Below are 57671 nucleotides of genomic sequence, written 5' to 3'. Positions count from 1 at the left end.
CTTAGACTCAAAAAAATCATCAAGCACTCTTGAAAAAATAGATAAAATTGAGTTAAAAATAAACAAAAAATATAAAAATCTATCTCAGCTAATCAAGTTTTATGGTTACTTCGAATTCTCTAAATTCTTAACAACTCGAGAGGTAGAAAGCTGGATGCAACCGCAAATAAACCAAATGACAGAAAGATACTATGAGGCATTTTTGTCTAGCTGTGATCAAGTTTTTAAACTAGTAGAAAGTGCTTGTAACAAACTGCAAGATAGAATAAACGAGCTGAAAACTACTCCATTTAATACATTAGCAGAGCAATGGAAAAGAGATAATCAACCAGGAAGGTGCTTTATATGGAAAAGGATGCATCCTGACTATTCATTCTCAGCAGATGAAAAATTACTTTGGACGAAACTAAATAATCTATACCAGCTTAGCTTAACTCAAGTGAGACAAGTCTATGTTGAAGCACTTAATACAGGCTCCGCAATGGAGCACGTTTATACTAAAATATTGCGATTGAACAAATCGAAAAGTCATCAAGGCTTAGCATTATTAACTCATAACCTTATGCCTTTAACCGAAAAAGATCCAGAAGCTAAGCGGCTATACCATCTTGCATTATCGTTTCAACTTTGTCTTGAACAGCAACCTCAACAAGCATTAGATGCATTGCTTGCATTACCCGAAGAACTCTGTACGGAAATGGAGTTAAAGCATATTATTTTACTTGCACTGAAATTAAGTAAACTTGAGCTTGCGGAAGATACCCTTGTCAAAATTTTGACCCACAGTGACGAGTACATGCCGCAGTATGCGCATATCCTTAAGCTCCGGGGAAAAATCCAAGAGTCAGTCAACGTCTATCTAGACTACTTAGAAAAATATCCTTCAGATACGCAGACTTGGATAAAACTTGGTTTATTCATGGTTGAGCTAGGTCAAGCGGAGGGAGCACACACCGCGTTTTCAAATGCCTTAAAAGCTGCTCCTGATAATCAGGTGGCGCAGCATTATGTGGCCGAACTAACCCGTATCATCACTGAAGCTCAATAGACTATGGTACCGAGCGGCAATATCTCCGCTCGGTGGTTTTATTATTAGCACTTCACATCTTATAATGAGCCCGTTTCAATTTTCCCATTTCCTAGGAGACCTTTTTTGGCTCATACCTATATACCTTTAGATAACTATCGCCGAAAGTGGATTTTTAACCACAAGGACTTGCCTGTAAGCGATGATGACAAGACTGGCATTCTGCCGCTGACGGACAAAAGCGCCATGCTGATTTGGAATCAGTGGATTAGCAATAAAAGTAGCCGTGCCGAGCAGTTTACTAAAGGGGATTGGGCCGCTAAAGCCAACGCATGGGTCAAAACGGATCATTGGCAGAGTGCGTGGGACAGTGAAGATAATAGCCTACCCGAAATGTTGGCCGAGTTTATCCAGTGGCCAGACGATACTCAGGTCTATTTTTGCTACGAAAAATATCAAGTGATTGAGACTCGTTGGGATGTCTTTGTCCGCAACTGGAAGTGCTTTCTGTTTTTCGATGATGGCCCAATTCTGATCTCCCCTAAGCAAAAACAAGCGGTGATGTTTGAACAAAATGGCCAATATAAATTAGGTGTTCGTGGCTAACCACATCTGCCAATAAGTCGAATGGCTCAAACCAATAATTCCGACTTTTTACTTTTTTAAGCTGTCCCTCAAAAGAAAGCAGCCCAACTTGATTTACCTCCTAAGCGATAGCTTGTACAGATTAGGCTATCGCTCCCCTTTGGTTTCGATTAGTATCGCTTGGCAATCAACAGATTAATCCGTCATTCCGCACCTAATTTTCGATTTAAAAAAACTTGACGGCGATCGGCCATTCTGATCTATTACTACTTTTTGCAGGTAGATCATTATGGCCACTCCCGCTATCGCTATTCGTAACCTCGACCACCTTGGTTTGGTCGCTGCACTCTGCCAAGAACTCGGCATTGCTCGCATGATTGATGCGGTGCTCCCCAAAACGCCGCCCTACAAAGTTTCACATGGTGAAGCCTTGGTGGCGATGATTCTGAATGGTCTTGGCTTTCATAGCTCCACCTTGCACATGTTCCCGCAATTCTTTGCCAACAAGCCTGTAGAGCGTCTGATTGGCCCTGGGATCTGTGCCGATGACCTAAATGATGACGTGCTCGGCCGCTGCCTTGATGCCCTCTTTGAGGCCGATGTCAGCACGCTTTATCAGGTGATGGCGGAACAGGTCGTCGAGCGATTGGAGCTCAAAAGTACCGCAGTACACCTCGATATCACCAGTTTCCACGTCGATGGTGCCTATGACCAAGTCGATGGCGAACAGCTCGGTAAGTTGCAATTGGTACGGGGCTACAGCCGCGACCACCGGCCAGAGCTAAACCAGGTTATCCTGGAACTTATCTGCGAAAATCAAGCCGGCCTGCCCATTTATATGCAAGCCTTGAGTGGCAATAGTAATGATACCAAGGCCTTTGCCCAGACCGTACGGCGCCACTTGAGCAGTCTCAAGGCCGCGCAGGAGAGTCGTTATCTGGTCGGCGATGCGGCGCTGTATTGCACCGACACCTTGCAACTACTGGCACAACAGCAACAGTTGTTCGTGACTCGTGTGCCTGTCACCCTCAATGAGGCCAAGCGAGCCGTGGCAACCATTGGCACCCAGTCGCTGGTTGCGCTGGGCAATGGCTATCATGGCTGTTGGCAAAGCGCCAATTATGCCGACGTCGCGCAGCGTTGGTTGCTGGTGCGCAGCGAACAGGCTAGCCACCGTGAGCAGCAAACATTAGCCAAAAACCTACTGAAAGACAGCACGCGTGAGCTGAAAGCCTTTGGCAAATTATGTGCTCAGCGTTTTGCCTGCGAGGCCGATGCGCAGGCTGAATTAGCCCGTTTTGCAGCCAACTTAAATCTGCTGCAACTGGAAGCAGAGGTCGTGAGTGAACCTCTCTATGCTGGGCGCGGAAGGCCGCAAAAGGGTGAAGTGCCGGTGAGCTACCAATTTCACATCAAGGGGTTAGCCGCAAGTAGCTTGGCGCGGGTAGCAGAGGCACGCAACCAGACTGGGGTGTTCATCCTCGCGACCAATGATCACAGTGAAACGCTCACCATGGCTGAGCTGTTGGCAATCTATAAAGCCCAGCAGAACGTCGAGCGTGGGTTTCGCTTTCTGAAAAGTCCCGAATTTTTAACCTCGTCGTTGTATCTTAAAAAACCAGAACGTATCGAAGCATTACTGATGGTGATGACCTGTAGCCTGATGATTTATGCGGCGCTGGAGCACCGTATCCGGCAGGGCTTAGTAGAGCAGAATCGCAGTGTGGCGGACATGAAAAAGAAACCCACGCAAAAACCAACTGCGCGCTGGATCTTTTTACGCTTTGGCGGGGTACACGAGTACCAGTTAGGAGAGGCGCCACCTCAGGTCACGGGGCTAACGGCCGACCAGCAGATCATTCTCGACGTGTTAGGTGAACGCTATCGGCAAATTTATTCCTAAATCAGGTGCGGAATGTCGGATTAATCTTCGTTTGAGCCGTCAATCCCATGGATACGCTCAGCGACCATAACTAAAAAAATATGAGGTGTATGATGAAGTTACTCTCAACCTTAACGCTCACTACCGCTTTGCTTTTTCCGCTATTCACCCAAGCTAATGAAGTCTCTGGTATCCAAGTTGCCGACAGCATCACGCTCAACGCTCAGGCGCTACAATTGAATGGCGTTGGTGTTCGCAGCAAGTTCTTCATGGATTTGTATGTGGGTAGCCTGTATGTCCCCACCCCGAGCAAAACCATGACCGAGGTGATCAATGCCCCGGTTGCGGCGATTCGCCTCAATATTACGTCAGGAATGATTACTTCCGAGAAAATGCGTGATGCGATAACCGAAGGTTTTGAGCACGCGACCGCCGATAATACGACCGACATTCAGCCACAAATTGACGCCTTTATGGCGCTATTTAAGGATGAAATCAAAGAAGGCGACCAATTCACCTTGGTCGCCAACAAAAGCCGTGGCGTTACCGCCTATAAAAATGGCCAAGAACAAGCCACGATTGAAGGGGAAATGTTCCGCCAAGCCTTACTTAAAATTTGGCTAGGGGAAAAACCAGCCCAGAAGAGCCTCAAAGAGGCCATGCTGGGCCAGTAATTAAAATCGGAACTCGAGATCCAAGGCGGCAGCGCCTTGGTTATCGATGTCGAGCGCCGCTTGATGGGTGACTTCCAATTCACCATTGAAGTAGTAACCCGCGTAAAGATTCAGCGCAATGGCCGGCGTAGCTTGCCAACCGGCACGCAGATAACTCACCCACTCGTTAGTCTCTACCACGGTATCCTTATCGGCGACTAAAAATCGCTCGGTGCGACGTGAATTACCAAAGCCAACATTCCATGCAGGGCTCACTTGATAACTCAGCTCCAAACCCGCAGGGCCACTAAATCCCGCTTGGGATGGGTTCGCTAACCGCCAACGATCATTAATCTGCCAACTCACCGCCAGATAAGGCATAGTGCGTACTTCATCAATATCGTTTAAATACGCAACGCCAAAACCGAGCATATTGCCCGACTCGAAGGCATACATGGCCGACGCAACCACACCATAACTCTGCGCATGGCTCGCCGATGCGGTATCGGCATAGGCATATTGAAGTTGTGGCGACAACATAAAGGACCAATGCTTATCCATCCGATAGCTAAGGGATAGGCCCGCGCGATAACGGTCGATATTTTCCCAGGTTTCACCCGCATCACTAAACAGGCCAGCGGCGTTATTCGCCCCCGTTAAACGGATATTGCGCCAATCGTAATCAAGCCTATCGTAACCGACACGCATTCCAATAGACCACTGTTTATCTAGGGGAATATTGACGCTGGCGTTGAGTAATAAGCTGTCCCGCTGCAACTCTGTATCGCCATTGGCAACCGATGCACTCTGGGTACTAATCTGCGATACGCTCAGCTTAAATGGTTTATATTGCGCTGGTTGACGCGCCTCAGCCGCGGACACGGCATAACTTAAAAAAGGCGTTAATCCCAATCCTATATACATTAGGCTGGGCTTTATGCTGACTCGAGAATCAAGTGATTTAGTCACGCCTGCTCCTTGCGTTACTGTTAAGTCATTTGTTGCGGATAATACGCTCGATTTCAAACAAAAGTAAACTCTTTTCGAAGAAGATACAAACTGATACCAACCGCTTAATGTTGTTACACTCGGTAGGCTTTTAAGAACATCTCGGCACAACCCCGAATATACTGCTCACGCTCCCCCAATAAGCTCTCCGTCTCCAGTCCCAGCTCTAACCTGAGTTTCAACTCACCAAACAACATTAAACACAAACGTACCGCGCAGTGATGCGGTTGTGAAAAGCGATACACTCCAAGCGCTTCAACCGCCCCTAAATATTTTGTCAGCATCGCAAGCATATGCTGTGGCCCCGCCTCAAAAAACAACCTTGAAACTTCAGGGTGGCTCTCAGATTGCGCCACACAGGCTTTAAATACGGTAATCGCCTCAGGGCTAACGATCATTTCGCCAAATTGCAGCGCAAATTCGGTGAGGGTCGCTTCGGGTTGGCTTGGGTCACTGAGTAAGTCGGCATTTAAGTTATGGCCAACGCATTTGGATTCAATCGCCGCCACAAACAAATCATCTTTACTGCCGTAGTGGGAGTACACCGTTTGTTTGGACACGCCCGCCTGTTTCGCCACTTCATCCATGCTGGTGTGGGGAAATCCTTGGCGACAAAACAAATCAATGGCCGCCACCAGCACTTGCTGTTTCTTTTGTTCACTGCGGCTCATCGGGATATTGGAGGACAGAGTCATATCTTCACTCAAGGTAGCAACATAATTAATTCGTGTTAGTTAAGCACAAAATAGACTAGACAGTCTAGTTCCGCACAACTAGACTAGCAAGTCTAGTTACATAAACTTAACCTCAAGGTTACATGGAAGGATTTAAATGGACCTAGCTGCCCGACGTTTTTGGCGTGCATTTTACGTTTGCGTGATTGCCGTCTCCACCTTAACGGCCTGTCAAAAGGAAGTGACAGAACATGCCAATGCTGCGCAATTGCAAACTGTGACGACGGCACCACTGCGCTTGTCGACTAGCTATCAAAGTGAGCAAGTATTCACTGGCACGATCCGCGCGGGTAATACCACGGGCGTAGGCTTCGAATTATCGGGTAAGCTCAGCGAGTTAACTGTCGATAGCGGCGCTAGGGTGACGCAAGGGCAAGTATTGGCTACGCTCGATACCCGCTTGCTCGATGCCGAACATCAGGAGATCCAAGCAAGTCTGGCGCAAACCCAAGCCGATGTCGACCTTGCCACCAGCACCCTCAACCGTAATCTTGAGCTTAAAAAATCGGGTTATGTCTCAGAGCAGTTACTCGACGAGAACCGTACACAACTGGCGAGTCTCGAAGCTGCCAAAAAACGATTATTGGCCTCGCAGCGGGCAAACCAACTAAAACGCGATAAATCACAGCTACTTGCGCCCTTCGACGGCATAATCAGCCAACGACAACACAATCTAGGGGAAGTGGTCGCCGCAGGCAGCCCAGTGTTTACCTTAGTCGGCAGTGTGAATACCGAAGCCTATATCGGTGTTCCGGTCGCGGTCGCTCAGCAATTCGTCAATGGGCAGAATGTGACTGTGAGCGTGCATAATCAGCAATTTACCGCCAAGATCGCCGGGATCAGTGCCGAGGTAAACCCCATTAGTCGCACCCTGCAGCTAAGGATCAGCCTGCCGGAACATGCCAATGTGATCAACGGTGAAATCGCCTATTTGCATCAACAACAAACCGTCGAGCAAGCGGGCTATTGGGTGCCTGTATCGGCACTTATCGATGGGATCCGCGGCCGCTGGAATATCTATGTAACCACGCCGCCTTCACAATCAACAACCGATAGCATTTCAACTCAAATAGAGCGTCGCGATGTCGATATCCTCTACACCACCCAAGATATGGCCTACATCCAAGGCGCCATTAAGGCCGACGAACAGTATGTGACCCAAGGCTTACATAAGTTAGTGGTGGGCCAAGCCGTTTCTTCCATCGCGTCGACGAGGTAATCATGATTAAAGCCTTCGTCGAAAATGGTCGCTTAGTCAGCCTAGTGATCGCCCTACTGCTGGTCGCGGGATTTGGCGCAATGTCCAGTTTGCCACGCACCGAAGATCCACACATCACCAACCGATTTGCGTCTGTCATCACCCCTTATCCCGGCGCCTCAGCCGAGCGGGTCGAGGCGCTTGTCACCGAAGTATTAGAAAATCAATTACGTCGCCTTGAGGAAATTAAGCTTATTCAATCCACCTCAAGACCCGGTATTTCGGTGATCCAGTTGGAGCTTAAAGATACCGTCACTGACACAGATCCTGTCTGGTCTAGGGCGCGGGATCTATTAGCCGATGCCAGAAACACCCTCCCCGATGGCATACAGACACCGACCTTAGACGATCAAGTCGGCTACGCCTACACCGCTATTTTAAGCCTAGTGTGGAACGATAGCAGTCAACCGCGGGTGGATATGCTCAACCGTTACGCCAAGGAATTACAGAGCAGGCTCAGACTCTTATCCGGTACCGACTTCGTTAAACTCTACGGCGCGCCCGAGGAGGAAATCCTGGTCCAGCTCGATGGCTATAAGATGAGCCAGTTGCAATTAACGCCGGGAACCATAGCGAAAATCTTAAGCAGCGCCGACAGTAAAATTGCCGCGGGCGAGATCAATAACAATCACTTTCGCGCCCTCGTCGAAGTCTCGGGTGAGCTCGATTCCCAGAGCCGTATTCGCCAAGTGCCACTCAAAGTGGATGCGCAGGGACAAATTATTCGTTTAGGGGATATAGCCCACATCAGCCGTCAACCTAAAACCCCCGCTGACAGCATCGCCCTAGTCGATGGCGAACAAGGCGTGTTTGTTGCAGCGCGCATGCTCAACAATACCCGCGTCGATATCTGGCAAGGGCAAGTCAAACAGCTGGTCGATGAGTTCAATCAGGAGCTGCCGGCCAATATCAAAGTGCAATGGCTGTTTGAGCAAAACAGCTACACCAGCGAACGTCTCGGCGGATTGATCGTCAACCTATTACAAGGGTTTGTGATTATTCTGGCGGTCTTACTGCTGACCTTAGGCTTAAGAAACGCGATTATCGTTGCGCTGTCACTCCCCCTGACCACCCTCTTCACCTTGGCCTGTATGAAATATATCGGCCTACCCATTCATCAAATGTCGGTCACAGGCCTAGTCGTCGCCCTTGGGATCATGGTGGACAATGCCATTGTGACCGTCGATGCCATCGCCCAGCGTCGCCAACAGGGGATGAGTCGCTTAAGCGCGGTAAGTGAGACCTTACATCACCTCTGGCTACCCTTGGCCGGATCAACCATTACTACCATTTTAGCCTTCGCCCCTATCGTGCTGATGCCGGGCGCTGCGGGGGAATTTGTTGGTGGCATAGCAATGTCGGTGATGTTTGCCCTGCTGGGTTCCTATGTGATTTCCCATACTTTGATCGCAGGCCTTGCGGGACGCTTTAGCCTCGAAGGTAAACATCCTGTCTGGTACCAACATGGCATCAATGTGCCTTTAGTAAGTGGTTACTTTCAGGCAAGCCTAAGATTTGCGCTTAATCGCCCGCTACTGAGTGCTACGTTTATTGGGATAATTCCCCTGCTAGGGTTTTATGCTTCCGGCAAAATGACTGAGCAGTTTTTTCCGCCGTCGGATCGGGATATGTTCCAAATTGAGCTGTATCTCGCGCCCCATGTCAGCCTCGAAAACACCTTAAACCAAGTGCAGTTGATGGATAAGCAATTGCATCAAATCGAGGGCATCACCCAAGTCGATTGGGTTGTGGGTGGCAATACGCCTTCGTTTTATTACAACCTAACTCAGCGCCAACAGGGAGCCACCAATTATGCTCAGGCCATGGTGAAAGCCAGTGACTTTGAGCGCGCTAACGCCCTCATACCTGAGCTGCAGCAAACCTTAGATAAGGCCTTTCCCGAAGCACAGGTGTTAGTGCGTAAACTTGAGCAAGGCCCGCCCTTTAATGCGCCAGTCGAGTTAATGATATTTGGCCCTAACCTTGAAACCTTACGCTCACTCGGCGATGAAGTGCGCAATATCCTAGCCGCCACGCCCGATGTACTTCATACCCGCGCAACTCTAAGCGCTGGCGCTCCTAAGGTGTGGCTACAAGTGAATGAAAATGCGAGTTTGATCAGTGGATTAACCCTGACGGATATCGCCAGACAAGTTCAAATGGCGACTACGGGCGTTATCGGCGGTAGTGTGCTCGAACAGACCGAGTCTTTGCCGATTCGAGTGCGTTTGGGCGACACCAGTCGCGAGCAAGCCAGTCGCCTCTCAGAAATTCAGCTTGTGACCCCCTCAGGCACAGCCGTGCCTTTGTCAGCGCTGTCCCACAATGAGGTGCAAGTCAGTCGCGGGGCGATCCCTAGGCGTAATGGTCAACGCGTCAACACGATTGAAGCCTATATCGTCAGCGGCGTATTGCCCGCTCAAGTATTAAACGATGTGAAAGCTAAAGTCGCGGCGATTTCGCTCCCTGCGGGTTATCGAATTGAAATCGGTGGTGAAAGCGCTAAACGTAATGAGGCGGTCGGCAATCTGCTCTCCAATCTGATTTTGGTCGTTACCCTGCTGCTGGCCACTGTCGTCTTGTCCTTTAACTCCTTTAGGCTTACAGCGATTATTTTACTGAGCGCATTACAGTCGGCGGGGCTTGGGTTACTTGCGGTGTATGTGTTTGGTTATCCCTTTGGCTTTCCAGTCATCATCGCCCTACTCGGCCTAATGGGGCTTGCGATCAACGCGGCGATTGTGATTTTGGCCGAGCTGGAAGATACCGACAATGCCCGAGCGGGTGATAAAGAGGTGATCATCACCACGGTCAGCAGCTGCGGTCGTCATATCAGTTCGACCACTATCACCACGGTCGGCGGGTTTATTCCGCTGATTATTGCAGGTGGTGGCTTCTGGCCTCCCTTTGCCATCGCAATTGCCGGCGGGACGTTACTCACGACGTTGCTGTCGCTCGTCTGGGTGCCAACCATGTATCTGTTGCTGATGAAAACGCGCCGCACGGCTCCAACACCAGCGTTATCGTCTCAAATCGCATCATGAACAAGGTATTGATATAACTTATCTTTAAGATGGAGTCGTTCTAATTTTAAGGCAACAAAGTGCTCATCATCGGTGGGCACTTTGGTTAATTCAAGGGCGCGGATTTTATGGTCTAGCTCATGGTAGCGCTCCGCCATAGTGGCAAAAACGGTATTGCTCGTTTTAAGCTTTTGAATATTTTCGACAAAATCTGGGAACTCATAAACCAATGCGTGATTTTCGCCTAGCATAGTGTCACTCCTTGTTTCTGGTATCGACTCAATCGCAGTAAACCATAGGGATACTTCCGTTTAGTCCCTCAACGCTCGCCTTACGCCACTCTTCCTACCACTCAAATGTATATTCCTATCGACTAAAATAGAGACTGGTCTACACTGGTATCTGTGAGCGAACTATTTATAAATAATAGAAAATCTTAGACCCATATCAAGACCACGACGTAAAAGTTCGGTTACATTAGCGTTAACCTTTACCCTATAGGATCGTACAATGAACTATAAAAATTGGCCTATTGCGAAACAGATTGGTGCCCTCGCTTTTATCCTTACCCTGATCATTTTCTGCATACTGAGTACCCTCTCCTACAAATCCGCGTCAAACGTGCTCGAAGATAAAGGCATCAGTGCCATGAAAGCCGAGATGCACGCCGTCTCCGACATGCTGGAACTGCAATACGATAGCTTGCTGCAACTAGCAAGACGCAATGCCGATGTCTTTAAGGAAATGTACCCCGGCCAATTTAGTCGCCCAGATAAAACCGTGAATGTACTCGGCGTCAGCACACCTGCGTTACTACATGAAAAAGAACAAATTAACTCGTCAAAGAGTAAAGTTGACCGCTTTGCCAACCTCACAGGCGGAACCGCCACTGTGTTTGTGCGCGATGGGGATGACTTTGTCCGGATTGCGACCTCGTTAAAAAAGGCCGATGGTAGCCGAGCCCTCGGTACCTTCCTCGGTAAAACCCATCCCGGTTATCCAACACTTATCAAAGGTGAAGTTTACGAAGGCTACGCCAAACTCTTCGGTAAAGACTACATGACAGTCTATCGCCCAATTAAAGATGCCCAAGGGCAAGTGATTGGGATCTTATATATCGGCTTTGAAATCACTCAATCCCTCACACAGTTACAAGCCGCGGTGAATAAAATCACCCTAGAAGAAACCGGTAGCTTCCTGCTGATGCGCAAAGCCGACAATGTGTTGGTCGCCAATCCCAAATTTAATGCGGGCGAGCCAGTAACTGAGTCCATGCTCGATGGATTAACCCTTAGCCAAGCCACACAGGATCAATCGGAGTTTCGCTACACTAACAGTAAAAACCAACCTATGTTTGCCTACACCCAAACGGTAAATGGGTGGAATTGGATGTTGATTGGTCAAGTGAATGCAAACGAATTAAATGAAGAGAGCCTACTGCTACTCACCATCAACGCCATAGTGGCGGTCACAGGTATTGTGCTTATTACCGTACTGCTATCCTTTGTGCTAATCCGCTCACTCAAGCCTTTGCATGCGCTGCAGCGCCATATGGAAATCCTCGGCACGGGGGACTTTAGTCATCCGCTTCCACCATCGGCCTACGATAGTCAAAACGAGGTCGACAAGATCACCACCAGCGTGTCGACCATGTCATCGGAATTGCGACAATTAATCAGTGCACTGCAAGCCTCAGTGCAAAGCATTGAACAACAAGCCTCCAAAGCACAGCGGATTGCTAAGCAAAACGGTGAAGAAGCCCAGGCATTGATGCAACAAACGGATCAAATCGCCACCGCGATTGAAGAAATGTCCACCTCCATCCGCGATGTCGCCAACCACGCTCAAGATGGTGCGAACCAGAGCCAACAAGTGGATCTCGCTGCCAAAGAAGGCCAACAGCAACAAACCCAAGTGGTGCAGGATCTGTTGAAACTAAGCCAACAACTCAGTAGTAGCCATCAGGCCGTCGAAAAAGTCAGCCAAGAGAGTGAGGCTATCAGTAAAGTCACCGAGGTGATTAACAGCATTGCCGAACAAACCAACCTGCTCGCACTCAACGCGGCCATTGAAGCGGCCCGCGCAGGGGAACAGGGCCGAGGCTTTGCCGTGGTCGCCGATGAGGTGCGAACCTTAGCCCAGCGGACACAATCCTCCATTCTGGAAATTTCGCAAACCATTGATAAGCTACAATCTCAAGTGAAAACGACCACCAGCCAAATGGCGCAGAGCCACCAGCTGGGTATCGCCTCGGCGAATCAAGGGGAAGAAACCGGCAAGCAGCTGGAGGAAATCACCCGCAGAATTGGCGAACTGGCGATTAGCTCACGCAATATTGCTTCGGCGACTGAGCAGCAAAGCAGCGTTGCCCAAGAGATCACTCATAATCTGCACCAGATAAGCGAACTGGCGAATGAAGGTGAGCACAGAGCAGCCGAAACAGTAAACTCGGCGAATGATCTATCCTCCCTCGCCGTCGCGCTTAAACAACAAATCAGCCAATTTAAGGCCTAAATCAAATCATTGCTTTACTAAGATACCGCCCACTTGGGCGGTATTTTTTTACTTTTCAACTTAAGTTACATCTATTCAATTAAGTCGACATTGCTAAATCCATGCAGCAAAACTGCAAGGTAAACCACGCTAAACGCCTATCGCGTTAGTGCTACTTCATGCTCGAGCAACGTGCTGGCTTTGGCTTTGGCTTTGGCTTTGGCTTTGGCTTTGGCTTTGGCTTTGGCTTTGGCTTTGGCTTTGGCAATTGAGCATAAGCTTTCAGATAAGCTTGAACTAACGCTTTAATAAGCTGTGGGGTTTATCGAGACTGTGCGGCTAAAACAAATTGAGCCCTGTTTCTTATGGAACCCCGCTGCTAACTTCTTGCTTGTTGCTTGTTGCTTGTTGCTTGTTGTGGCACAACATATTTCAGCAAATCAAGTCACCTTAGCGAATCCCTTAAACTTAATAACGTGGTAATAAAAAACCCCGCAGTTGCGGGGTTTTAAAGGGTTCAGCTATAGGAGGTTAGCTATTACTCAGCGTCATCGCTTGAGCGGTCCATGTTCTCCGTGTTTTCAAGCCACAGGGCGTTGATCACACCAAAAGAACAGGCTAACAAAACCCCTAATATCCACGTGAAATACCACATAGTAGATGCTCCTTAATTCTAATAGAGTGAGGCTTTGTTATCTTCAATATGTTTGCGGTTTAAGCGGCCAAACATCTTGAAGTAAGTCCATACAGTGTAACTTAACACGATTGGAACGAAGATAATCGCCGCCCAAGTCATTACAGTTAATGTCATTTCACTCGCAGTCGCATCCCACATGGTTAAGCTCACGTTAGGATCTAATGAAGATGGCATAACGAATGGGAACATTGCTGCACCACAAGTTAAGATCACCATAGCCACTGTCAGCGAGCTAAATAAGAACGCAAAACCTGAACGATTTAAGCGGCTCACTAGGATAACCAGCAGTGGTAATGCCACACCTAATACTGGGAACAGCATAGTAATAGGATACTTATCATAGTTGGCTAACCAAGCGCCAGACTCAACCGCAACGGTTTTCAGCGTTGGGTTAGACAGTGCATGGTGGTCAAGGGTTGAAGTGATAACATAACCATCAATACCATTGGCTAACCACACACCCGCAGCGGCAAATAATACTGCCACTAACAGTGCACATAGCTGAGTCGCATTCGCGGCACGTACACGCAGCTCACCGTCGGTCTTCATTTGTAACCAAGCAGCGCCTTGCATCATAAACATGCTCACGCTCACTAAGCCTGCCAGTAAACCGAATGGGTTCAACAGGCCAAATAAACCACCGTGATAAGTCGCACGCAGGAACTCATCGAAATTGAATGGCACACCTTGGAGTAAGTTACCGAAGGCCACACCGATGATCAGCGGTGGAATAAAGCCACCACAGAACAACGCCCAGTCCCACGACTTACGCCATTTTGGATTTTCAATCTTAGAGCGATAGTCAAATCCTACAGGACGAGTGTACAAGGCAAACAGTACTAACATCATGGCCACATAGAAGCCAGAGAAAGACACTGCATACACCATAGGCCATGCAGCAAACAAGGCACCACCTGCGGTGATTAACCATACTTGGTTACCGTCCCAATGGGGAGCAATGGTGTTGACCATAATACGACGCTCAGTATCGTCTTTACCGATAATCGGTAAAAGTGCACCCACGCCCATGTCAAAACCGTCAGTGACCGCAAATCCGATGAACAGTACGCCGATCAGAGCCCACCAGATAACTCTCAATATTTCATAATCAAACATAATGAAATCCTCTGCTTAGGCTTCTAGTTTCTCGAAGTGATAACGACCAGTCTTTAAACTGCTAGGGCCAAGACGGGCAAACTTAAGCATCAAGAATATCTCGATCACCAGCAGCACAGTGTAGAACAGTGAAATCGAAATAATACTGAACCACAGATCCCCAGTCGTTAAACTCGAAGCAGACATAAAGGTCGGCAGCACCTCAGAGATGGTCCAAGGTTGACGGCCATATTCCGCCACAAACCAACCACACTCGATCGCAATCCAAGGTAATGGCAAGCTAAAGAGTGCTGCTTTAAGTACCCATTTCTTCTCTTCGATCTGATGACGTGTGCTTTGCCAGAAGGCTGCAGCGAACACAAACAACATCACAAAGCCTAAGCCAACCATCACACGGAAGCTCCAGAAAATCGGTGCCACATTCGGGATAGAATCCTTCGCTGCCGCTTTGATTTGCTCTTCTGTCGCATCTACAACATTGTCGGTGTAACGCTTCAGCAGTAAGCCGTAACCTAAGTCAACTTTCGCCGCTTCGAACGCGTCACGTAACTCTGGAGACTTATCACCAGCGCGCAGTTTCACCAGCATCTCGTAAGCTTTCATACCGTTGCGGATACGTACTTCGTGTTCAGCCACTAAGTCACGTAGGCCTGTTACTTCTTCATCTAAAGAACGTGTTGCTACGATACCCATAGCGTAAGGGATCTTAACCGCGAAATCGGTGTGCATGGTTTCTTGATTTGGGAAACCAACTGCAGTAAAGGCTGCAGGAGCAGGTTCTGTATGCCACTCAGCTTCAATTGCCGCTAACTTAACGCGCTGCGCTTCACCCACTTTATAGCCTGATTCGTCACCCAGAACGATAACAGACAGGATAGACGCCATACCGAAGCTGGCTGCAATCGCAAATGAACGACGTGCAAAAGGTAAGTCACGTTTCTTCAGAATGTAGTAAGAGCTGATCGCTAATACGAACATTGCGCCAGTCACATAGCCAGAAGCCACAGTGTGAACAAACTTCACCTGTGCAACAGGGTTGAAGATAACATCAGCGAAGCTGGTCATTTCCATACGCATGGTTTCGTAATTGAATACGCTACCCACAGGGTTTTGCATCCAACCGTTTGCCACCAGAATCCATAATGCGGAGAAGTTGGAACCAAAGGCTACCAACCAGGTTGTCGCTAAGTGTTGACGCTTAGAGAAACGATCCCAACCGAAGAAGAACATACCCACGAAGGTCGATTCTAAGAAGAACGCCATTAATCCTTCAATGGCCAGTGGTGCACCAAAGATGTCACCCACATAGTGCGAATAATAAGACCAGTTAGTACCAAACTGGAATTCCATCGCTAAACCCGTTGAAACACCCAAGGCAAAGTTGATACCAAACAACTTACCCCAGAACTTAGTCATATCTTTATAAATTTGTTTATCAGTCATCACATAGAGTGATTCCATGATAGCCAGCAAAAATGCCAACCCCAAGGTTAAGGGAACAAACAGGAAGTGATACATGGCTGTCAGCGCAAACTGCAACCGTGATAGCTCAACAACCTCTTCAACAATCATCGGTGACTCCTTACGTGGTGCGTCCAATTGCTACGACTACTTGAGCCATTCGTAGCAAGTGCCTTTGTAGGATAGTGAGTTTTCATTTTGTGTTTATAGCTGAATTCAGTATAAACCGTTAAATTTCATCTTTTTCATTACATCGAAGCAGCAAGGCTTAAAAATCCCCTTTTCCCTCGCATACTGAGACCCTAGTCACACTATCGCTCGGCTTTGAGACTTTCACCTCACCACCCAATCCTACAAATGATCCCATCGATATAAATATCAGATAGTTAAGATATTTAATCGCTTTCATTTGTGAGTATTTTATACCACCCGCCTTTGATTCAAATCAATCAAACTCAGGGCTTTAGATGGGTTTTGCAACGGGGCACACACTTCACTTTTACCCACTGTTGACAGAGTCATAATTATGGGGTAGAGAACACGCCAAGCTAAACTAAAAAGTTAGTTTTTACCAACTTGAGCAAAAATCTAATGGATAAGCAGCAAAAATCACCAAAAACAAATTAAAAACAATATTTACACTAATAAAACATTACCAATACCATTATTATTTAAATAATTAGATATATAAAAATCATGCACTTAATTCACAAAAATCTTTAAAGCCGGAATATTTCAAAACCAAAATCAATTAGTTTTACTAATGATAAAATGTATTTTTTCTCGTTTGAGAAGACGGCTTAAGCTGGTTAATATATCTCCTGTGTTAAGGAGACGGTTTGATGTGACTGGTGAAGCGCCCCAGGCAAGCCAAACTCCGCGCACATAGGTATAACTTTGGTGTGGAGAAAGAGATATGACAAACTTATTTGAACGTCTGGTTAACAGCTATAAGCGTGTTTTTGTTGAACTTTATACAGCTCGTGAGCTGTAATCGTTCACCGCTTACTCTGAAATAATACTGATTTGATTTGAAGTTTTGTTAGCGCAAAACGAGCCCCCTTCTCGATGAGTTGGGGGCTTTTTGCTTTTATGTCTTGAGAATACGGGCAAGTACAGTGACTAAATTAAAGCAAGTCAGTTTTGTTTCACTTGTGTGAACTACTTATTAAGGGGTATTTAGTCTTTAAGATTGATATTTTTGAACTTCATTTTATTAGGTTTAACAAATATAAGACTAAGATCTTAAAATACCTTATCTTTTTTAAAGATGCGTTTTATATATAAAAAAGGAGCGAAAAATTTCGCTCCTTTTTTTACTCACTTAAGTCGTGGTTTTCTCAATAAAAACCTTAGCCTAAGTTAACTCGCGCATTGCGGAACATACGCATCCATGGGCTGTCTTCACCCCAGTTATCTGGGTGCCAAGAGTTTGCAACCGTTCTAAATACACGCTCAGGATGTGGCATCATCAGTGTCACACGGCCATCGGTAGTACAGATACCGGTTAAACCGTTTGGCGAACCGTTCGGGTTTTGTGGGTATTGGGTGGCAATTTCACCTTTACCATTCACAAAACGCAGCGCGATAGTGCCAGAAGCCTCAGCTAAGGCCAGCGCCTGCGCACTAGCAAACTCTGCATGTCCTTCACCGTGGGACACGGCGATAGGCATACGTGAACCCGCCATACCTTGGAAGAACAGTGATGGACTTTGCTGCACTTCAACTAAGCTGAAACGCGCTTCGAAACGCTCAGAGCGGTTACGCACGAAACGTGGCCAGTGCTCGCTACCAGGAATGATTTCCTTCAGGTTCGACAGCATTTGGCAACCGTTACACACACCGAGGGCAAAGCTTGAGTCGCGCTCGAAGAAGCGTGAGAACTCATCGCGAGCACGGGCGTTGAACAGGATAGACTTAGCCCAACCTTCACCCGCACCTAATACGTCACCGTAGGAGAAGCCACCACAGGCCACCAGACCTTGGAACTCTTCGAGGCTAATGCGGCCTGACAGAATGTCAGACATATGCACGTCACGGCTCTCAAAACCTGCGCGGTCAAACGCGGCCGCCATTTCCACATGGGAGTTAACGCCCTGCTCGCGCAGAATAGCCATCTTAGGTGCAGCACCTTTGAGGATGTACGGCGCAGCAACGTCTTCACTTGGATCGAAGCTTAAGTTAACCGTTAAACCTAAGTCGGTTTCATCCTGTTTGAGCTTAAACTCTTCTAATGCGCAGGCTGGGTTATCACGCAGCGCTTGCATACGGTAAGTGGTTTCAGACCATAAAGTACGCAGTGCAACACGTGTCTCGCTGAACACTTCACGCGCACCATCTTTAATGGTTACGCGTTGGTCATTCGCCAGAGTACCAATCATGTGGCAAGGTACGCCTGCTTGGGCGAATTGCGCAGCGATAAGCTCGGCATCAGCGCGGCTCACTTGCAGTACGCCACCGAGTTCTTCATTGAATAGACGTTCAACGTCAGTACCTTGCAGTGCACTTAAGTCGATAGCAAGACCCGTGTTACCCGCAAAGGCCATTTCCACTAACGTCGTGAATAAACCACCGTCACTGCGGTCGTGGTATGCAATAACCGACTTCTTCGCCACCAGCTTTTGCATGGTTTCGAAGAAACCACGTAACAGAGCTGCATCGTCTAAGTCTGGCGCGATATCGCCTAACTCACCGTAAACCTGTGCCAAACAAGAACCGCCTAAACGATTTTTGCCAGCGCCTAAGTCGACTAATAACAGCGAGGTTTCGCCTTTATCACTGCGAAGTTCAGGCGTTACCGTGTTACGGATATCCTGCACCACACCGAAGGCAGAAATGACCAACGACATAGGTGCCGTCACGGTTTTGTTCGCGCCGTCTTGCTGCCATGCGGTTTTCATCGACATGGAGTCTTTACCGACAGGAATGGTCAGGCTCAGTTCTGGACACAGCTCTTCACCCACGGCCTTAACCGCTTCATAAAGACCCGCATCTTCGCCAGGGTGGCCCGCGGCAGACATCCAGTTAGCCGACAGTTTGATACGTTTGAACGAACCAATATCCGCACCCGCGATGTTCATAATCGATTCGGCAACCGCCATACGGGCAGAGGCGCCAAAATCGAGCAGTGCCAGCGGCGTACGTTCACCCATAGACATGGCTTCACCAGCATAGGTATCAAAGCTTGCCGCCGTTACCGCGCAATCAGCCACAGGGACTTGCCATGGGCCAACCATTTGGTCACGGTTTACTAGACCCGTTACCGTGCGGTCACCAATGGTGATAAGGAAGGTTTTGTCCGCCACAGTTGGCAGGCTAAGAATGCGTTTGACCGCTTCTTTCACATCGATGTTGCTTTGCTCAAGTGCAGGTGAAACTGCCTTAGCGGATACCACATTACGGCTCATCTTAGGTGCTTTACCTAATAACACCTCGAGTGGTAAATCGATAGGATTGTTATCGAAATGGCTGTCAGCTAGGGTTAAATGCTGCTCTTGCGTTGCCTCGCCCACTACCGCAAACGGTGCGCGCTCACGCTCACAAATCGCAGTAAATAACGGCAGGTCTTCGGCAGCAACCGAAAGCACATAACGTTCCTGCGATTCGTTACACCAGATCTCCAGCGGGCTCATGCCCGGCTCGTCCGATGGCACGTTGCGCAGATTGAAGATACCACCACGGCCGCCATCGTTAACTAACTCAGGGAAAGCGTTAGATAAACCACCCGCGCCCACGTCGTGGATAAATTGGATCGGGTTTTTATCGCCTAATTGCCAGCAGCGGTCGATCACTTCTTGACAGCGGCGTTCCATTTCTGGGTTTTCACGCTGAACCGACGCAAAGTCTAAATCTTCGCTCGATTGACCCGACGCCATAGAAGAGGCCGCGCCGCCGCCCAGACCGATGTTCATCGCAGGGCCGCCGAGTACGATAAGCTTAGCACCGACGGTGATTTCGCCTTTTTGTACGTGCTCTTCGCGGATGTTACCTAAACCACCGGCTAACATGATGGGCTTGTGATAACCACGGACTTCTACGCCGTTGTGGCTCGAGACTTCTTGCTCATAGGTACGGAAGTAACCTAACAGTGCTGGACGACCAAACTCGTTGTTAAACGCCGCGCCGCCAAGCGGGCCTTCGGTCATGATATCCAGCGCGCTGACGATACGTTCAGGCTTACCGTAGTTGCCTTCCCATGGTTGTACAAAACCAGGGATTTTTAAATTCGATACGCTAAAGCCAGTTAAACCCGCTTTAGGTTTAGAGCCACGACCGGTTGCACCTTCGTCGCGGATCTCACCACCTGACCCCGTCGCCGCACCTGGATATGGGCTGATTGCTGTAGGATGGTTGTGGGTTTCCACTTTCATCAGTACGTGCATTGGTTCAGTGTGATAGCTGTAAACACCGTTTGGATCGGGGAAGAAACGTCCCGCAACCGAACCTTCCATCACAGCGGCGTTATCTTTATAGGCAGATAACACGTGGTCTGGTGTGGTTTCAAAGGTGTTTTTAATCATCTTGAACAGAGACTTAGGCTGTGCCTCGCCATCAATTGTCCAATCTGCGTTAAAAATCTTGTGACGGCAGTGCTCAGAGTTGGCCTGAGCAAACATCATCAGTTCAATATCGTTTGGATTGCGGTTCAAACGCACAAAGTTTTCGACAAGATAATCGATTTCATCTTCGGCGAGCGCCAGACCCATTTCGACGTTGGCCACTTCAAGGGCACGGCGACCTTCAGCCAATACGTTCACACTCTTGAAAGGCGCAGGTTCAGTGCGCTTAAACAGCACATCGGCTTTTGCAAAATCGTCCAGAACCACTTCAACCATACGGTCGTGCAATAACCCTTTGAGGGTTTGTTGCTGCTCGACAGTCAAAGTGTCTGACTCCACATAATAGGCAACACCACGCTCTAAGCGCTTCACTTTACCTAAACCACAATTGTGGGCGATATCAGTGGCTTTAGAAGACCATGGGGAAATTGTGCCGGGGCGGGGAGTAACAAACAGGAGTGAACCTTGGGGGGTATGGGCTTCGATAGCAGGTCCATAGGTGAGAATTTTTTCAAGTTGCTCACGCTCATTGGTCTCAAGCAACTCGCTCAAATCCGCTAAATGAACATACTCAGCATAGATTTGGCGTACCGGAAGCGCAGCGTTTACGCAGGCCTCCATTAGCTTTTGCACTCTAAACGTCGAGAGTGCTGGGGCTCCGCGGATGATCTCCATCACGTCAATTCACCTTATATTTATAATTGCAGGGGTCAGAGATGGCGCTATTATAAGGAAATGTCTGTCACAAATCACCTGTGACCTTACGTAAAACAGTGTTTCCTATTAAGATAAAAAGCGGCCCTTTTCCCCTCCTTCGTATTCCATGCGGTACGATTTTTTTACGTAATTGGCGACAAACGGATATAATCACAGCAATGTCAGCCAGTTTATCCTTGTTACCTCACTGACCTTCTACTGTTCATCATTTTGATTTTATTTAATAAAGTGTGTTTAATGACTCGATTTCTGTTCGCGATTATCTTAGGTTTCTTACTGACGGCGTGTCAGCAAGTGACCGTGGAAGAAACAGAATATGTCCCCCATAAACTCACCGAATTAAGGGTCGGCACCCTTTATGGCCCGCAAATTTATATGACCTCGGGCCAAGGTAACAGCGGCTTCGATTACGATATGGCGGTGCTGTTTGCCGAGTATCTCGATGTGCCCTTAAAAATGGTGCCCTACACCAACCGCGCCGAACTCTATGAAGCATTGAAAAAAAACGAGATTGATATCATTGCCGCGGGGATGACAGAAACCCCTGCGCGGCGCGAACAATTCCGTTTAGGCCCGCCGCTGTATCGTGTCAATCAAGTACTGGTTTACCGTGAAGGCATGCCAACACCCAAAGACATCACAGATTTAAAAGGCAAAATTACTGTAATTGCCGACTCTTCTTTTGTGGAAACCTTGACGCAATTACAGAAACGCCATCCGACGCTGGTGTGGGATCAAGTCACAGATAAAGACAGCGAAGAGCTGCTAGCGATGATCGCCAACAAGGAAATCGACTACACCATCGCCGACTCGAGCAGCGTGCAGATTAACCGCCGTTACTTACCGGATCTGCGCTCAGGGCTCGTGCTAGAAGAAAAGCTTGATGTGGTTTGGTTACTGCCCCCCACACACAGTGACGGCTTGATGAGTCAGTTATTGGCGTTTTGGCACCAAGAAAAACTCGCTGGCACACTCGATCATTTAAACGAAAAGTACTTTGGTCACGTCAAGCGTTTCGACTATATCGATACCCGCGCCTTCCTGCGCGCCATCGAAACCGTGCTGCCCCGTTATCGTCAGCTTTTCGAGACCCACGCCGGAGACTTAGATTGGCGTAAATTGGCGGCGACCAGTTATCAAGAATCCCATTGGAATCCTAATGCCCGCTCGCCGACTGGGGTGCGCGGCATGATGATGCTCACGCAGCCGACCGCCAAAGAAATTGGTATTACGAACCGCCTCGATGCGGAAGAGAGTATTCGCGGCGGCGCCGCTTATTTACGGGATATGATCAACCGTCTGCCAGAGTCTATCCCCGAGAGTCAACGCATGTGGTTTGCGCTGGCCTCTTACAATATCGGTTATGCCCATGTGGAAGATGCCCGTAAGCTCGCCGAATCCATGGAGCTTAATCCCAACGCCTGGCGGGATCTTAAAAAGGTATTGCCACTGCTGCAAAAGCGTAAATATTACCAGAAGACCCGCTATGGCTATGCCCGTGGTAGCGAAGCCGTGCATTACGTCGACAGCATTCGCCGCTATTACGACACCTTAGTCTGGGTCGATAATCAATCTAAACAACAAAATAGCGATGAGGAAGAACCGAGCGACCTCGCCTCGGAAGATGGCCCAGCGCCAGTGCCCGGCACCCTCAGCCCAGATAAGCCGAAATAGCCCTAACCGCTTCCCCCTCAATCACTTGACTTGCGCCGCAGCCTTGCTTTTTTGCGGCCATCAAACCACGATTTTAATCTTTGATTAAGCCAACACAGGCTAAAGTGAGCTAGCTTTCGGCTAAAAACGCTGCTTTATAGAGCAGATGCATCGAGAGGGATTGCCGCCTGAGATCTCTGCTGATACTGTCATAGTTACAGGTCAATATAATCATCATTGCACGTTAACCCATAGCCGTTAACCAAAGCAAAATAGCCTTAACCTAGACAATAACAAGATTGAAAACGGGGTCTATATGAGAAGAAAAACCATCAATAACAGCGCATCACGCCGTCGTACCACGCTGAAAATTCGCCATCGCCGGGTGCTGAATCGCCACAAACTGTTTTTTACGTTTCTCCAAGCCCAAGACTAACGCTTAAGCGAGTCTCCAAACTCCTTAGGATAGCGTCCCCTGCTGCGCCTTTTGAGCCTGTTTTAAAGCCTTCTTTTCCTCCCTGCGACGTTTAAAAAAGCGGCTCAATTGGTCAGCACAGTCCTGCGCTAACACCCCTGACGCCACCTCAACTTGATGATTAAAGGCTGGATGCTGCAAGAGATTAAGCACGGTTCCTGCGGCGCCGGTCTTCTCATCCTTTGCCCCAAATACTACGCGGGCAATCCGGCTATGCACCATGGCACCGGCGCACATAGCACAAGGCTCGAGGGTAACGTAAAGAGTGGTATCGAGAAGTCGATAGTTTTCAATCGTCTGCCCCGCTGCTCGCAAACACTGAATTTCAGCATGGGCGCAAGGATCGTGCTCACTGATAGATAAGTTGTATCCGGCCGCGATTTGCTGACCCTCTTTGACTAAAACCGCACCCACAGGCACTTCACCCGCCGCCTCGGCCTTTTCAGCCATAGTCATCGCGACACGCATCCAATGCTCATCGATTCGAGCTTGTTCAACATCTGCTTGATTGAGACTCGCTTGATTGAGACAAGGTTGCTCGCCAACAAGCACATTACCACTCACTTCATCACAACCAAGTTCATCAGCGCCAAGTTCATCGGAGCTGAGCGTCTTCGCATGCAAGGTTTTTGGGTTCAGTTTTGTCTGCTCCACTTAAGGATTCTCTTTTATCAACAATGTGGGCAATTATACCCATAACCAATAAAAAAGGCGCACTTGGCGCCTTTTCATTAATGCATCATGTCATCAAGACAGGGGATTATTCCCACTCGATAGTTGCAGGTGGCTTACCTGAAATATCGTAAACCACGCGAGAGATACCGTCGATCTCGTTGATGATACGGTTAGACACTCGGCCTAAGAAATCGTATGGCAAGTGCGCCCAGTGAGCGGTCATAAAGTCGATGGTTTCAACGGCGCGCAGTGACACCACCCAATCGTATTTACGGCCATCGCCCATTACACCGACAGAGCGAACGGGTAAGAACACGGTAAATGCTTGGCTGACTTTGTTATAAAGATCAGCTTTGTGCAGCTCTTCGATGAAAATCGCATCGGCGCGGCGCAGCAAATCACAGTATTCTTTCTTCACTTCGCCCAGTACACGCACGCCTAAACCAGGGCCTGGGAACGGGTGGCGGTAAAGCATGTTGTATGGCAGACCTAGCTCAAGGCCAATCTTACGCACTTCGTCTTTAAAGAGTTCGCGCAGAGGCTCAACCAGACCTAACTCCATATCGTCTGGCAGACCGCCAACGTTATGGTGCGACTTAATTACATGGGCTTTACCTGTGGCGCTGCCAGCAGATTCAATCACGTCTGGGTAGATGGTGCCTTGGGCTAACCATTTAGCGTTAACGCATTTCTTGGCTTCTTCGTCGAAGATCTCAACGAATACACGGCCGATGATTTTACGTTTCGCTTCTGGATCGGCTTCGCCTTTCAGCGCGTCAAGGAAGCGGTTTTCCGCATCGACGTGAACAATGTTCAGACCGAAATGATCACCAAACATTTCCATGACTTGCTTCGCTTCGTTTAAACGCAGTAAGCCGTTATCAACAAATACGCAGGTCAGTTTTTTGCCAATTGCGCGGTGCAGCAGCATGGCCACTACCGATGAATCCACACCACCAGACAGGCCTAAAATCACTTCGTCGTCGCCAACTTGCTTTTTCAAGCGTTCGATAGCGTCTTCGATGATTGAAGAAGGTTTCCAGTTGGCCGCACAGCCGCAGATATCTAAGGCAAAGTGCGACAGCATACGCATGCCCTGGCGGGTATGGGTTACTTCAGGGTGGAACTGCACGCCGTAGAAACGTTTTTCCTCACAAGACATGGCCGCAAATGGGCAAGTGTCCGTTTTAGCAACGGCCACAAAACCTTCTGGGATAGCCGAAACTTTATCGCCATGGCTCATCCACACATCGAGCAGCGATTTGCCATCGGCACTGACTGCGTCTTCGATATCTTTAAACAGAGCCGATTGCGCTAACATTTCGATTTGAGCGTAGCCGAACTCGCCTTCACCCACGCCTTGAATCACTTTACCGCCCAGTTGCTCAGACATGGTTTGCATGCCGTAGCAGATCCCTAGAACGGGGACGCCAGCATTGAACACATATTCAGGTGCGCGGGGAGAGTTGTCGGCAGTCACACTTTCTGGGCCGCCAGCGAGGATAATCCCGTTAGGGGCAAACTCACGGATTTGGGCTTCGGTCACATCCCACGCCCATAACTCACAGTAAACACCAATTTCACGGATACGACGGGCAATTAGCTGGGTGTACTGAGATCCAAAGTCGAGGATCAGTATCTTATGCTCATGAATATCGCTCATGGATAACCTTTATCTCATCTATTGTTTTAACTTAGCTCAAGACTACGAGGTTCAATCTTGAGGGCATACAAATCTTAATAACGGGGCGGCTTATCGCCGCCCCATTATCACAAACGTTTACGCACCTGAACGGTAGTTTGGCGCTTCTTTAGTGATGGTCACATCGTGAACGTGGGACTCGCCCATGCCCGCAGACGTCACTTTCACAAACTGCGCTTTTTCGTTCAGTTCTTGGATCGTGGCACAGCCTGTTAAGCCCATGCATGAACGCAGACCGCCCATATGCTGATGGATGATTTCCTTAAGCTTGCCTTTGTAAGGTACACGGCCTTCTATGCCTTCTGGCACCAGCTTGTCGGCAGCATTATCAGATTGGAAATAACGGTCAGAAGAACCTTGAGACATGGCGCCTAAAGAACCCATACCGCGGTATGACTTATAGGCACGGCCTTGGTAGAGTTCGGTTTCGCCCGGCGCTTCGTCGGTACCCGCGAACATTGAACCCGCCATGATGCATGATGCACCAGCGGCTAAGGCTTTGGCTAAGTCACCGGAGAAACGTACACCGCCGTCGGCGATAACTGGGATCCCTAAGCCTTTTACGGCTTCGGCAGCGTCAGACACTGCGGTAATTTGTGGCACGCCCACACCCGTCACGATACGTGTGGTACAGATAGAACCAGGGCCAATACCCACTTTAACCGCGTTAACGCCGGCTTCAACTAGGGCTAATGCACCTTCAGCTGTTGCCACGTTACCACCGATGATTTGTAAATCTGGGTATTTAGCGCGGGTTTCACGGATACGTTGCAACACGCCTTCAGAGTGGCCGTGGGAAGAATCGATCAGCAGCACGTCAACACCGGCTTTCACCAGCGCATCGACACGCTCTTCGTTACCAGCACCAGCACCTACGGCGGCGCCCACACGCAAACGTCCTAATTCGTCTTTACAGGCATTAGGCTTACGCTCAGCTTTTTCGAAGTCTTTTACAGTGATTAAGCCTTTCAGCTTGAAGTTATCGTCGACAACTAACACTTTTTCGATACGGTTTGAGTGCATTAATTTTTGCACTTCATCTAACTTAGTGCCTTCGGCAACCGTGACTAAACGCGCTTTTGGCGTCATCACTTCTTCTACGGTTTTGCTCCAGTCAGTCACGAAACGTACGTCACGGCCAGTGATGATACCCACCAATTCATTGGCTTCGTTTACCACAGGGTAACCCGCAAAACCATTCTTCGCGGTCAGCACTTTAAGATCCGCCAGCGTAGTTGAAGGCGTTACCGTCACAGGTTGTTGCACCACACCCGCTTCGTAAATTTTTACTTTACGAACTTCTTCGGCCTGCTTTTCTATGCTCATGTTTTTATGAATAAAACCTAAGCCACCTTCCTGTGCCATGGCGATAGCAAGACGCGCTTCGGTCACAGTGTCCATAGCGGCAGACACAAGCGGAATATTCAGTTCAATGGTGTTAGTCAGGCGAGTTTTAAGGATAGCGGTGTTTGGGAGTACAGTCGAATGCGCAGGAACAAGTAACACATCGTCAAAGGTTAGCGCTTCTTTAATTAAACGTAGCATAGGCAACATCTCCCCAGTTGAGTAGGATTTAGAGGTGAAATATTGCGGCGGGATTATACCTTGCATCTGGGGAGCGGTAAATGGAAAATAGTGAAAAAATCCCATTTGCACGAGAAAACACATGCAAGTCCCTAAAAATAATATTTATACCGTCTCACGCCTCAATGGTGAAGTCAGGCAAATTCTCGAGGGACAACTGGGAAAAGTCTGGTTAAATGGTGAAATATCCAACTTTTCGGCCCCCAGTTCGGGACATTGGTATTTAACCCTTAAGGATCATTATTCCCAAATTCGCTGCGCCATGTTCAAGGGGCGCAACCAAAGCGTGAGCTTTAAACCTGTGAATGGCCAACAGGTACTCGTGAAAGGCGCCATCAGCGTGTACGAGCCTAGGGGCGACTATCAATTATTGATTGAGTCTATGCTCCCCGCAGGGGATGGCTTACTGGCACAGCAATTTGAAGCGCTCAAAATGAAGCTCGCGGCGCAGGGATTATTTGCTGCCGATACTAAACGTCAGTTACCGAAAAATATTCAACGTATTGGGGTCATCACCTCCCCCACGGGCGCGGCTATCCGTGATGTGTTGCATGTGCTTGCCCGCCGCGACCCTTCCATCGAAGTGATTATTTATCCCACTCAGGTACAGGGTGAGAACGCGGATCTCAATATCTGCCAAGCCATCAATATCGCCAACCAACGGCTCGAGGTCGATGTATTACTGCTCACCCGCGGCGGCGGCTCACTCGAAGATTTATGGTGTTTTAATAGTGAAGCGCTCGCCCATACCATTTACAACAGTGCCCTACCCGTTGTTAGCGCCGTAGGCCATGAAGTCGACACCACTATCAGTGACTATGTGGCCGACGTTCGCGCCCCGACGCCTTCTGCTGGCGCAGAGCTACTGTCTCAGGATAGCGACAATAAGAGCCAACGCTTAGCCACTGTACTGTCGCGCCTCAAACAGAGCGCGAGCCACTATCAACTCAAGCAGGAAAGACGCTTAAGTTTGCTCGAACACAGACTGCAACGCTTAGATCCTAAGCGCACCCTGCAACAATTTGAGCAACGTTTCGATGAAATGCAATTAAGACTCGAAGCCGCATTGTCTAACAAATTGCACGGCTTAAGTCGCCGTCAGCAGCAACTGGCAAGCCGCCTCGAGCAGCAGTCCCCAAAGCACAAACTCGCACTTGAGACCAATCGATTGAGCTACTTAGCGACGCGTTTGCAGGATACAATGCAGGATACCCTCAACCAAAGCGAGCAGCGGATCAAATATGCCGCCCATCAATTGGAAACGGTCAGTCCATTAGCTACCTTGAGCCGGGGTTACAGCATCACCACAGATGCAAATGATCAAGTAATAGACAATGCCGCCCAGCTGAGTGTGGGCGATAAGATAAACACTCGCCTACGCCATGGACAAGTGCAGTCGACTGTGACACACATAACGGATAAAAGCTAAGACTAAACAGCCTTAAGGCTCAAGGTCCAAGCCCATAAAGCATTTGATCGAAACAAGACTTAAGATTTCCTCCTAAAATGCGCCAACAAAAAAGGAACCCTAGGGTTCCTTTTTTTATGTTCAGCTTAAGCTAATAGCGCAGATTTACTTTGTCTTGCGATCTTTAATATGGCTCAGGGCGCGCTTACGGCGACGCTCTTGGCTCATAGTCAGCTTTTCAACCTTGTTTTCAAACGGGTTATCACCCTCTTGGAAACGCAGCTGAATTGGCGTACCGACCACTTTTAATGAACGACGGAAGTAGTTCATCATGTAGCGCTTGTAAGAATCCGGTAGCTTGCTGACTTGGTTACCGTGAATAACCACGATTGGCGGGTTATAACCACCGGCGTGGGCGTATTTCAGTTTCACACGACGGCCGTTCACCAATGGCGGCTGATGGTCATCCTGCGACATTTGCATGATTCGGGTCAGCATAGAGGTGCTCACGCGGCGAGTCGCACTGTCGTAAGCTTCTTCAATCGACTCAAACAGATGGCCAACGCCCGTACCATGTAACGCCGAAATAAAGTGAATACGAGCAAAGTCGATAAAGCCTAAACGGCGGTCGAGTTCACTCTTAACACGGTCTTTAATGCCTTGGTCGATGCCATCCCACTTGTTAACAGCAATCACTAACGCGCGGCCCGCGTTCAGGGCAAAACCTAATAGACCTAAATCCTGCTCGGCAATCCCTTCACGGGCATCGATGATCAGCAGCACAACGTTGGCATCTTCAACCGCTTTTAGGGTTTTGATCACCGAGAATTTTTCAATCACTTCATGGACTTTACTGCGGCGACGCACACCAGCTGTATCGATAATCACATATTCGCGGCCATCGCGTTCCATCGGAATGTAAATACTGTCGCGGGTGGTGCCCGGCTCGTCGTAAACCACCACACGCTCTTCACCTAAGATACGGTTAGTCAGTGTCGATTTACCTACGTTAGGCTTACCGATAATCGCAAGCTTAATCGGTAAATCCTGCAGACGCTTCTGCTCGGCTTCGGCTTCTTCTTCGGTGTACTGACGCTCGTCGACCTCTTCCTCTTCGCCTTGGCGTTCAATGCCCATCGCTTCGGCATAAGGGGTTAAGGCGTACTCAATCATGTTGGTCACGCCGCGACCTTGGGCGGCAGCCATTTGATAGACTTCACCTAAACCTAACGACCAAAACTCGGCGCAGGCAGAATCGGCATCGATACCGTCAATCTTGTTAGCCACCACGAAAGTGGTTTTTTGACGGCTACGTAAGTGTTGAGCGATAGACAAATCCGCGGCGGTTAAGCCCGCGCGCGCATCTGTCATAAATAAGACAACATCGGCTTCTTCGATAGCGGCAAGGGACTGCTCGGCCATCTTAGTTTCGATCCCCTCTTCGGTGCCGTCGATACCGCCGGTATCCACCACGATAAACTCATAGCCGGATAGGAATGCTCGACCATATTTACGGTCACGTGTTAGGCCGGGAAAGTCAGCAACCAGCGCATCACGCGTACGCGTAAGGCGGTTAAATAAAGTGGATTTACCGACGTTCGGCCGACCAACAAGGGCCACTACAGGGATCATGATTTTGCCTCTAAAAAACTTTTCAATAAAAAGCCCCCGGAACACACTTCCAGGGGCTCTACAAGGATAACACTTTTAACTAAGGAAGTGTTACAACAGCTAACTTTCCGCTGCGACCTTGCACGTAGATTTTATCATCCACCACTAATGGTTGGCTGAATAATCCAGAGCTATCCACTTGGATACGTCCGACAATACTGCCTGTGCTGCGGTCGATAAAGTGCAGATAACCTTCAAAATCGCCCACGACCAGATAGTCGCGATACACGGCTGGTGACGTGAGTGTACGGTTCGCCAGCTCAGAGTTGCTCCACAATTCTAAGCCGTTACGTCTGTCCACAGAGTAGATACGGCTGTGATCATCCACTAGGAATAAGCTTAAACCGGCAGACGCTAGCTCATTGAAGCTGGAGTACTTACGCGTCCAAATCACACGTCCAGTACGCAGTTCCATCGACACCAAGTTACCGTTGTAGCTCACCGCATACAGGTTGTCACCTAAGATCAGCGGCGTCATATCCACATCGGCCATACGAGTAAACTCATTGCCGCCAGTTGGATTATAAATCGCTTGTTCCCATGCGGCTTGACCGTTGTTTTTCACCACAACTGCGACTTTACCATCGGCAGTACCGATAAAGAAACCACCCGCCTCATAGGCCGCAGAACCTGTGCCACGTAAGGTTAGATTAGGCAACTGCATCTCATAGGCCCACAGCTTAGCGCCAGTATCGACGTTAAAGGCTTCGAGCGCGCCAGAGCTAGTACTCACCACCACCACATCGTCAGCAACGGTTGGCTTAGAGAGTAACTCGCCCCCAGCCACGACATGCCACAGCACTTGACCATCTTCGGCATTCAGTGCGGCCAATAGACCACTCTCACCACCGACAAAGATTTTATTGCGCGCGGCAGTAACACCTGCAGCTAAGCGTGCGCCCTTATTTTTGGCTAAGGCATTATCACGAAACTCTTCACTAAAATCTTTTTTCCAAACGCGCTCACCCGTGGCTTCATCAAAGGCCACGACTTCGCCGTAACGGTCGGCTGCAAAAATTTTACCGTAACGAACTGCAGGAGTGAGGCGAGAGTAATAATCACCGACACCATCACCTACAGAGGCGCTCCAACTTACTTCAGGAAACACTGTCGCCTGAATCGCAGTTAACTCACTTACCGGTTCTTCTTCCACATCGCTAGAAGAACAGGCGGATAACATGGCTAGGCTTAACCCAGCGGCTAGCAGGTTCTTGCACCAAGACTTCATCAAGGGATCCCTTATGCTTGATTTAGGTTATCAAGTTTGATTTTAAGTGCAGGGCTGGTCACAACACCGCCATTGTCCATTGCCGCTTGGTAAGCGGTTTTCGCTTTATCCGCTTCACCTTGGCGTACAAAGAAATCGCCTTTGAGTTCTTCACGTTGCGCTAAGAATGCTTTATCAGTCACTTGTTCTAAGGTCGCCAACGCAGTGCCGATTTGGCCTTGCTCTGCTTGAATACGTGCTAAACGCAGTGTTGCCACTGTATCTAATCCAGCACCAGGCTTAGCGGCAATCACTTTCTTCAGTGCTTCTTCGGCCTTAGCAAAATCTTTGGCTTCAACCGCGGTTTTCGCAACGATCAGATCCAGCAGGGCTTGATAGCCCTTTTGGTCGTGATTTTTGGAAAACTCAGCAACGCCAGCCAGCATGGCCGCTTCGTCACTTGATTTGGTGGTTAAGGTTTGGAAAGCCTGTGATGCTTCTTCGGCCTTCACGATTTTCATGTCGGAGTAATAGTTCCAACCGTACAGGCCGCCTAAACCAACGACCGCCCCGATAACAATCGAGGTTCCATAGTCTTTCCAGAACTGCTTGATAGCATCAACTTGTTGTTCTTCTGTGCTATAAATTTCCACGCGCACGTCCCCTTATTTGGTAAGTTCAGCTAAAAATGCGCTTAATGCATTTCGAGCGACCCGTTGTTGTTCGTTGTCATTGCGTAAATATTTAACGGTAACCACACCTTCGGCGAGTTCTTCTTCACCGATGAGTAAGGCTACTTGTGCGCCGCTTTTATCGGCACGCTTAATTTGCTTCTTGAAGTTACCGCCGCCACAGTGGCTCATAACACGCAGTGTCGGTAAGGTTGAGCGTAACTCCTGCGCCACTTTAATGGCTTCAACCAAGCAGCTATCCCCCATCGCCGCGACGTAAACATCAACAGCCGCAGGGATATCTTGGGTCAGCTCTAAGGTTTCAAGCAGCAGAACGATGCGCTCTAATCCCATCGCAAAACCGACGGCTGGCGTATCTTTACCGCCCAATTGAGCGACTAAACCATCGTAGCGACCGCCCGCAAGTACAGTGCCTTGAGAGCCTAAGCTATTGGTAACCCATTCAAAAACCGTACGATTATAATAATCCAAACCACGGACTAAGCGCGGGTTAACTCGGTATTGGATGCCAACTGCGTCGAGGAGTTCACGCAATTGTGCAAAATGTTGTGAAGATTCTTCACCTAAGTAATCCATCAGCGCAGGCGCATCACCTAAAATGCTTTGCACTTGGGGATCTTTTGAGTCCAGTACCCGCAGCGGATTGCTGTACATACGGCGCTGGCTATCTTCGTCTAATTTGTCCTTGTGTTGCTCTAAGAAGGCAATCAAGGCTTCACGGTAAGCGGCGCGCTCAGCGGGGTCGCCTAAGGTGTTCAGCTCAAGCGTCACATGCTCGCTAATGCCGAGTTTTTCCCATAGACGGGCCGATAACATCAACACTTCAGCGTCAATATCGGCGCTACCAATGCCGTAGACTTCCACACCAAACTGGTGGAATTGGCGATAACGACCTTTTTGCGGACGTTCGTGGCGGAACATTGGGCCCATGTACCACAGGCGTTGTTCTTGGTTATAGAGCAGACCATGCTCATTACCCGCACGCACGGTTGAGGCGGTGCCTTCAGGACGTAGGGTTAAACTGTCACCGTTACGGTCCTCGAAGGTATACATTTCTTTTTCAACAATATCAGTCACTTCACCGATAGAGCGTTTAAAAAGATCGGTATTTTCCACTATTGGAGTGCGGATCTCACTGTAACCATAAGCAGCCACGCTCGCACGTAGTACCGCTTCCACTTTTTGCCATAGAGGACTTTGAGTTGGCAGAATGTCGTTCATTCCGCGAATCGCTTGGATCTGTTTTGCCACTGTATCGACTCGTCCGATTTTCGCTAAATTAATAAAAAATGTCAGGCATTATAGGCTGTTCAACACTAAACGTAAAATGACCCCGTCGGTTTCGGGGTCTAGCTCAAGGCTTGAGTGTTTTTATAACGCTTAACCTATGGGTTGATTCGGCTGTGTCTGTTACTCAGTCGTGTCTTTCACTTGGATGCGGTTAGCCATTTGGCTCGCCTTAGCGCGAATTTTCGCTTCGAGGGAATCGACTAGGTTGTCATTGTCGAAACGCTCTTTTTGACGCTCGCCTTCATCGTAGTAACCACTCTTACGATGTCCACCGGTTAAGCCGATGTGAGACACTAAGGCTTCGCCTGGGCCATTGACCACACAGCCGATGATAGACACATCCATCGCGGTCGTCACATCTTCGAGGCGGCGCTCTAATTCATTTACCGTGCTGATCACATCGAACTCTTGGCGCGAGCAAGAAGGACACGCAATAAAGTTAATGCCACGGCTACGGATCCGCAGTGACTTTAGGATGTCAAAGCCAACTTTAATTTCTTCCACCGGATCGGCCGCTAACGAAATACGCAGCGTATCACCAATGCCTTCGGCAAGCAGCATGCCTAAGCCAACCGCCGACTTCACAGCGCCGGCACGGGCGCCACCCGCTTCGGTAATACCTAAATGCAATGGCTGGCGAATTTGTTTGGCCAATAAACGATAGGATTCTACCGCCAAGAACACATCGGAGGCTTTTACGCTGACCTTAAATTGGTCGAAGTTCAAACGGTCAAGAATGTCCACATGGCGCATAGCCGATTCGAGTAAGGCTTCCGGCGTAGGCTCTTTGTATTTGTCCATCAGATCTTTTTCTAATGAACCGCCGTTCACCCCAATACGGATAGGAATGTTTTTATCGCGGGCGCACTCCACCACACTGCGGATACGCTCTTCGTTACCGATATTGCCAGGGTTGATACGCAAACAGTCCACACCATATTCGGCCACTTTCAAGGCGATACGGTAATCGAAGTGGATATCGGCAACCAAGGGCACAGATACTGATTGCTTAATCACTTTAAAAGCTTCGGCGGCATCCATCGTCGGCACAGAGACACGCACAATATCGGCACCCACTTTCTCTAGGGCACGGATTTGGGCAACGGTTGCCTCAACATCTGTGGTCTTAGTGTTAGTCATCGACTGTACGGCAATCGGTGCACCATCACCAATCGGCACGTTGCCCACATAAATGCGGGTTGAAGGACGTCTCTTTATGGGTGTTTCGTTATACATACTCAATACGCTCTTTTCGGTACTCTGCGTAGGCGCCAGACTTAAACCTGTGGGATAGTCAAACGCGCAACACGACCCTTAGGAAATTCAGCAAGGCTGATGGCTTTACCATCGACCGTAAATGTGGACACGACAGTGGGAGCACCTAGGATAACTTTAAACGGAGGCACACCACTGGCTTGAATGTTCGCGCCAGCACCACGGACGCCGTCAACAATCGCTTTGCCCTTGGCATCGACTATGTTGATCCAGCAATCGCCCGTGAGCTCAATAGTAATGCTCGACTGCCCAGCTACCACTGGCATGGCTTGCGCTGTAGAAGCTGTATTGGTTACTGGTGTATTGGTTGCTGGCACATTCGATGCAGTTTGGTTCTGCACTGGCGCGGCATTGGTCGCTACGCTTTGTGTGGTGCTTGGAACCGCAACGGCATTACTCGCTGCTGAGGTCGACGCAGTGTTCGGTGCATTGTTCGTAAGCGCCGTATTAGATTCGCTCGCATTCATAGCCGAATTGGCAGCAGGCGTCTGCTCCGCTTCCATCGCTGCCGAATCGTTCATATTAGGGTCGATAGTGCTCTCGTCGGTATCTTTTACCGGACCATCGGTCGCCATAGAGCCATTGACCGCAATCTCGCTTAAGCGCTGGCTGGCATCGGTTTCCGTCAGCAGCACATCGCCCGGCAAGGTTTGATTCGCCGCTGCTAACTCTTCCGCCGTTGGTTTAGACACATCAACATGGGTCACCAACGTAGTTCTTTGCATCCACCATAGGACGAATAAGCCCAGTAACACGATGACAATAAAAAAGCTCAGCCACTTTAATTTAGTGTCACGAGCTTGATAGGTCGTCTTGCGGGAAAAGCTTTGCATGGCAGGCTGCGTCACTAACGGTACCTGCCGCGCGAGGCATGCCTCAATCAGGGCGTTATCCACCCCCAGCATGCGCGCATAGTTTTTGACGTATCCACGAACATAAGTCGAAGAAGAAATATTGGAAAAATCGTCGGCTTCGAGATTTTCAACAATCCCTGGGCGCAGATGTAATTTCACCGCGGTATCCGCAATGCTTAAGCCCATCTGCTCACGAGCCGTTCTGAGTACAGTGCCGAGCGTTACATCAGGCGTCGATTCAGCTTCACTCGCTGCAACTGGTTCTACTGACGCGTTTATTTCGTTATCTTTCATTGATGCAAATTAACTCTGTATTGCTTGGCTTGAGGCGATGCTGGGAATTTGGCGAGCAATAAAATGCCAAATCGCTTCATAGCAGCATCATCATTCAACGCCTGCTCAATTTTTATTCCGAGCGTTAAACTTTCTGGAGTCTGGGCTGCCACTTGGTGATAACGCGCTAATTGGTTTTGCGCATCGACATAATCACCTTTATCCATCCCAAGCTCAGCCAGCTCCAGTAAAGACACCGAGCGTCTCGGGTCATACTTTAACGCCATCTGAAAATACTGTCGTGCCTTTTCTGTTTGTCCCGCGTCTCGGCTGCAAATGCCTAAGTTCTCATAACTGGACGCGGTACGCGTATATTTGGGCATTTCTATCGCGGCCAAAAACATTTTTTCAGCTTTGTCGTATCGCTTTTGTTGGCACAAAAACACCCCAAAGTTATTCATGGAATCGCCAGAGGCGTCCTTAGTATTGATAGCGTCTTGATACGCCTGTTCGGTACGTACTAAATCGCCAACGGTTTGATAGTAATAGGCCATGGCCACATGCACATCTTCGAGCTCTGGTGCATATTCAACTGCTTTATCAAGATTGTACTTGGCTTGTTCCGAGTTACCTCGATTAAGGTAGGTTAAACCGAGCTGCATACGCTCCCGTGCGGCGGCGACTTTATCGAGTTTTCGCTCCGACACGGGAATATCAGTCCCTGAATAGGTACGCTCAGTTACGCATCCTGTCACTAATAATGACAGGGCAATTGCTAATGATAACCCTGACAATCCATGCTTCATGGGCAAGCCTATAAATCTGTGCAAACAAAGAGTTAATTCATTGTGACCGAAATCTGATTTTCTTGCATGCGTTTTTTTGCTAAACGCTTGGTTCGATCGCGAATATCACCCGCTAACTGTCCACAGGCCGCGTCAATATCATCACCACGGGTTTTGCGTACAATCACAGTTAAGCCGTATTCCATCAATACCTTAGAAAAACGGTCGATGCGCGAGTTCGATGAACGACCATAGGGCGAACCTGGGTATGGATTGAATGGGATCAGGTTTACCTTACAAGGCGTATCCTTCATTAATTGTGCTAATTCATGGGCTTGTTCAGTGCTGTCGTTGATGTGATCGAGCATCACATACTCCACAGTCACGCGGCCACGGTTAGCGTTAGATTTAGCGATGTAACGGCGAATTCCTGCAAGGAACTCTTGCAGTGGATACTTTTTATTCACGGGAACCAGAATATCGCGCAATTCATCGTTTGGCGCGTGGATACTCACGGCGAGCGCCACATCGAGGGCATCACCGAGTTTATCTAATGCTGGCACAACGCCCGACGTTGACAGGGTCACTCGGCGTTTTGACAGGCTAAAACCAAAGTCGTCCAGCATGATATCCATCGCTGGGATCACGTTAGCAAGGTTCAGCAGTGGTTCCCCCATGCCCATCATCACCACGTTGGTGATTGGGCGCTCGCCAGTTTCTTTAGCGAATCCTAAGAAATGGGAAACACGCCAAATTTGGCCGACGATTTCAGAGACAGTTAAGTTGCGGTTAAAGCCTTGCTGCGCGGTCGAGCAGAAAGTACATTCGAGGGCGCAGCCCACTTGAGACGACACACACAGAGTGGCGCGGTCATCTTCAGGAATATACACGGTTTCGACTTCTTGGCCTTCGCCGACATGGATGGCGAACTTAATGGTGCCATCAGTGGATTTTTGATAGCTTGAAATTTCAGGCGCCACAATCTCGCAGCGCGCCGCCAGCTTTTGGCGTAACACTTTGTTGATGTTAGTCATTTCTTCGAAGTCACTGACACCGAAATGATAGATCCATTTCATCAGCTGATCGGCACGGAAAGGCTTCTCACCCAGATCCGCAAATAATGCGCGCATCGCCTTACGATCAAGGTCTAATAAATTGATCTTTTTTTCACTCATAGGACTAACCTCAACACCAAAACCTGCAACAGGGCGGCGAATTATACAGACGCAGAAAAATTTTAGCCAGCAACTCCACACTCCTATGCTAGAATCGGCGTGGGTCAATGTTGGCCTAAATTATGGAGTTGTAATACCACCTATATGTTAACCCTCATCATTATAGTGCTTGTCGCTGTCGGAGTTTCTTTTCTGTGCAGTGTATTCGAAGCAGTGTTGCTTTCGGTTACCCCTAGTTATATCGCCTCGCTCGAACAAACTGACAGTGCCGCAGCCGCCCGGTTGCGTAAACTAAAAGAAAACATCGAAGCGCCTCTCGTGTCTATTTTGACCCTAAACACCATTGCCCACACTGTGGGTGCCGCCGTTGCCGGTGCGCAAGCGGCCAAGGTTTTTGGTGATGACATGCTCGGCGTGTTCTCCGGAGTGTTAACTTTTATCATCCTATTCTTCTCAGAGATTATTCCTAAATCTGTGGGAGCCAATCACTGGCGCCGTTTAGCCCCGAGTGTGTCGATTGCCATCACTTGGATGAAGCGTGTCACTAAGCCGCTGATTTGGATGTCGCAACAGGTGACTCGCCTGCTAGGTAAAGGGGAAGAAGGCCAATACATTCGCCAAGAAATGAGCGCCATGGCCAAGATTGGTCACGAATCCGGTGAGTTAGACGAGCAAGAGTCTAAAATTTTGACCCAAATGCTCAAGGTGCGTGACGTGCCTGTGACGGCGATTATGACGCCGCGTACCGTGATGTTCTCCTTGCCCGTTTCACTGACGCAAAATGAGTTTGTACAGGAATATCGCGACAAACCTTTTACCCGCATTCCGGTATACGATCAGGATCACGACGACATTATCGGTTACATCACCCGTACCGATGTCTTACTGGCTGAACGTTACAGCCCGAACGCACCGATTGGTGAACTCAAGCGCAGCCTATTTGTGGTGCCCGAAACGGCTAAAATCCTGCCGTTATTCGAGCGGATGATTAAACGCAATACACAAATTGCGATGGTGGTTGACGAATACGGCAGTAGCCAAGGTATTGTGACCCAAGAAGACATTATCGAATCACTACTTGGCTTAGAGATTGTCGATGTGAATGACCCAGCAACCGACATGCAGCAATTGGCCCGTAAACTCTGGACCAAGCGCATGAAGCAAAAAGGCATTCGTCTCTCCGATGATGGTGACTTCGAAGCCGCCGCCGAAGATGACGAGGCACGCTCGGGTTAATGACATTATTTAGTCATTGTTAAAGTAAAGGGAGCTTGGCTCCCTTTCTTGTTTTTGGGGAGAAGGTTATAATCTCCCGCCGTAAAAGAGGTAGGTTATGACACAGGGATACACACTCTCACTCGCGCACATCAACGATACCCATTCGAATTTTGAGCCCAGCCGCGTACAATTTTCCCTCAATCTAGGGCTTAAAGCCTTAGATATCACCAGTCACAGCGGTGGCTATGCACGTCTAGGGTATCAGATTAGTCAGGCACGTGACCGAGCCGCACAAAGCCAAATGCCGTTTTTATTTTTGCATGGTGGCGACAGTTTCCAAGGCACGCTGTATTTCAGCCATTTTAAGGGTAAGGCCAACGCCCATCTGCTGAATTTACTCGCACCCGATGCCATGGTGATAGGTAATCACGATATTGATGAAGGTAATGCGCGGCTCGCCGAATTTGCTAAGCAAATCGATTTTCCGCTACTTGCGGGGAATATGGACTTGAGCCAAGAGGATATTCGCAAGCCGGGTAACCTGCGTACTGTGGCGAATATTCTCGCCTATGATGAAAAAACCCAGCTTGCCAGCTACCTCGAAAAGCCCTTCTACGACAAAAAGCTCGCCGTCATCGGCATTACTCTGGATCAGATGAAAGACATCGCCAGACCCGATCCCGATACCCACTTTGTCGATGCAATTGCGACCACGACGCGCACCGTCGAGCATCTACATGCCAAAGGCATTAAGCACATTATTGTACTGAGTCACTTAGGCTTAGATCAGGATAAAAGGCTTGCCGAACAAGTCGATGGTATCAGCCTTATCGTCGGCGGCCATACCCATACCTTGCAGGGCGATTTTAGCGCCTTGGGGTTAAGCAATATTCCCTATGGTGAAATGGTCAATGGTACTCCTATCGTGCATGCGGGGAAATACGCCGAAACCTTAGGCTTGGCCGAGATTGAATTTGATGCAGCAGGCCGCGCGATAAGCTTAAAGGGCGGCAACTACTTTATGCTCGATAAACAGTTTATGTTGAGTTCGAGTGAGCAAGTGGATGACACCGACTATCAAGCCGTGCAGCAACGCTTTAATGAGCATCCCTATGTATTGTGGGATGATGCCGATGAAGATATTCATGGCGTGATCCACGATATCTATCGCCCCGCGATTGCCGAGATGGAAAACAAAGTCTTAGCCCTTGTGCCTAAGAATCTAGTGCATACCAGACTGCCATCTAAGGCATTACCCCATGGCAGCGAAATCGCCCCTTGGGTGAGCCGCAGTATGTTCCAAGAGGCCAAGCTTGAAGATCCCCGCATCCACTTTGCCCTGCATAACGCGGGCGGAGTAAGGCAATCGGTCGCCCAAGGCAGGCTCACCCTCGCCGATGTGTTGGGGCAATTGCTGCCCTTTGAGTTGCCATTAGTTAAATACGAAATCCAAGGACAGTATTTATACCAAGCGCTGGAGTCGGCAATTAACGCTGCGACAAACAACAGTGTGCGCGGCACGGGGGCGGGCAGCTTCCCCTATACCTATGGATTACGTTATTACTACGATGGTAGACGCCCATTAGGGGAACGTTTGTTCAAGCTTGAAATGATGCAGCAAGATGGCTTATCACTCTGGTATCCAGTGCAGCCCGATGCGCTCTATGTGGGGGTTTCTACCTCTTATACCGCGGCGGGGAAAGAAGGTTATCACCCACTGTTACAGGCACGCTGGCAGGAGTCGATTGAGACGCTCACCCTACCACAGGCTTTTATTCGCTTCCTCAATCGGGCGCCCAACCCCAATTTAGCGGATTTGCTCTCCCCCCATGTGCATTACACCAGCCATGTAAAGCGCTCAGTGTAAGCGCCTAGTGTCAGGGATTTATATCAGCGCTGCCGTAAAGTCCAGCCCTCTTAATTCATCACAGTACTTAGCAATGGTTAAGTACTGTGATTCACTCAATCCTGTACCCAAACGCACTATCGACATCTCACTAAAACAACCAGTCGCAATGGGGTAAACGTTCGGCAAACCACGCCTGCGCTTTGCCTTGATTCCCCTTGCGCCATGCAAGAAACACCGGCTGCGCCGGTCTTGGGATCTCAACCTTACATGCGACTAATGCGCCTGAAGCGAGTTCTTCGCGGATCAAATGTTTGGGAAGATAACCTACACCCAGCCCGAGTTGCTGCGCTTTAATCTTGGTCTGCATGTTCGGCACGCGGATGACTTGGCGACTATCAAACAATCCACTTGAGCGCTGCGCGAGCGCCGTTGAGCTGTCGGCCACCACCACGGAGGGAAATTGTAACAGGGCTTCGGTCGGGATGGGATGGTCAAACTGCGCTAAGGGATGGTGAGGCGCAAGAGCAAACACGAATTCAAGCATGCCGATTTCGACTAAGTGATATTGCCCCTTAGGTAACTCCCCCGTAACCCCAATGGCAATATCGGCGCGGCCCGAATACAGCGCATCCCAACCGCCACCCAATGACTCCTCGGTGATATTGATGGTCACCTGTTTACCTAACTCGGTAAATTCAGCAATCAGTTTAAGCAGTGGTAAATCGGGCACCACAGTATCTATGGCTAAGGTTAATGCCGACTCCCAGCCAGTTTCGAGTTGCCGAACCGCCTCCTCAAGCCTAGCGGTGGCGGCTAAAATCTCCCGCCCTTGGCGTAATACTAGCTGGCCAACTAAGGTCAGTTCGGCACGCTGGCCCTTACGTTCAAATAATTTTACCCCTAAGTCGCTCTCTAATTTCTGCACTGTGTAGGTCAGCGCCGATGGCACCCGGAATAAGGATTCGGCTGCTGCCGAAAAACTGCCTTTCTTATCAATAGCATCGAGTACTATCAAGCCATCTAGGCTCATCACAGGTAACATAGCCACCTCTTATTCAAATTTTTTGAAATAGACTTTGAAAATGTTCCGATTTTCTTTCCTTCAGGTCAAGACTAGACTTTAAACCAATGGAGAGATTAACGCTAAGCCTCCACCGACTAACCCATTAACGACATAGTTAAAAAATTTGAATTAAGGAACATCCCATGAAAGTACTTATCACAAAATTACTGACCTCTGCCCCAAGTTTTGCCCCATTGGCCCTGCGTATTCCTATCGGGATCATCCTCATGGCCCACGGCTCACAAAAACTCTTCGGCTGGTTTGGTGGCTACGGCTTGGAAGGCACAGGACAATGGATGGCCTCCATCGGCTTAACCCCTGGCTACTTAATGGCGCTGATGGCGGGCTCGAGCGAATTCTTTGGTGGTTTGCTGATCATTATCGGTTTACTGACTCGCCCAACGGCACTGGTATTGTCCTTTACTATGGTGGTCGCGATTTTCTCGGTCCACATTGGTAACGGTCTGTTCCTCAGCAATAACGGTTATGAATTTGGTTTAGCCCTGTTAGCCGCCACTGTGTCTCTGGCCGTGTCAGGTGCGGGTAAACTCAGTGCCGACAACCTGTTAGCTGCACGCTTAAAATAAGGAGGAAATGATGATCCGTATACGTAAAGCGCAGGACCGTGGGCAGGCAGATTTAGGCTGGTTAAAGAGCCAACATACCTTCTCGTTTGCAAGCTACTACGATCCGCAGCATATGGGCGTGTCTTCCCTACGAGTCATTAATGATGACAGAGTTGCGCCGGGCGCAGGGTTTGAAACCCATGGCCATAAAGATATGGAAATCATCAGTTATGTGATTTCAGGCACCATTGCCCATAAGGATAGCTTCGGTAATGTTAAGACCTTACCAGCGGGTGAGTTTCAGTTAATGTCAGCTGGTAAAGGGATTTATCACAGCGAGTTTAATGCATCAAACACTGAGTCTCTGCACTTTTTGCAGATCTGGATCCAACCAGACACCTTAGGTATTGATGCCGGTTATCAGCAAAAGGCCTTCGAGCAAACCTCTGCGCTAACCGCCGTGGTCACCCCAACGGGTGAAAATGGCACCTTGAAAGTACAGCAGGATGCAACCTTGTATCGGCTAATGCTGGCACCGCAAGAGCAAGTGCATATGCCGCAGCTTAAGCCACAGCGTCAGCTCTATGTGCAACTGGTGGAAGGCACGCTTAAGGTCAATGACCAAGTGCTCACCCCTGGGGATGGCGCACATATCACCGCCGAAGGAGCGGTTCGATTTAGCGCAGCCAACAGCTATGTCACCGCCCTAGTGTTTGACTTAGCCTGATGAATATTGTGACCAATAAAAAACCGCCAAGGAAACGAGGCGGTTTTTTTATTACTGATCGTACGGCCAGAGAAGAGCAGTCTTTCCAAACGCGAACCTATGATAAGGACATAATCAAACTAAAATTCACTAACACCTGCGCCCTGTCGTTTTGTTTATCTTCGGCGGTGAGATAGCGACGTAGTTCATTACGGCGAATGCAATTAAACCCCTGTTTCTCAAAGAAAGGACGCGCCTGATAGGAGGCTTCAACGGTAAGCCGTTTAAGATTACGGCTTTTGGCCTCTTCGAGCAGGGCTAAATACAAATGCGTCGCCACTCCGGCACGGCTGTATTCTGGGTGGACAAACAGACAATCGACTTCGCCGACCATACAATTGAGCTCTTCATCGGGACAGAGCCTTAAGTTGGTAAAGCCAACCAACTTGCTACCTTCCTGCGCCACCCAAGTGGTGGTGTCTTCTAACTTAGCCAGCCAGTAGGCATCGCTGCGTGCTTCACCTTGATTTTGCGCCCAAGCTAAACGTTCGGTAAGCGAGTAATATTCCTGCGCGCCCTCCATCACACTGGCGTTAAATACCGCCGCCACCTGTGCCACATCCGGAGGTGAAAATAAGCGTATCTGCATTGGAGTCCACTCCTATGGGTTAATCATGACCAATGGGCACATAAGCAGTGTATTCCCATTCAGTTACAGTTTTTTAGTCATATAAAAACTCGGCAATACCTGGCCCAGTTTTTGTTGATAGCTGCGCTGTTGTTGGACAAATCCGAGTTTAATAAACAGCCCGCGGGAAAGATAAGACGCATCGGCACTCAATTGACTATACCCCTGCTCCCTCGCCCACAGTTCTAGCTGTCGATAAGCGCGTTCCCCCAGCCCCTGCCGTTGCCAATCGGGATGAATATAGAGGCTATCTATATATCCTCTATGGTGAAAATCCGTTTCGACATTGATAAAACCTGCACAAATCTTAGATAAGCCCGCGGCATCTGTCACCAAAATAATCCATGCTTGGGAACGACTTAAGCGTAAATGCCAATGTTGACTCGAACGGGGTGCCTGCGACCAAGCCTTGAGCTGCGCGGCGTTATAACGCTCATGTTGTATTTGATGCACGCACTGATGAAAGAGTTCACTCACCGCACGCGCATAACAGCGCTGATAGGGGACGACTTCGACTGGCTTTTCGATTGAATTAGCGGCGAACACGAGTAATCAACCAAGAGTGTAAATAATCGCTATATTCTGCCGTGATTTAGATTCGAGCGATAGCATCAGAACGATAAGAAAAGGTTTGCCGCTGTAAACAAAACCGCCTCGAACAAGGCGAGGCGGTTTAGGAACTCATCGCAACATGAATGTTGCTAAGACATCGATTATTTCTTCTCGATTTGACCAACAAACAACAGCTTGTCGAAGGTGCGGTTTAAGGTTTTGCTGGTGAATTGATTCATCCACATTTGCTCAACCACGGCTACTTTGTCGCCTTTCTTGACTTCAGCTTCTGGGCCTGCAGCCCAAAACGTGTTGTCAGCTTCTTTAATTTGTACATAGGTGTAACCGCCACCATTCATGGTATCAACCACAGTACCTTCATGAACGACGCCCTGTGCCCAAGCACTTGACATACCTAACGCTAAAGTTGCTACAGCCGCTAATTTTACCAATTTTGCCATCATGCCTTTTGTTCCTTGTGTTTTACTAATATGCGGCATTAAAACATGCCATAGGTAATAAATCGCCAATCTCTATCACGAAATACAACACTTATCGCAAAAGTAGGATTTTTATCGCTCAGTAGGGAACTCATTTCAATAGCGGTTTTAACATGCCCTCAAGGCCGTTGAGTTTGACCTCATAAATCAGCGCTAACTGCTCCCCTAACTTTCCCTTCGGAAAACCCTGTTGATGAAACCACACTAGATAGGGTTCGGGCAATTCGAGTAAGCGGCGACCGGCATATTTACCAAAGGGCATCACCTGATTCACGGCATCGATAAACTGTTGTTGATCCATTGCATTACCACTTCAAACAAAAAACACACTAATAGGTGGATGCTACGCTATTGACAGACAAATGCCTAAAGTTAACGAGTTGATTTAATCATGAGGTCATACTGCAAGCTAAGTGACTTGTGAAGCAAAACGATATGACTATTATCCTGCAAGTATCCGGCAAGCGTACTCAGGATAAGCCATCCACTTACCCTGAGTCAGGAAATAAAGATTAAGAATAGATTTTACGCATGTTCGGCCCAAGGTTGGCGCAGGGAGAATAGACAAAACCATAATCGCCGCAGAGTCGCTCCTCTTCGCCATGCACATTGATGCTGACACAGGTGCCTGGGGCGGCATGTTCATCAATATAAGTCATCACCCGCTCTAACATGATGCTAGCCAAGCCTAAATGACGATACTCAGGTAAAACAATAAAGTCCTCAATCGCCAAATGGTTAGCCTTATCGCCATACACGCAGCTGGTCGCGATGATTGACGGCGAGTTTTTTTCTTGTTCCCCCGTCACCCGAATCGACACCCAATATAAAGGCTGTAACGGATGACCCTCCCCCATTTCCACACCGATAGAGGGATGCCCCGCAGCATCACGTAGATTCAGCAGCTCATGAAATAAAGGTGCAGATTCAACCAACTCAAATTCAATAGGCATAAGCATTTTAATATCCATTTTGGCATCCCTTCACGAATGGTAGAAAAATCAAGGTGATTAGACGGCATAATAGGAAAATCCTAACTGAATTAGGTGGCAATTTGATGACATACAGAACAGAGACAAGACAACTTTCGACTGAAAATCATAAAGCAAACAACAAGGTTTCAATAATATTTAAGAATAAATACCAAAAATTATATTCATAAAAGAAATATAAGAATTAAGACTGAGGCAATCGTTGCACTCGACTCAAGTAGTGACGCTGACTTAAATACGCCCAAAAGAATCACAAAAGCATTTTAAATCATGTAATTAATCACAAATCAGCCTCATTTATCTTTGCTCGATATAAGAGTCAAATAAACGGCACACGTCACTGTAACGTCAAATAATAATCGCGCGACATTTTATAAAAAAACGTCAAAAATCAGCTAATTGACCTCAATTAACATAGGGTTTACATTCATTTATGACAACAAGGTGCGGTAAAAGCTCGACACTTATAACAGCCGCCCAAGTGATACCCTAAGCATTGAGGAATTCGTCATGATAGTGTTAGTCGGCGGCGAAAAAGGCGGCAGCGGTAAGAGTTGCCTCGCACAAAATATCGCAGTATTTCTCACCACTGAATGTGGTGCCTCTGTCATCATGGTGGATTGCGATCCACAACGCACCACATCCGATTGGATCCAAGCCAGAAACAACAATCCAAAACTTGCTAGCATCAACTGTGTGCAACTTTATGGCAAAATCCGTAATGACTTGCTGAGTTTAGAGCAGCACTATGACTTCGTTCTCGTAGATTGTGGTGGACAGGATAACCTCGCATTAAGGGCGACCATGTCGGTGGCTTCCCATATCTTGATGCCGCTGCGACCAAAACGCCGCGACTTAAAAACCGTGAGCCATATGGATGATATCGTCGCCACTTGTAAGATGATTAACCCAAAATTACATGCCTCTTTCGTTATCACTCAATGCCCTAACCTGCCGAATCAAGCGAACCGTATCCTAGAGGCCAAAGAGGTCTGTAAAACATACGATATCAATGTGTTAGATGCGATAACCTACAGCCGTAACATCTATGATGATAGCGAAGAATCGGGATTATCCGTGATGGAGATTGAGCCCAACGGAAAGGCTGCCAACGAAATCCGCGCCATTGCCTGCGAAATGTTCCAGGTTGACTGCGCCGCCTCATTAACGGCATTACTCAGGCCAAGCACGCCAATGGCCGCATCACGCAGTGCTATCAATCAACCTCAGCCAAATCACCTGAGAGGACAATATGGGACTCAGCGACCTCAAGAAAAACGCTATGCCATCTAGGGGTGGCGCGCAGCCCCTCTCCCTCGATGAGTTTATTGATGCCGCAACCCTTTATGCTATGGGAGAGACCCGCCTTCCGAGCACGGGCTCTGCCGTTGCGGTCGATTTAGTCAAAGAAGCCCAAGTCGAAGTCACGCTGGATTCTTCCAATGTAGTGACGTTACATCGACCACAAACGGCAACCAGACAGCTCGATGCGAGTATTGAAGAGGAGCGCCCACATTACCGAAAAGCGACGTTCTCCCTCAGTGAAGCGGCGATCAGCCATTTAGCCAAGCTCTCTGAAGAAAGTGACATATCCAAATCGAAATTGATCCGTTTTTTAATTGAACAACATTATGCCTTGCCCACCGCCTTGCGGCAGATGCGCGAGCAGCAAATAAAAAAATCTTAGTATCGCGCCATCTCCCACCCTTTTTCGGTGATCCAAGTTAATTCGATCACCGTTTTTTTCGCCTCAAAACCCTACAAAAATTAAGACATAGTTTTTTATCAAGCCTATCCTTATTGTACAGTCGAGATGATTAATGCTACTTATTAGCATGTTAACACTTGTATCCAAGGGGTTATTCTTGTTAAAACCTTTGTCACTCCTACTTGTCGGACTGGGTTTCACGCTAGCAGCACCTGCCTTAGCGGAATTTTCCTTGGCACAAATTCCCCCCCTCACGAACAAAACGCCCATCACCTTAGTCGCCGAAAAAGGCTTTTGGACTGACTACCTAACGCGGGAAATGTTACCCAAGTTCACCGAAAAAACCGGCGTTAAAGTCAATGTGGTCAGTACCGAGCTGGAAGGTATGTTCGAACTACAGACCCATGCATTGCTGCAAGGCGAAGGAAAATATGATCTGCTAACCATGGAGGCCGGCTGGGCAAAAGAGTGGGCCGCCAATGGTTATACCGTCCCCCTATTAGAACTCGCAAAACTCTACGATCCCGACGGTGAAAAAGCGATGGAAAGCTATCTCGAACCTTATTACCCATCCTTGCTGAATATTTTGTCCTATCACGGTGAGTTACACGCTATTCCCTACAACAACTACGTGATGGGAAGTCATTACCGCGCTGATTTATTTGAGAATAAAACCGAACAAACGCAGTTTCAGCAGCGCTTTGGTTATCCCCTCAAACCCGCGACTAACTTCGACCAATTGCAAGATCAAGCTGCGTTTTTTACCCGAAAAGCGGGTGAACTCCTCGCCGATAAACCGCTAAACCATGACTTTTATGGTCTCGCCTTAATGTCTGGCAATAAGCCCCATATTAACGATGAATTTTCGAGCATCATTTGGAGCTTAGGGGGCGCTTGGATGTGGCCTGTCTATAATCCGCAAAAGCAGATCACCCACTTCGAAGTGCCCGCAGTCAACCAAGAGGCGATAAAAGCGAGCGCTATCTATCGAAAACTCATGCCTTACGCCATTCCAGCAGATGATAAATTTGCCTTCAACGAAGCAGCCAATGCAATGGCAACGGGACAAGTGGCGATTTGGCCCTTTGCTTACAACAACCTATGGTCAGCCTCCTTTAAAGTCGAAACCAACATACCTGGCGCTCGACTTGGCGTAGCCCAAGTGCCTGGCGGCATGCCCTATAACGGCGCCTACGCTTTTGCAGTGAGCTATGACAGTAAAAATCCGCAAGCCGCCTATTGGTTACTCAAATACATGGGCACCTATGAAGCCCAATATGCCTATGCTCTAGGAGGCGGTAATCCCTGTCGCATGGATGTCGTCACAGCCCCCGAATTTAAACAAGCTTCAAAAAGATCCATTGCCGGCGCCTTTGAGGCAAGCCACGTAGCAAACTTGTTTTGGTCAACTAAGGTATTGGAAGTTGGACACTTTACCACTACCGCTATGGGGCAGATTTATCCTGAGCTAAGCCATGCTTGCTATGCCGCAAGCCGACACGAAGCAAACAGTACCGATATTTTTATTGAATTAAGTAACAAAATTAAATACCTGCAGAATACCTATGGGGAAGTGCCTGCAATTGATAAGAAAAACAAATGAACTCGAAACGGCTCACCAGTCTTAAACATAAAATCACGCTAGCCTTATATTTCATCCTAGGCATGGCTCTGCTTAATGGCATTATCGCCATCCTATTGTCACAACAGTTAAGGACCAAAATAGAGCAATTGGTGAGCAGTGATGTGGTCAAAGTCACCACAGCGCTGCAATTGGCAAAAAACAGCGAAAGACTGCAAATTATCACTACAGAGCTGAATCACTACGATACCGAACAGCAGCGGCTCAGCTTACTGCAAGAGTTGACCCATCAATGGGAACAATTGCTGCAAGATACTAAAGTGCTGTTAAGTCTTGAAAATACGACTAATATCCATGAGGCATTAAATAGGACAATTGATACCCAGCTGTATTTCCAGCAACAACTGCCCTTGCTCGACACCCTGACCGACAGCGCCTTACAGGCCAAATTACAAGCACAAAATATTCAGGCGAACCTCGCGGGAATGTCATCGGCCTTTTCCATTGAGATGCAGGCGCAGCTCGACTCAAGCCACGAGCTCAACAGCAAGCTTATCGCCCAAAAAAATCTCACGGGAATAACCCATAACCTCAATGAGCATCAAAAAATCTCTGATTATTTGCATCAGGGTGAACACCTGTTTGTGCTGCTGGATGAAGTTAAAAACACCCAAACCACCATAGGACTCAACCGCCTGCAACGGGATGCAATGCGTCTTTTCCTCAAAATGGAGGCAGTCGCCGCCTCGATACCGCAGGATAATACGCTGTATCTCAACTGGTTATCTCAAATAAAGCAAAATATGGTGGGTAATGACAACCTGTTTGAACTATCACGCAACGCCTTAAAAAGCACCCACATCGCTAATGCGCATTTTGGCTATCAAGCCAATGCCGCGCGGGAAATTGCCAGCTTCACCCAAGTGTTAGTCAACCATGTAGAAGATGAAATCCAAGTGGCAAGCACTAACCTCAAGAGCGACAGCACCGCCTTCGTGATCCTGATTTTTTGTGGTGGGATAGTGTATTGCTTCTTTATCTGGCTGATCAGCTGGCACTTTATCGCCAAGGGAATTATCAAACCCGTAATCGCCACACGGGATGCGATGAATGCCATCGCCAATGAAAAACTCGATACCGAAATGCCGATTACCGATAACTTAGAGCTGCAACAAATGGTCAGCTCGCTGGAGACCCTAAAAACCTATGCCGCGCAAGTCAAAGCAATGGCCGAAACCGATGGCTTAACGGGCTGTTATAACCGCCGTTATCTCGACAGCCAAATTAACAAGGAGTTGAATTACGCCAACGATCACAATATGCCACTCAGCATAGTGATGTTTGATATTGATAACTTTAAAGAATTTAATGACAAATATGGCCACGTCGTTGGCGATCAGTGTTTAAAGCAGGTCGTCAATGCTGCCAAATCGATTCTGCAACGCCCAACAGATATCCTTGCCCGCTACGGTGGAGAAGAATTTACCTTGTTACTGCCCTCGAGCCACTGTGAAGACGCTTATAGAATTGCCGAGCGACTGCGCGAAACCATCATGGAATTGGCCATTCCCCACCAAAGCTCATCCCACTCAGGCGTGGTGACCATCAGCTTAGGGGTCGCCTGCTGGCAACCGCCACAATCACTCGATGCCAATAAAATCATCTCCGATGCGGACGAAGCCCTATATCAGGCCAAACAAGCCGGACGCAATCGCACCGAAGCACTACGACATCCAGAGTTTGGTAATCAATAACTCGCTGTATCGATTTATTTTTAGCCATAGTATTGAGTTCGCCTCACTGAATCCCCATTAGCTAATATACCTAAGGAAAATTTTGCACTGAGGAAGTCATGCTCGCCGTTTTCATTACCCTAATGCTTGGTCTCGGTGCAATCGCTTGGTTAGCGTCGAGCCGCTGGCGCAAGACACTCCACCGTAAGCGTGTGATGGCCAGTGCCTTTCCTAAGGCTTGGCGAACGATTTTGAAAAAGAGATTGCCCTACTTCCACGCCTTACCCACGGATCTTCAACTACAACTCAAGCGTCACATCCAAGTTTTTTTGGATGAGAAACGATTCGTTGGCTGTGACGGTTTGCAAATAACCGATGAAATTCGCGTCACTATCGCCGCCCAAGCTTGTCTGCTTTTGCTAAATCGCAACACCGACTTTTACCCCAATCTAAGGCAAATATTGGTCTATCCCGATGCCTTTATTGTCGACAGCCAGCGCCAAGACCCCGCGGGTTTGATTTGGGAACAACGCAATGTGCTGGCAGGGGAATCTTGGGAGCAGGGCCAAGTGATACTGTCGTGGAAGAACACCCTTGAGGGCGCAGCCAATCCCCATGATGGCAACAACGTCGTGATCCACGAGTTTGCCCATCAATTAGATCAAGAAGATGGTCACGCCAATGGCGCGCCGATTTTACAACACCGCCAAGATTACCTGTCGTGGTCGAGCGTATTCAGTCAGGCCTTTAATGAGTTAGTACAAGCTGCCGCCCTTGGCCGCCCGTCACTGTTTAATTACTATGGTGCCACCAATCCTGCGGAGTTTTTTGCCGTAGTCACCGAGGTCTTTTTTGAAAAGCCAGAAGCGCTTAATCTTGAACATCCGGCACTTTATCGAGAATTGAGCCATTTTTATCAACTCGATCCGATAAACTGGCATTGACCGAATCAACATAGCGATTAGCCTAATAACCATAACGATAAGGAATTTTCGATGACAATCTCCACTCGCGCCGAGCAGCGCGCCCATTCGACACGCACTCGCCAACGTCTTGCCCTGTTCAGCGCCAGCGTATTCATGCTTGGCGCCCTATGCTTTGATCCACAAACAGCCATTGCCAACGAACAAGCCGCAATAACGCTGACCGATGAGCAAGCAGCCGCCGAAGTGCTGGATAAATTGAATCAATATTCGAGTAGTGCCGATTGGGATAAGTATTTTGCCCTCTATCGTCAGGATGGCATTTTTATTGGAACTGATGCGACTGAGCGCTGGGGCATAGCCGAGTTTGAACGCTATTCGCGCCCAACCAAAGGTTGGCGCTACGATTTAACTCGCCGCCATTTAGTGCAGCATGGTGATGTCATTCTGTTCGATGAACTGCTCAACAGCCCAAGTTATGGCGTGAGTCGCGGTACTGGCACCTTAATCAAGACCAATGGGGAATGGAAAATTGCCCAATATCATTTGAGCTTTCCCATCCCCAATGCAATCGCCAAACACATTACCGCTGAAATTAAAAACGCTCAGTAAGTCGCTATTTTAGCGACACGGTAAAACACACATTGGCCAGCTGCGAGAAGTGGATAAAGGCTTGAAAATCCACTTCGCTAAAGCTTCGTTGTGAAGGCCCCCTATCGGCATAATAAAAACCGATCACTTTATTATCCACTAAGAGCGGCGCCATCAAAAAACCCGACTCAGGCAACTGAGTCTTAAGTTCTTTGCATTGTTCTAGCCATTTTTTGGCATTGGGGTTATCCACCCACTGGCATTCCTTGTGTTCCATCGCCTGCGGAAATAGCCCCTTCCTATCACTCAGATCGATAATAAACTGCTGCTTCATTTCCTCGGCGTCTCGGCCGAGCATGATCCTCGGTTGCAGCTGTTTACGACTAGGAGATAAGAGCAAAACTCCGCAGCGGTCCACACCGACCCCTTCTAAAATCCCCTCGAGCACGGTTTGCATGATTTGATTAAAATCGGCTTTGTTGATTGCAAAGGCGGTGAGTTCACGCAGCTTAGCCAATTGCACATTCAAGTTGGCCTCAAACACGGGCAACTCTACCTCAGGGACGCTGGGCTCAAGCTTATTGATGCGTTTAGGGTCAGGCAGATAGTCAATCAACACCTTGGCGCCATAGGCTTCGGCTAATTTATGGGTCGCCTTGGTGCAGCGCTGCATTCTCAGGGTTAATTCTTTCTCATCCAGCCCAGTAAAATGCGCGGCTTGGCTGATACGCTTATCCAACTCGATTTTATCTATCACCTCTTGGGAGAGAATTTCGCAAAGCTTATCGGCAAGAAAAATAGAGCGAATTTCAGGGCGTTGATCGTCGGGATAATTCACCGCTTGGATCAATAATTCCCCTAAGCCCCAGTGGCGCGCAATACTCTGCGTCAGCTGCGAAAATGAGGTGCCTAAAGCTTCACGAATGACGCTACGCTCTTCGGCTGGGGTTTCACTGGCACTGAGTTGACTGTCTAAAATTTCGGTAAACTCGCCGCCGATACTCCAAAATGCACTCTCACCAATGTGGTAAAGCAAAGACGCAATAAAGGCTTCTTCCTGAATATCCTCATCGTAATCACTGAGCATCATCCGCGCTAACATGGCGGCTTGAAATGCCTTCGCCATTAATTTAATGAGGCGTTGATAAACGGCGGGGGCGAGATTCTTACTCTCTAAAAGGCTCGATAATAGCTGGGCCGTGATGCAGATATTACGCACGGCATCAAACCCTAGCACTATCGCGGCTCGGCTCACGGTCGAAATTTGGGTACTGCCCTTATGGTAAATCGCACTATTGGCGACCCGTAAGATGCGGGATGTGAGGGCGTTATCGTGCATCACGCTTCGCCCGAGTAAGGCGAGAGACGAGACGTCATCCTTGGCAAGCTTTTCTAGCGTTTGGACGGTGGAACAGAGCGCTGGCATTTCCAATTCACTGATCCGTTTTGTCCAATAATCCACCCCTTTATTAGTATTATTGTTAGGTTTCAACCCAGCATGACCTCGATGATGTGAACTTATTGTTTTTAGTATAGATAGGCTTAAAAAAATTCGCCTAGCATCTGGCTCACAATTCGACTTTTGATTTTAAAATCCACGATATAGCAAGCCAGAGGTATAAAAAAGTCCAAGCTTTCACTTGGGCGTCACGCCGATTATGCCTGCAAATGCAATTTAAACACTTGCAGCACTTTATCAATATCCTGACGCGAAACATCTTTATGGGTCACAAAGCGCAGAGTACGGCTAGGGCTGATGAGGATCCCCGCCTCACGGCAACGCTTAGCTAGGGCTTTCTCATCGACATGGGGCGCGAGGTTTGCAAACACCATATTGGTTTGTACGGCGGTCAAATCGATTTCAAACTCACTCAACTGACTCAATTGCTGGGCAAGATACGTAGCATTTTCATGATCTTCGCCAAGTCGCTCAACCTGCTCTGTGAGCGCTAATTTACCCGCAGCCGCTAAAATCCCCGCCTGACGCATACCGCCGCCCAACATTTTACGCCAGCGCGTGGCCTTTTTAATTAGACGCTCATCACCTAGGAGCAGTGAGCCAACAGGCGCACACAATCCCTTGGATAAACAGATAGAGACAGAATCAAAATGCCCCGCAATATCGGCAATCCCTATCCCCTGTGCCACGGCGGCATTCGCAACCCGAGCGCCATCTAAGTGAATTTTTAAGCCACGCTGAAATGCCAGCGCCTGCGCATTGGCTAGGTAAGTCTGAGGCAATACTTTACCGCCGATAGTGTTTTCTAGGCTCAGTAAGCGCGTGCGCGCGAAGTGAATATCATCGGGTTTAATCGCCGCTTCAATATCGGTCAGGGCGATAGTACCATCCAGCTGATTGGTCAGCGGTTGCGGCTGAATACTGCCGAGTACCGCCGCGCCGCCGCCCTCAAATTTATAGTTATGGGCCTGCTGGCCGCACAGGTATTCATCCCCACGCTCACAATGGGCCATTAATGCAAGCAAATTGGCCTGAGTACCAGATGCCGTAAACAGCGCACTCTCAAAGCCGAACATCTCGGCGGCCATGTCTTGCAAGCTGTTAACGGTCGGATCATCACCATAAACATCATCACCCACTTCAGCCCTCGACATGGCTAAGCGCATCGCCTCTGTTGGCTGGGTCACGGTATCACTGCGTAAATCTATCATCTTGTCCTCGACTTCTTGTGCCTATCCCCGACGCGGATATTCATCGCGTAAGTGCGACTCTAGCCTCAAAGGAAAAATTTGTATAGTTTGCCCTTATGTCTGCCGATAAAATCAACAAGGAGCCAATGTTATCTATGCTGATGCAATTGATTTGCATCAAATAACGGGCAAAACTTGGCGTTAGGCCGATAAAAAGATAGAATACCCGACTAAGATGCTCATGCTAATGCAATGCAAATCTCTTAGTGGTTTTAACTATCCAAGATAAAATACAAGGTGATTTGTGGTGAATATATCCGTAATGCAATGGATTAAATTAACGTGTTTAGCGCTGAGTTTAAGCCTGATGTTACCCGCGTATGCATGGCAAGATACAGATCAAGACGGTGTTCCCGATATTAAGGATGCCTGTCCTAACACACCTGCAAACACCACAGTGATGGCCAATGGCTGTGTTTACCAAGCCGAAGTAAAACCCAGCAGTATTCAATGTGATCTCAATGACCCCAGTACATATTCAGCCGCTGATTGTCATAATATTGAGACCGCGATTGTGTATTTTGAGTTTGCTATCGCCGAAGTAGATTTATCGCAATGGAAAGCTTTAGCCTTAGTGAAAGCTTTTTTAGACGCGAATACTGAGACTCGATTAACTTTAGTGGGGCATACGGATATTGTCGGTACGCCAGAGTTTAATTATCAGTTATCACTACGACGGGCTCAAAATGTGAAACGTATTTTGGTTGAAGACTACGGCTTCAATCCAAATCGCTTTACCGTTGTCGGTAAAGGTATATCTGAACCGGTTGCGGATAATCATTCCAGCGAAGGTCGCAGATTAAATCGACGAGTACAATTTATCGTCAATAATAACTAGTTTTGTTAGCGTATTTTTTAGGGAGTAATTTAATGGATAACCTCGAAGGTTTATTAAAGCAGGCGCCAGATTTGGTCATGACCTATGGCTTAAAAATCTTATTTGCCCTCATTATTTTCTTCGTCGGTAAATATTTTTCTGGCGTCGCACAAAAGTTAGTACGCAAGTTGCTTAACAGTCGCAAGATTGACCCGACTGTGGTGTCTTTTGTGGCTAACTTAGCTTGGGCAGTGGTGTTTGTGTTCACCATTATCGCCACCTTAGGCCAAATTGGCGTACAAACAGCCTCTCTAGTCGCCGTTATCGGTGCCGCTGGTTTAGCTGTAGGCTTAGCACTGCAAGGTTCTCTGTCTAACTTTGCCTCAGGCGTATTAATGGTGCTATTCCGCCCATGCCGCGTAGGTGATTATATTGAAGCAGCAGGTATTGCCGGCACTGTTGATGAAATCACCATTTTCTCAACCAAATTACGCACCCCAGATAATAAAGTAATTGTGGCGCCAAACTCTTCAATCATGAATGGCACTATCACAAACTACTCAGCCTCTGAAAATCGTCGCATCGATTTAGTGATTGGCGTGTCTTATTCTGCGGATATCGCTCAAACCAAAAAAGTATTAACAGAGATTTTAGATAACAACCAATACGTACTGAAAGAGCCAGGTTACACTGTAGGCCTTTCTGAATTGGCGAATTCTTCAATCAACTTTGTGGTTCGTCCTTGGGTTAAAACCGCCGATTACTGGACAGCGCGTTTCCAAATTTTAGAACAGATCAAAAATGCACTCGATGCAGCGAACATTGAAATTCCATTCCCACAAATGGATATTCATGTGAAGCAATTGCCAGAGAGCAAATAATCAGCAAGCATATTAAAAGGCCGGTAATTACCGGCCTTTTTTATGGTGATAGTTTAGGTTTTGTCGTACCTTAAGCCTATGTGCACAACATACCTGAGTACGGGAGAGAAAATGCAAAAGTATGTTTCGTTTCTAGCCGCTGGCTGTGTTTTTAGTTTAATGGTTCTCAGCCCCACCGCTATCGCCAATGATAAAACCCAAGTGATGATGGGCGACAAGACTGTCACTCTCGCAGGAAAATTACCCAAGCTTGAACAAATGGCGCCACGATTTAAAGTTGTCGACGAACAATTTACCCCAATCAGCCTGAGTGACTTTAAAGGCAAAACCGTGCTGATCAGCGCCGTGCCCAGTTTAGATACTGGTGTCTGTGCGCTGCAAACTAAGCGCTTTAACAGTGAAGTCAGTCACTTCTCCGATGATGTTGTCATGCTGACCATTAGTACAGATTTGCCCTTCGCTCAAAAGCGTTTCTGTAAGGTCGAGAATGTCGACAAAATCAAAGTCCTCTCCGACTCAGTGTGGCGTGATTTTGGCGAGAAATATGGCTTATTGATTGAGGATTACGGCTTGCTCGCTCGGGCCATCTTTATTATCGATGCCGAAGGTCAGCTTAAATACCAAGAGCTGGTGCCCAATATTACCGAACACCCCAATTACG

The 57671-nt window shown here is 48.4% G+C and carries 48 protein-coding genes (2 of these 48 cut by a window edge); 22 read left to right on the top strand and 26 right to left on the bottom strand.

All coding sequences use genetic code 11. The features are described from left to right. From N5E87_RS06420 to N5E87_RS06405, 4 genes are all read left to right on the top strand, one after another. Nucleotides 1–1048, top strand: the 3' end of a protein-coding gene (locus tag N5E87_RS06420) for a 6-hydroxymethylpterin diphosphokinase MptE-like protein (protein ID WP_218558473.1). The gene continues 1424 nt to the left of window position 1, outside the view; the window shows 1048 of its 2472 coding nt (coding positions 1425–2472); the start codon falls outside the window, past its left edge; the stop codon is at nt 1046–1048. A gap of 105 nt (nt 1049–1153) precedes the next feature. Then, the gene (locus tag N5E87_RS06415; protein ID WP_086904643.1) at nt 1154–1633 is read left to right on the top strand and encodes a DUF2947 domain-containing protein; all 480 of its coding nucleotides are present in this window, start codon (nt 1154–1156) and stop codon (nt 1631–1633) included. A gap of 268 nt (nt 1634–1901) precedes the next feature. Further along, the gene (locus N5E87_RS06410) at nt 1902–3515 is read left to right on the top strand and encodes an IS1634 family transposase (protein ID WP_218558478.1); all 1614 of its coding nucleotides are present in this window, start codon (nt 1902–1904) and stop codon (nt 3513–3515) included. 92 nt (nt 3516–3607) lie between these two features. Next, a complete protein-coding gene (locus N5E87_RS06405) occupies nt 3608–4168 on the top strand; it encodes a chalcone isomerase family protein (protein ID WP_086904642.1) in 561 nt (186 codons plus the stop codon). Here the strand turns inward: N5E87_RS06405 and N5E87_RS06400 are convergent, their stop codons facing one another. Further along, nucleotides 4169–5071 (bottom strand): DUF6268 family outer membrane beta-barrel protein, encoded by a 903-nt coding sequence (locus tag N5E87_RS06400; protein WP_069455313.1) that lies wholly within the window; start codon nt 5069–5071, stop codon nt 4169–4171. It lies immediately after the preceding gene. A gap of 158 nt (nt 5072–5229) precedes the next feature. Further along, entirely contained in the window at nt 5230–5850 is a 621-nt protein-coding gene (locus N5E87_RS06395) for a TetR/AcrR family transcriptional regulator (RefSeq protein ID WP_069453261.1), read from the bottom strand. 136 nt (nt 5851–5986) lie between these two features. Here N5E87_RS06395 and N5E87_RS06390 point away from each other — a divergent pair, with 136 nt between their 5' ends. Next, complete coding sequence (locus N5E87_RS06390) at nt 5987–7108, top strand: efflux RND transporter periplasmic adaptor subunit (protein ID WP_086904640.1); 1122 nt, start codon at nt 5987–5989, stop codon at nt 7106–7108. Between the two features lie 2 nt (nt 7109–7110). Continuing rightward, nucleotides 7111–10191: an efflux RND transporter permease subunit gene (locus N5E87_RS06385; protein ID WP_279775175.1), complete on the top strand. Its 3081-nt coding sequence runs from the start codon at nt 7111–7113 to the stop codon at nt 10189–10191. Here N5E87_RS06385 and N5E87_RS06380 read toward each other — a convergent pair. Beyond that, nucleotides 10176–10421 carry a YdcH family protein gene (locus N5E87_RS06380; RefSeq protein ID WP_011716370.1) on the bottom strand — a complete coding sequence of 82 codons (246 nt, stop codon included), beginning with the start codon at nt 10419–10421 and terminating at the stop codon, nt 10176–10178. The two genes, N5E87_RS06385 and N5E87_RS06380, sit on opposite strands and share 16 nt — an antisense overlap. A gap of 259 nt (nt 10422–10680) precedes the next feature. Between N5E87_RS06380 and N5E87_RS06375 the strand changes: the two genes are divergently transcribed. After that, a complete protein-coding gene (locus tag N5E87_RS06375) occupies nt 10681–12684 on the top strand; it encodes a methyl-accepting chemotaxis protein (protein WP_086904637.1) in 2004 nt (667 codons plus the stop codon). A gap of 517 nt (nt 12685–13201) precedes the next feature. Here the strand turns inward: N5E87_RS06375 and cydX are convergent. The 4 genes from cydX to purL form a co-directional block, all read right to left on the bottom strand. After that, complete coding sequence (gene cydX / locus N5E87_RS06370; protein WP_011622029.1) at nt 13202–13318, bottom strand: cytochrome bd-I oxidase subunit CydX; 117 nt, start codon at nt 13316–13318, stop codon at nt 13202–13204. 18 nt (nt 13319–13336) lie between these two features. Continuing rightward, nucleotides 13337–14476, bottom strand: coding sequence for a cytochrome d ubiquinol oxidase subunit II (cydB, locus tag N5E87_RS06365; protein ID WP_011622028.1), 1140 nt, complete (start codon nt 14474–14476; stop codon nt 13337–13339). Nucleotides 14477–14491: 15 nt separating this feature from the next. Further along, nucleotides 14492–16048: a cytochrome ubiquinol oxidase subunit I gene (locus N5E87_RS06360; protein WP_011716322.1), complete on the bottom strand. Its 1557-nt coding sequence runs from the start codon at nt 16046–16048 to the stop codon at nt 14492–14494. A 1241-nt stretch (nt 16049–17289) separates the two neighbouring features. After that, nucleotides 17290–21171, bottom strand: coding sequence for a phosphoribosylformylglycinamidine synthase (gene purL / locus N5E87_RS06355; RefSeq protein WP_011716321.1), 3882 nt, complete (start codon nt 21169–21171; stop codon nt 17290–17292). A 279-nt stretch (nt 21172–21450) separates the two neighbouring features. On the opposite strand from purL, the gene mltF reads away from it, so the two are divergent. Further along, nucleotides 21451–22887, top strand: coding sequence for a membrane-bound lytic murein transglycosylase MltF (gene mltF / locus N5E87_RS06350; protein WP_011622025.1), 1437 nt, complete (start codon nt 21451–21453; stop codon nt 22885–22887). Nucleotides 22888–23326: 439 nt separating this feature from the next. On the opposite strand, the gene tadA is transcribed toward mltF, so the two are convergent. The 3 genes from tadA to guaB all read right to left on the bottom strand — a co-directional run bounded on the left by tadA (nt 23327) and on the right by guaB (nt 27263). Next, on the bottom strand, nt 23327–23824 hold the full coding sequence (tadA, locus tag N5E87_RS06345) for a tRNA adenosine(34) deaminase TadA (protein ID WP_279770982.1): 498 nt from the start codon (nt 23822–23824) through the stop codon (nt 23327–23329). Nucleotides 23825–24101: 277 nt separating this feature from the next. Further along, nucleotides 24102–25679 (bottom strand): glutamine-hydrolyzing GMP synthase, encoded by a 1578-nt coding sequence (gene guaA / locus N5E87_RS06340; RefSeq protein WP_011622023.1) that lies wholly within the window; start codon nt 25677–25679, stop codon nt 24102–24104. Between the two features lie 117 nt (nt 25680–25796). Then, nucleotides 25797–27263 (bottom strand): IMP dehydrogenase, encoded by a 1467-nt coding sequence (guaB, locus tag N5E87_RS06335; protein ID WP_011622022.1) that lies wholly within the window; start codon nt 27261–27263, stop codon nt 25797–25799. Between the two features lie 121 nt (nt 27264–27384). Here guaB and xseA point away from each other — a divergent pair, with 121 nt between their 5' ends. Further along, nucleotides 27385–28731, top strand: coding sequence for an exodeoxyribonuclease VII large subunit (gene xseA, locus N5E87_RS06330; RefSeq protein ID WP_279775174.1), 1347 nt, complete (start codon nt 27385–27387; stop codon nt 28729–28731). 144 nt (nt 28732–28875) lie between these two features. Here the strand turns inward: xseA and der are convergent, their stop codons facing one another. The 8 genes from der to N5E87_RS06290 all read right to left on the bottom strand — a co-directional run bounded on the left by der (nt 28876) and on the right by N5E87_RS06290 (nt 37932). Further along, nucleotides 28876–30342: a ribosome biogenesis GTPase Der gene (der, locus tag N5E87_RS06325; protein WP_011622020.1), complete on the bottom strand. Its 1467-nt coding sequence runs from the start codon at nt 30340–30342 to the stop codon at nt 28876–28878. Nucleotides 30343–30421: 79 nt separating this feature from the next. Next, entirely contained in the window at nt 30422–31609 is a 1188-nt protein-coding gene (gene bamB / locus N5E87_RS06320) for an outer membrane protein assembly factor BamB (RefSeq protein ID WP_086904454.1), read from the bottom strand. 11 nt (nt 31610–31620) lie between these two features. Continuing rightward, nucleotides 31621–32241: a tetratricopeptide repeat protein gene (locus tag N5E87_RS06315; RefSeq protein ID WP_279767516.1), complete on the bottom strand. Its 621-nt coding sequence runs from the start codon at nt 32239–32241 to the stop codon at nt 31621–31623. A gap of 12 nt (nt 32242–32253) precedes the next feature. Beyond that, nucleotides 32254–33531 (bottom strand): histidine--tRNA ligase, encoded by a 1278-nt coding sequence (gene hisS / locus N5E87_RS06310; protein ID WP_011622017.1) that lies wholly within the window; start codon nt 33529–33531, stop codon nt 32254–32256. A gap of 159 nt (nt 33532–33690) precedes the next feature. Next, entirely contained in the window at nt 33691–34806 is a 1116-nt protein-coding gene (ispG, locus tag N5E87_RS06305; RefSeq protein WP_011622016.1) for a flavodoxin-dependent (E)-4-hydroxy-3-methylbut-2-enyl-diphosphate synthase, read from the bottom strand. A 41-nt stretch (nt 34807–34847) separates the two neighbouring features. Further along, complete coding sequence (locus tag N5E87_RS06300; RefSeq protein ID WP_086904456.1) at nt 34848–35993, bottom strand: RodZ domain-containing protein; 1146 nt, start codon at nt 35991–35993, stop codon at nt 34848–34850. After that, nucleotides 35990–36778: a type IV pilus biogenesis/stability protein PilW gene (pilW, locus tag N5E87_RS06295; protein ID WP_086904457.1), complete on the bottom strand. Its 789-nt coding sequence runs from the start codon at nt 36776–36778 to the stop codon at nt 35990–35992. Before pilW ends, N5E87_RS06300 begins: the two co-directional genes overlap by 4 nt. A gap of 32 nt (nt 36779–36810) precedes the next feature. Continuing rightward, nucleotides 36811–37932 carry a bifunctional tRNA (adenosine(37)-C2)-methyltransferase TrmG/ribosomal RNA large subunit methyltransferase RlmN gene (locus N5E87_RS06290; RefSeq protein ID WP_011716310.1) on the bottom strand — a complete coding sequence of 374 codons (1122 nt, stop codon included), beginning with the start codon at nt 37930–37932 and terminating at the stop codon, nt 36811–36813. A 144-nt stretch (nt 37933–38076) separates the two neighbouring features. On the opposite strand from N5E87_RS06290, the gene N5E87_RS06285 reads away from it, so the two are divergent. After that, entirely contained in the window at nt 38077–39168 is a 1092-nt protein-coding gene (locus tag N5E87_RS06285; RefSeq protein WP_011622012.1) for a hemolysin family protein, read from the top strand. 97 nt (nt 39169–39265) lie between these two features. Then, nucleotides 39266–41017 (top strand): bifunctional metallophosphatase/5'-nucleotidase, encoded by a 1752-nt coding sequence (locus N5E87_RS06280; protein ID WP_086904458.1) that lies wholly within the window; start codon nt 39266–39268, stop codon nt 41015–41017. A 130-nt stretch (nt 41018–41147) separates the two neighbouring features. Here N5E87_RS06280 and N5E87_RS06275 read toward each other — a convergent pair whose 3' ends face one another. Further along, entirely contained in the window at nt 41148–42041 is an 894-nt protein-coding gene (locus tag N5E87_RS06275; protein ID WP_041412961.1) for a LysR substrate-binding domain-containing protein, read from the bottom strand. Nucleotides 42042–42205: 164 nt separating this feature from the next. Here N5E87_RS06275 and N5E87_RS06270 point away from each other — a divergent pair, with 164 nt between their 5' ends. Both N5E87_RS06270 and N5E87_RS06265 read left to right on the top strand, forming a co-directional pair. Continuing rightward, the gene (locus N5E87_RS06270) at nt 42206–42649 is read left to right on the top strand and encodes a DoxX family protein (RefSeq protein ID WP_086904459.1); all 444 of its coding nucleotides are present in this window, start codon (nt 42206–42208) and stop codon (nt 42647–42649) included. A gap of 10 nt (nt 42650–42659) precedes the next feature. Then, the gene (locus N5E87_RS06265) at nt 42660–43355 is read left to right on the top strand and encodes a pirin family protein (RefSeq protein WP_086904460.1); all 696 of its coding nucleotides are present in this window, start codon (nt 42660–42662) and stop codon (nt 43353–43355) included. A gap of 97 nt (nt 43356–43452) precedes the next feature. Here N5E87_RS06265 and N5E87_RS06260 read toward each other — a convergent pair whose 3' ends face one another. The 5 genes from N5E87_RS06260 to N5E87_RS06240 all read right to left on the bottom strand — a co-directional run bounded on the left by N5E87_RS06260 (nt 43453) and on the right by N5E87_RS06240 (nt 46045). Next, nucleotides 43453–43983 (bottom strand): GNAT family N-acetyltransferase, encoded by a 531-nt coding sequence (locus tag N5E87_RS06260; protein ID WP_011622007.1) that lies wholly within the window; start codon nt 43981–43983, stop codon nt 43453–43455. 63 nt (nt 43984–44046) lie between these two features. Continuing rightward, nucleotides 44047–44568, bottom strand: a complete 522-nt coding sequence (locus N5E87_RS06255; protein ID WP_086904461.1) for a GNAT family N-acetyltransferase — start codon at nt 44566–44568, stop codon at nt 44047–44049. A 167-nt stretch (nt 44569–44735) separates the two neighbouring features. After that, the gene (locus N5E87_RS06250) at nt 44736–45038 is read right to left on the bottom strand and encodes a hypothetical protein (protein WP_011622005.1); all 303 of its coding nucleotides are present in this window, start codon (nt 45036–45038) and stop codon (nt 44736–44738) included. Nucleotides 45039–45165: 127 nt separating this feature from the next. After that, nucleotides 45166–45375 carry a DUF3820 family protein gene (locus tag N5E87_RS06245; protein WP_011716302.1) on the bottom strand — a complete coding sequence of 70 codons (210 nt, stop codon included), beginning with the start codon at nt 45373–45375 and terminating at the stop codon, nt 45166–45168. Nucleotides 45376–45586: 211 nt separating this feature from the next. Further along, entirely contained in the window at nt 45587–46045 is a 459-nt protein-coding gene (locus tag N5E87_RS06240; protein WP_011716301.1) for a GNAT family N-acetyltransferase, read from the bottom strand. Nucleotides 46046–46576: 531 nt separating this feature from the next. On the opposite strand from N5E87_RS06240, the gene N5E87_RS06235 reads away from it, so the two are divergent. The 6 genes from N5E87_RS06235 to N5E87_RS06210 all read left to right on the top strand — a co-directional run bounded on the left by N5E87_RS06235 (nt 46577) and on the right by N5E87_RS06210 (nt 52624). Continuing rightward, a complete protein-coding gene (locus N5E87_RS06235; RefSeq protein ID WP_011622002.1) occupies nt 46577–47359 on the top strand; it encodes an AAA family ATPase in 783 nt (260 codons plus the stop codon). Next, the gene (locus N5E87_RS06230) at nt 47319–47753 is read left to right on the top strand and encodes a CopG family transcriptional regulator (protein ID WP_176370371.1); all 435 of its coding nucleotides are present in this window, start codon (nt 47319–47321) and stop codon (nt 47751–47753) included. The genes N5E87_RS06235 and N5E87_RS06230 overlap by 41 nt, the downstream gene beginning before the upstream one ends. Nucleotides 47754–47886: 133 nt before the next feature. Continuing rightward, nucleotides 47887–49377, top strand: a complete 1491-nt coding sequence (locus tag N5E87_RS06225) for an extracellular solute-binding protein (protein WP_176370370.1) — start codon at nt 47887–47889, stop codon at nt 49375–49377. After that, complete coding sequence (locus N5E87_RS06220; RefSeq protein ID WP_086904770.1) at nt 49374–51110, top strand: diguanylate cyclase; 1737 nt, start codon at nt 49374–49376, stop codon at nt 51108–51110. The genes N5E87_RS06225 and N5E87_RS06220 overlap by 4 nt, the downstream gene beginning before the upstream one ends. A gap of 98 nt (nt 51111–51208) precedes the next feature. Continuing rightward, on the top strand, nt 51209–52033 hold the full coding sequence (locus tag N5E87_RS06215) for a M90 family metallopeptidase (protein ID WP_086904769.1): 825 nt from the start codon (nt 51209–51211) through the stop codon (nt 52031–52033). Between the two features lie 51 nt (nt 52034–52084). Beyond that, entirely contained in the window at nt 52085–52624 is a 540-nt protein-coding gene (locus tag N5E87_RS06210; RefSeq protein WP_086904768.1) for a nuclear transport factor 2 family protein, read from the top strand. A gap of 4 nt (nt 52625–52628) precedes the next feature. On the opposite strand, the gene N5E87_RS06205 is transcribed toward N5E87_RS06210, so the two are convergent. Together N5E87_RS06205 and ltaE are read right to left on the bottom strand one after the other, a co-directional pair. Beyond that, nucleotides 52629–54095 carry an HDOD domain-containing protein gene (locus N5E87_RS06205; RefSeq protein WP_086904767.1) on the bottom strand — a complete coding sequence of 489 codons (1467 nt, stop codon included), beginning with the start codon at nt 54093–54095 and terminating at the stop codon, nt 52629–52631. A 164-nt stretch (nt 54096–54259) separates the two neighbouring features. After that, on the bottom strand, nt 54260–55273 hold the full coding sequence (gene ltaE / locus N5E87_RS06200) for a low-specificity L-threonine aldolase (protein WP_086904766.1): 1014 nt from the start codon (nt 55271–55273) through the stop codon (nt 54260–54262). Between the two features lie 301 nt (nt 55274–55574). On the opposite strand from ltaE, the gene N5E87_RS06195 reads away from it, so the two are divergent. From N5E87_RS06195 to tpx, 3 genes are all read left to right on the top strand, one after another. Continuing rightward, complete coding sequence (locus N5E87_RS06195; protein ID WP_176370372.1) at nt 55575–56150, top strand: OmpA family protein; 576 nt, start codon at nt 55575–55577, stop codon at nt 56148–56150. A gap of 32 nt (nt 56151–56182) precedes the next feature. Beyond that, the gene (locus N5E87_RS06190; RefSeq protein WP_086904764.1) at nt 56183–57010 is read left to right on the top strand and encodes a mechanosensitive ion channel domain-containing protein; all 828 of its coding nucleotides are present in this window, start codon (nt 56183–56185) and stop codon (nt 57008–57010) included. Nucleotides 57011–57121: 111 nt separating this feature from the next. Further along, nucleotides 57122–57671 carry the 5' portion of a thiol peroxidase gene (tpx, locus tag N5E87_RS06185; RefSeq protein ID WP_086904763.1) on the top strand. The gene runs 44 nt beyond the window's last position, so the window shows 550 of its 594 coding nt (coding positions 1–550); its start codon is at nt 57122–57124; the stop codon falls past the right edge of the window.

It is taken from the genome of Shewanella sp. GD03713 (assembly GCF_029843705.1).
Classification (GTDB): Bacteria; Pseudomonadota; Gammaproteobacteria; order Enterobacterales; family Shewanellaceae; genus Shewanella.
Note: the sequence above shows the minus strand (reverse complement) of the source record. Positions and strands in the feature narration are given on the sequence as shown.

Bases quoted from the DNA above. Each gene is read 5' to 3' on its own strand.
- guaA (WP_011622023.1), bottom strand. From the start codon at position 25,679: ATGAGCGATATTCATGAGCATAAGATACTGATCCTCGACTTTGGATCT.
- N5E87_RS06195 (WP_176370372.1), top strand. From the start codon at position 55,575: ATGCAATGGATTAAATTAACGTGTTTAGCGCTGAGTTTAAGCCTGATG.
- N5E87_RS06385 (WP_279775175.1), top strand. From the start codon at position 7,111: ATGATTAAAGCCTTCGTCGAAAATGGTCGCTTAGTCAGCCTAGTGATC.
- N5E87_RS06245 (WP_011716302.1), bottom strand. From the start codon at position 45,375: ATGGATCAACAACAGTTTATCGATGCCGTGAATCAGGTGATGCCCTTT.
- N5E87_RS06235 (WP_011622002.1), top strand. From the start codon at position 46,577: ATGATAGTGTTAGTCGGCGGCGAAAAAGGCGGCAGCGGTAAGAGTTGC.
- N5E87_RS06400 (WP_069455313.1), bottom strand. From the start codon at position 5,071: ATGTATATAGGATTGGGATTAACGCCTTTTTTAAGTTATGCCGTGTCC.
- xseA (WP_279775174.1), top strand. From the start codon at position 27,385: ATGCAAGTCCCTAAAAATAATATTTATACCGTCTCACGCCTCAATGGT.
- ispG (WP_011622016.1), bottom strand. From the start codon at position 34,806: ATGTATAACGAAACACCCATAAAGAGACGTCCTTCAACCCGCATTTAT.
- ltaE (WP_086904766.1), bottom strand. From the start codon at position 55,273: ATGATAGATTTACGCAGTGATACCGTGACCCAGCCAACAGAGGCGATG.
- N5E87_RS06285 (WP_011622012.1), top strand. From the start codon at position 38,077: ATGTTAACCCTCATCATTATAGTGCTTGTCGCTGTCGGAGTTTCTTTT.
- mltF (WP_011622025.1), top strand. From the start codon at position 21,451: ATGACTCGATTTCTGTTCGCGATTATCTTAGGTTTCTTACTGACGGCG.
- N5E87_RS06260 (WP_011622007.1), bottom strand. From the start codon at position 43,983: ATGCAGATACGCTTATTTTCACCTCCGGATGTGGCACAGGTGGCGGCG.
- N5E87_RS06270 (WP_086904459.1), top strand. From the start codon at position 42,206: ATGAAAGTACTTATCACAAAATTACTGACCTCTGCCCCAAGTTTTGCC.
- purL (WP_011716321.1), bottom strand. From the start codon at position 21,171: ATGGAGATCATCCGCGGAGCCCCAGCACTCTCGACGTTTAGAGTGCAA.
- N5E87_RS06190 (WP_086904764.1), top strand. From the start codon at position 56,183: ATGGATAACCTCGAAGGTTTATTAAAGCAGGCGCCAGATTTGGTCATG.
- cydB (WP_011622028.1), bottom strand. From the start codon at position 14,476: ATGTTTGATTATGAAATATTGAGAGTTATCTGGTGGGCTCTGATCGGC.
- N5E87_RS06220 (WP_086904770.1), top strand. From the start codon at position 49,374: ATGAACTCGAAACGGCTCACCAGTCTTAAACATAAAATCACGCTAGCC.
- N5E87_RS06390 (WP_086904640.1), top strand. From the start codon at position 5,987: ATGGACCTAGCTGCCCGACGTTTTTGGCGTGCATTTTACGTTTGCGTG.
- N5E87_RS06230 (WP_176370371.1), top strand. From the start codon at position 47,319: ATGGGACTCAGCGACCTCAAGAAAAACGCTATGCCATCTAGGGGTGGC.
- N5E87_RS06395 (WP_069453261.1), bottom strand. From the start codon at position 5,850: ATGACTCTGTCCTCCAATATCCCGATGAGCCGCAGTGAACAAAAGAAA.
- N5E87_RS06225 (WP_176370370.1), top strand. From the start codon at position 47,887: ATGCTACTTATTAGCATGTTAACACTTGTATCCAAGGGGTTATTCTTG.
- N5E87_RS06280 (WP_086904458.1), top strand. From the start codon at position 39,266: ATGACACAGGGATACACACTCTCACTCGCGCACATCAACGATACCCAT.
- N5E87_RS06250 (WP_011622005.1), bottom strand. From the start codon at position 45,038: ATGATGGCAAAATTGGTAAAATTAGCGGCTGTAGCAACTTTAGCGTTA.
- cydX (WP_011622029.1), bottom strand. From the start codon at position 13,318: ATGTGGTATTTCACGTGGATATTAGGGGTTTTGTTAGCCTGTTCTTTT.
- N5E87_RS06290 (WP_011716310.1), bottom strand. From the start codon at position 37,932: ATGAGTGAAAAAAAGATCAATTTATTAGACCTTGATCGTAAGGCGATG.
- N5E87_RS06215 (WP_086904769.1), top strand. From the start codon at position 51,209: ATGCTCGCCGTTTTCATTACCCTAATGCTTGGTCTCGGTGCAATCGCT.
- pilW (WP_086904457.1), bottom strand. From the start codon at position 36,778: ATGAAGCATGGATTGTCAGGGTTATCATTAGCAATTGCCCTGTCATTA.
- N5E87_RS06375 (WP_086904637.1), top strand. From the start codon at position 10,681: ATGAACTATAAAAATTGGCCTATTGCGAAACAGATTGGTGCCCTCGCT.
- N5E87_RS06300 (WP_086904456.1), bottom strand. From the start codon at position 35,993: ATGAAAGATAACGAAATAAACGCGTCAGTAGAACCAGTTGCAGCGAGT.
- N5E87_RS06240 (WP_011716301.1), bottom strand. From the start codon at position 46,045: ATGGATATTAAAATGCTTATGCCTATTGAATTTGAGTTGGTTGAATCT.
- N5E87_RS06265 (WP_086904460.1), top strand. From the start codon at position 42,660: ATGATCCGTATACGTAAAGCGCAGGACCGTGGGCAGGCAGATTTAGGC.
- N5E87_RS06405 (WP_086904642.1), top strand. From the start codon at position 3,608: ATGAAGTTACTCTCAACCTTAACGCTCACTACCGCTTTGCTTTTTCCG.
- bamB (WP_086904454.1), bottom strand. From the start codon at position 31,609: ATGAAGTCTTGGTGCAAGAACCTGCTAGCCGCTGGGTTAAGCCTAGCC.
- der (WP_011622020.1), bottom strand. From the start codon at position 30,342: ATGATCCCTGTAGTGGCCCTTGTTGGTCGGCCGAACGTCGGTAAATCC.
- guaB (WP_011622022.1), bottom strand. From the start codon at position 27,263: ATGCTACGTTTAATTAAAGAAGCGCTAACCTTTGACGATGTGTTACTT.
- N5E87_RS06210 (WP_086904768.1), top strand. From the start codon at position 52,085: ATGACAATCTCCACTCGCGCCGAGCAGCGCGCCCATTCGACACGCACT.
- N5E87_RS06380 (WP_011716370.1), bottom strand. From the start codon at position 10,421: ATGCTAGGCGAAAATCACGCATTGGTTTATGAGTTCCCAGATTTTGTC.
- N5E87_RS06410 (WP_218558478.1), top strand. From the start codon at position 1,902: ATGGCCACTCCCGCTATCGCTATTCGTAACCTCGACCACCTTGGTTTG.
- N5E87_RS06275 (WP_041412961.1), bottom strand. From the start codon at position 42,041: ATGTTACCTGTGATGAGCCTAGATGGCTTGATAGTACTCGATGCTATT.
- N5E87_RS06360 (WP_011716322.1), bottom strand. From the start codon at position 16,048: ATGATTGTTGAAGAGGTTGTTGAGCTATCACGGTTGCAGTTTGCGCTG.